The sequence below is a fragment of the Exiguobacterium sp. s48 genome (genome assembly GCF_018617395.1).
GTDB lineage: Bacteria > Bacillota > Bacilli > Exiguobacteriales > Exiguobacteriaceae > Exiguobacterium.
The window spans coordinates 1-57,671 of record NZ_JACSKC010000001.1 but is presented as its reverse complement, the minus strand read 5'-3'; the positions used below and the strand labels follow the sequence as shown (position 1 = coordinate 57,671).

General features: G+C 44.7%; 55 protein-coding genes and 14 tRNA genes (1 of these 69 running past the window's edge). 14 read left to right on the top strand and 55 right to left on the bottom strand.

The annotated features are described in order from the left end of the window. The 10 genes from KNO66_RS00345 to KNO66_RS00300 all read right to left on the bottom strand — a co-directional run. Positions 1 to 1,418: the 5' portion of a heavy metal translocating P-type ATPase gene (locus KNO66_RS00345; protein WP_214739361.1), read on the bottom strand. The gene continues 694 nt to the left of window position 1, outside the view; the window shows 1,418 of its 2,112 coding nt (coding positions 1-1,418); its start codon is at positions 1,416 to 1,418; the stop codon falls past the left edge of the window. Positions 1,419 to 1,429: 11 nt separating this feature from the next. After that, a complete protein-coding gene (locus KNO66_RS00340; protein ID WP_214739359.1) occupies positions 1,430 to 1,732 on the bottom strand; it encodes a metal-sensitive transcriptional regulator in 303 nt (100 codons plus the stop codon). 91 nt (positions 1,733 to 1,823) lie between these two features. Beyond that, positions 1,824 to 3,371, bottom strand: a complete 1,548-nt coding sequence (locus tag KNO66_RS00335; RefSeq protein WP_214739357.1) for a long-chain-fatty-acid--CoA ligase — start codon at positions 3,369 to 3,371, stop codon at positions 1,824 to 1,826. A 100-nt stretch (positions 3,372 to 3,471) separates the two neighbouring features. After that, on the bottom strand, positions 3,472 to 3,945 hold the full coding sequence (locus KNO66_RS00330) for a PTS sugar transporter subunit IIA (protein ID WP_214739355.1): 474 nt from the start codon (positions 3,943 to 3,945) through the stop codon (positions 3,472 to 3,474). Between the two features lie 146 nt (positions 3,946 to 4,091). Next, positions 4,092 to 5,081: a lipoate--protein ligase gene (lplA, locus tag KNO66_RS00325; protein ID WP_214739353.1), complete on the bottom strand. Its 990-nt coding sequence runs from the start codon at positions 5,079 to 5,081 to the stop codon at positions 4,092 to 4,094. 71 nt (positions 5,082 to 5,152) lie between these two features. After that, the gene (locus KNO66_RS00320) at positions 5,153 to 6,040 is read right to left on the bottom strand and encodes a Cof-type HAD-IIB family hydrolase (protein ID WP_214739351.1); all 888 of its coding nucleotides are present in this window, start codon (positions 6,038 to 6,040) and stop codon (positions 5,153 to 5,155) included. 80 nt (positions 6,041 to 6,120) lie between these two features. Next, entirely contained in the window at positions 6,121 to 7,512 is a 1,392-nt protein-coding gene (hemG, locus tag KNO66_RS00315) for a protoporphyrinogen oxidase (RefSeq protein WP_214739349.1), read from the bottom strand. Then, a complete protein-coding gene (hemH, locus tag KNO66_RS00310; protein ID WP_214739347.1) occupies positions 7,505 to 8,434 on the bottom strand; it encodes a ferrochelatase in 930 nt (309 codons plus the stop codon). Before hemH ends, hemG begins: the two co-directional genes overlap by 8 nt. Positions 8,435 to 8,436: 2 nt before the next feature. Further along, positions 8,437 to 9,480 carry a uroporphyrinogen decarboxylase gene (hemE, locus tag KNO66_RS00305; RefSeq protein ID WP_214739345.1) on the bottom strand — a complete coding sequence of 348 codons (1,044 nt, stop codon included), beginning with the start codon at positions 9,478 to 9,480 and terminating at the stop codon, positions 8,437 to 8,439. Between the two features lie 116 nt (positions 9,481 to 9,596). After that, positions 9,597 to 9,902, bottom strand: a complete 306-nt coding sequence (locus KNO66_RS00300) for a MerR family transcriptional regulator (protein ID WP_074032630.1) — start codon at positions 9,900 to 9,902, stop codon at positions 9,597 to 9,599. A gap of 121 nt (positions 9,903 to 10,023) precedes the next feature. On the opposite strand from KNO66_RS00300, the gene KNO66_RS00295 reads away from it, so the two are divergent. Beyond that, positions 10,024 to 11,328, top strand: a complete 1,305-nt coding sequence (locus tag KNO66_RS00295; protein WP_251127394.1) for an ammonium transporter — start codon at positions 10,024 to 10,026, stop codon at positions 11,326 to 11,328. A gap of 171 nt (positions 11,329 to 11,499) precedes the next feature. On the opposite strand, the gene KNO66_RS00290 is transcribed toward KNO66_RS00295, so the two are convergent. Beyond that, positions 11,500 to 12,633: an ABC transporter permease gene (locus tag KNO66_RS00290; RefSeq protein ID WP_214739341.1), complete on the bottom strand. Its 1,134-nt coding sequence runs from the start codon at positions 12,631 to 12,633 to the stop codon at positions 11,500 to 11,502. Continuing rightward, positions 12,630 to 13,367 (bottom strand): ABC transporter ATP-binding protein, encoded by a 738-nt coding sequence (locus KNO66_RS00285; RefSeq protein WP_251127393.1) that lies wholly within the window; start codon positions 13,365 to 13,367, stop codon positions 12,630 to 12,632. Before KNO66_RS00285 ends, KNO66_RS00290 begins: the two co-directional genes overlap by 4 nt. A 169-nt stretch (positions 13,368 to 13,536) precedes the next feature. Between KNO66_RS00285 and KNO66_RS00280 the strand changes: the two genes are divergently transcribed. Continuing rightward, the gene (locus tag KNO66_RS00280; RefSeq protein ID WP_214739339.1) at positions 13,537 to 13,788 is read left to right on the top strand and encodes a GlsB/YeaQ/YmgE family stress response membrane protein; all 252 of its coding nucleotides are present in this window, start codon (positions 13,537 to 13,539) and stop codon (positions 13,786 to 13,788) included. Positions 13,789 to 13,836: 48 nt separating this feature from the next. On the opposite strand, the gene KNO66_RS00275 is transcribed toward KNO66_RS00280, so the two are convergent. After that, entirely contained in the window at positions 13,837 to 14,886 is a 1,050-nt protein-coding gene (locus tag KNO66_RS00275) for a hypothetical protein (RefSeq protein ID WP_214739337.1), read from the bottom strand. Between the two features lie 120 nt (positions 14,887 to 15,006). Between KNO66_RS00275 and KNO66_RS00270 the strand changes: the two genes are divergently transcribed. Then, on the top strand, positions 15,007 to 15,435 hold the full coding sequence (locus KNO66_RS00270) for an HIT family protein (protein ID WP_214739335.1): 429 nt from the start codon (positions 15,007 to 15,009) through the stop codon (positions 15,433 to 15,435). A 33-nt stretch (positions 15,436 to 15,468) separates the two neighbouring features. On the opposite strand, the gene KNO66_RS00265 is transcribed toward KNO66_RS00270, so the two are convergent. After that, a complete protein-coding gene (locus KNO66_RS00265; protein ID WP_214739333.1) occupies positions 15,469 to 15,804 on the bottom strand; it encodes a hypothetical protein in 336 nt (111 codons plus the stop codon). A gap of 168 nt (positions 15,805 to 15,972) precedes the next feature. Here KNO66_RS00265 and KNO66_RS00260 point away from each other — a divergent pair, with 168 nt between their 5' ends. Together KNO66_RS00260 and KNO66_RS00255 are read left to right on the top strand one after the other, a co-directional pair. Beyond that, positions 15,973 to 16,329, top strand: coding sequence for a hypothetical protein (locus KNO66_RS00260; RefSeq protein ID WP_214739331.1), 357 nt, complete (start codon positions 15,973 to 15,975; stop codon positions 16,327 to 16,329). Positions 16,330 to 16,390: 61 nt separating this feature from the next. After that, positions 16,391 to 16,954, top strand: coding sequence for an HTH-type transcriptional regulator Hpr (locus tag KNO66_RS00255; protein WP_015880933.1), 564 nt, complete (start codon positions 16,391 to 16,393; stop codon positions 16,952 to 16,954). Here the strand turns inward: KNO66_RS00255 and KNO66_RS00250 are convergent. Next, positions 16,938 to 17,276 (bottom strand): DUF1878 family protein, encoded by a 339-nt coding sequence (locus KNO66_RS00250; protein WP_353048485.1) that lies wholly within the window; start codon positions 17,274 to 17,276, stop codon positions 16,938 to 16,940. The two genes, KNO66_RS00255 and KNO66_RS00250, sit on opposite strands and share 17 nt — an antisense overlap. Before the next feature lie 153 nt (positions 17,277 to 17,429). On the opposite strand from KNO66_RS00250, the gene KNO66_RS00245 reads away from it, so the two are divergent. Then, positions 17,430 to 18,428, top strand: coding sequence for a peptidylprolyl isomerase (locus KNO66_RS00245; RefSeq protein WP_214739328.1), 999 nt, complete (start codon positions 17,430 to 17,432; stop codon positions 18,426 to 18,428). Positions 18,429 to 18,479: 51 nt separating this feature from the next. Here KNO66_RS00245 and KNO66_RS00240 read toward each other — a convergent pair whose 3' ends face one another. After that, on the bottom strand, positions 18,480 to 19,439 hold the full coding sequence (locus tag KNO66_RS00240; RefSeq protein WP_214739326.1) for an HD domain-containing protein: 960 nt from the start codon (positions 19,437 to 19,439) through the stop codon (positions 18,480 to 18,482). Between the two features lie 81 nt (positions 19,440 to 19,520). On the opposite strand from KNO66_RS00240, the gene KNO66_RS00235 reads away from it, so the two are divergent. From KNO66_RS00235 to KNO66_RS00225, 3 genes are read left to right on the top strand one after another with little or no spacing between them, the layout of a single operon-like run. Then, positions 19,521 to 20,444 carry a CorA family divalent cation transporter gene (locus KNO66_RS00235; RefSeq protein WP_214739324.1) on the top strand — a complete coding sequence of 308 codons (924 nt, stop codon included), beginning with the start codon at positions 19,521 to 19,523 and terminating at the stop codon, positions 20,442 to 20,444. 34 nt (positions 20,445 to 20,478) lie between these two features. Further along, positions 20,479 to 21,570: a DNA polymerase IV gene (dinB, locus tag KNO66_RS00230; RefSeq protein WP_214739322.1), complete on the top strand. Its 1,092-nt coding sequence runs from the start codon at positions 20,479 to 20,481 to the stop codon at positions 21,568 to 21,570. Between the two features lie 39 nt (positions 21,571 to 21,609). Beyond that, positions 21,610 to 21,828, top strand: a complete 219-nt coding sequence (locus KNO66_RS00225; RefSeq protein WP_214739320.1) for a YhzD family protein — start codon at positions 21,610 to 21,612, stop codon at positions 21,826 to 21,828. A 40-nt stretch (positions 21,829 to 21,868) separates the two neighbouring features. Here KNO66_RS00225 and KNO66_RS00220 read toward each other — a convergent pair whose 3' ends face one another. The 3 genes from KNO66_RS00220 to KNO66_RS00210 form a co-directional block, all read right to left on the bottom strand. Further along, complete coding sequence (locus KNO66_RS00220; protein WP_214739319.1) at positions 21,869 to 22,387, bottom strand: hypothetical protein; 519 nt, start codon at positions 22,385 to 22,387, stop codon at positions 21,869 to 21,871. 125 nt (positions 22,388 to 22,512) lie between these two features. Beyond that, complete coding sequence (locus KNO66_RS00215; protein WP_015880924.1) at positions 22,513 to 22,884, bottom strand: YlbF family regulator; 372 nt, start codon at positions 22,882 to 22,884, stop codon at positions 22,513 to 22,515. A 35-nt stretch (positions 22,885 to 22,919) separates the two neighbouring features. After that, complete coding sequence (locus KNO66_RS00210; RefSeq protein ID WP_251125886.1) at positions 22,920 to 24,038, bottom strand: DUF445 domain-containing protein; 1,119 nt, start codon at positions 24,036 to 24,038, stop codon at positions 22,920 to 22,922. 42 nt (positions 24,039 to 24,080) lie between these two features. On the opposite strand from KNO66_RS00210, the gene KNO66_RS00205 reads away from it, so the two are divergent. Together KNO66_RS00205 and KNO66_RS00200 are read left to right on the top strand one after the other, a co-directional pair. Further along, positions 24,081 to 24,932: a PucR family transcriptional regulator gene (locus KNO66_RS00205; RefSeq protein WP_353047835.1), complete on the top strand. Its 852-nt coding sequence runs from the start codon at positions 24,081 to 24,083 to the stop codon at positions 24,930 to 24,932. 104 nt (positions 24,933 to 25,036) lie between these two features. Further along, complete coding sequence (locus KNO66_RS00200; RefSeq protein ID WP_214739315.1) at positions 25,037 to 26,134, top strand: ABC transporter ATP-binding protein; 1,098 nt, start codon at positions 25,037 to 25,039, stop codon at positions 26,132 to 26,134. Positions 26,135 to 26,176: 42 nt separating this feature from the next. On the opposite strand, the gene KNO66_RS00195 is transcribed toward KNO66_RS00200, so the two are convergent. The 3 genes from KNO66_RS00195 to KNO66_RS00185 form a co-directional block, all read right to left on the bottom strand. After that, positions 26,177 to 26,827 carry an amino acid ABC transporter permease gene (locus KNO66_RS00195; RefSeq protein ID WP_214739313.1) on the bottom strand — a complete coding sequence of 217 codons (651 nt, stop codon included), beginning with the start codon at positions 26,825 to 26,827 and terminating at the stop codon, positions 26,177 to 26,179. Further along, complete coding sequence (locus tag KNO66_RS00190; protein ID WP_214739311.1) at positions 26,824 to 27,582, bottom strand: transporter substrate-binding domain-containing protein; 759 nt, start codon at positions 27,580 to 27,582, stop codon at positions 26,824 to 26,826. The genes KNO66_RS00195 and KNO66_RS00190 overlap by 4 nt, the downstream gene beginning before the upstream one ends. Before the next feature lie 126 nt (positions 27,583 to 27,708). Next, positions 27,709 to 29,436, bottom strand: a complete 1,728-nt coding sequence (locus KNO66_RS00185) for a phospho-sugar mutase (RefSeq protein ID WP_214739309.1) — start codon at positions 29,434 to 29,436, stop codon at positions 27,709 to 27,711. A gap of 100 nt (positions 29,437 to 29,536) precedes the next feature. On the opposite strand from KNO66_RS00185, the gene KNO66_RS00180 reads away from it, so the two are divergent. Further along, positions 29,537 to 30,352, top strand: coding sequence for a sulfurtransferase (locus KNO66_RS00180; RefSeq protein ID WP_214739307.1), 816 nt, complete (start codon positions 29,537 to 29,539; stop codon positions 30,350 to 30,352). A gap of 15 nt (positions 30,353 to 30,367) precedes the next feature. On the opposite strand, the gene KNO66_RS00175 is transcribed toward KNO66_RS00180, so the two are convergent. The 4 genes from KNO66_RS00175 to KNO66_RS00160 are packed head-to-tail and all read right to left on the bottom strand — an operon-like array spanning position 30,368 to position 36,556. Beyond that, positions 30,368 to 32,800, bottom strand: a complete 2,433-nt coding sequence (locus KNO66_RS00175) for a glycogen/starch/alpha-glucan phosphorylase (RefSeq protein ID WP_214739306.1) — start codon at positions 32,798 to 32,800, stop codon at positions 30,368 to 30,370. Between the two features lie 22 nt (positions 32,801 to 32,822). After that, the gene (glgA, locus tag KNO66_RS00170) at positions 32,823 to 34,256 is read right to left on the bottom strand and encodes a glycogen synthase GlgA (RefSeq protein ID WP_214739304.1); all 1,434 of its coding nucleotides are present in this window, start codon (positions 34,254 to 34,256) and stop codon (positions 32,823 to 32,825) included. 10 nt (positions 34,257 to 34,266) lie between these two features. Beyond that, positions 34,267 to 35,469 (bottom strand): glucose-1-phosphate adenylyltransferase subunit GlgD, encoded by a 1,203-nt coding sequence (gene glgD / locus KNO66_RS00165; protein WP_353048525.1) that lies wholly within the window; start codon positions 35,467 to 35,469, stop codon positions 34,267 to 34,269. Further along, entirely contained in the window at positions 35,402 to 36,556 is a 1,155-nt protein-coding gene (locus KNO66_RS00160; protein WP_214739301.1) for a glucose-1-phosphate adenylyltransferase, read from the bottom strand. The genes glgD and KNO66_RS00160 overlap by 68 nt, the downstream gene beginning before the upstream one ends. Before the next feature lie 155 nt (positions 36,557 to 36,711). Between KNO66_RS00160 and KNO66_RS00155 the strand changes: the two genes are divergently transcribed. Continuing rightward, the gene (locus tag KNO66_RS00155) at positions 36,712 to 38,499 is read left to right on the top strand and encodes a transglycosylase domain-containing protein (protein WP_214739299.1); all 1,788 of its coding nucleotides are present in this window, start codon (positions 36,712 to 36,714) and stop codon (positions 38,497 to 38,499) included. Positions 38,500 to 38,624: 125 nt separating this feature from the next. On the opposite strand, the gene KNO66_RS00150 is transcribed toward KNO66_RS00155, so the two are convergent. The 9 genes from KNO66_RS00150 to KNO66_RS00110 form a co-directional block, all read right to left on the bottom strand. After that, on the bottom strand, positions 38,625 to 38,834 hold the full coding sequence (locus KNO66_RS00150) for a hypothetical protein (RefSeq protein ID WP_251128033.1): 210 nt from the start codon (positions 38,832 to 38,834) through the stop codon (positions 38,625 to 38,627). Positions 38,835 to 39,071: 237 nt separating this feature from the next. Then, positions 39,072 to 39,947, bottom strand: coding sequence for a hypothetical protein (locus KNO66_RS00145; protein ID WP_214739297.1), 876 nt, complete (start codon positions 39,945 to 39,947; stop codon positions 39,072 to 39,074). Next, a complete protein-coding gene (locus KNO66_RS00140) occupies positions 39,944 to 40,501 on the bottom strand; it encodes a DUF5366 family protein (RefSeq protein ID WP_214739295.1) in 558 nt (185 codons plus the stop codon). The genes KNO66_RS00145 and KNO66_RS00140 overlap by 4 nt, the downstream gene beginning before the upstream one ends. Before the next feature lie 228 nt (positions 40,502 to 40,729). Continuing rightward, positions 40,730 to 41,203 carry a tRNA (uridine(34)/cytosine(34)/5-carboxymethylaminomethyluridine(34)-2'-O)-methyltransferase TrmL gene (trmL, locus tag KNO66_RS00135; protein ID WP_015880908.1) on the bottom strand — a complete coding sequence of 158 codons (474 nt, stop codon included), beginning with the start codon at positions 41,201 to 41,203 and terminating at the stop codon, positions 40,730 to 40,732. Between the two features lie 12 nt (positions 41,204 to 41,215). Then, positions 41,216 to 41,656: a methylated-DNA--[protein]-cysteine S-methyltransferase gene (locus tag KNO66_RS00130; RefSeq protein WP_214739293.1), complete on the bottom strand. Its 441-nt coding sequence runs from the start codon at positions 41,654 to 41,656 to the stop codon at positions 41,216 to 41,218. After that, positions 41,637 to 42,785, bottom strand: a complete 1,149-nt coding sequence (gene queG / locus KNO66_RS00125; protein ID WP_214739291.1) for a tRNA epoxyqueuosine(34) reductase QueG — start codon at positions 42,783 to 42,785, stop codon at positions 41,637 to 41,639. Before queG ends, KNO66_RS00130 begins: the two co-directional genes overlap by 20 nt. A gap of 67 nt (positions 42,786 to 42,852) precedes the next feature. Beyond that, positions 42,853 to 42,923: transfer RNA gene (locus tag KNO66_RS00120), tRNA-Gly, on the bottom strand. Positions 42,924 to 43,042: 119 nt separating this feature from the next. Beyond that, positions 43,043 to 44,074: a DUF2332 domain-containing protein gene (locus KNO66_RS00115; protein WP_353048557.1), complete on the bottom strand. Its 1,032-nt coding sequence runs from the start codon at positions 44,072 to 44,074 to the stop codon at positions 43,043 to 43,045. Positions 44,075 to 44,385: 311 nt separating this feature from the next. Next, positions 44,386 to 44,784 (bottom strand): GIY-YIG nuclease family protein, encoded by a 399-nt coding sequence (locus KNO66_RS00110; protein WP_031421159.1) that lies wholly within the window; start codon positions 44,782 to 44,784, stop codon positions 44,386 to 44,388. Between the two features lie 1,005 nt (positions 44,785 to 45,789). On the opposite strand from KNO66_RS00110, the gene KNO66_RS00105 reads away from it, so the two are divergent. After that, complete coding sequence (locus KNO66_RS00105; RefSeq protein ID WP_214739289.1) at positions 45,790 to 46,626, top strand: hypothetical protein; 837 nt, start codon at positions 45,790 to 45,792, stop codon at positions 46,624 to 46,626. On the opposite strand, the gene KNO66_RS00100 is transcribed toward KNO66_RS00105, so the two are convergent. The 20 genes from KNO66_RS00100 to KNO66_RS00005 all read right to left on the bottom strand — a co-directional run bounded on the left by KNO66_RS00100 (position 46,623) and on the right by KNO66_RS00005 (position 57,657). Next, positions 46,623 to 47,897, bottom strand: coding sequence for a site-specific DNA-methyltransferase (locus KNO66_RS00100; protein WP_214739287.1), 1,275 nt, complete (start codon positions 47,895 to 47,897; stop codon positions 46,623 to 46,625). The two genes, KNO66_RS00105 and KNO66_RS00100, sit on opposite strands and share 4 nt — an antisense overlap. A gap of 482 nt (positions 47,898 to 48,379) precedes the next feature. Then, positions 48,380 to 48,829, bottom strand: coding sequence for a phage major tail protein, TP901-1 family (locus tag KNO66_RS00095; RefSeq protein ID WP_214739284.1), 450 nt, complete (start codon positions 48,827 to 48,829; stop codon positions 48,380 to 48,382). A gap of 62 nt (positions 48,830 to 48,891) precedes the next feature. Beyond that, positions 48,892 to 50,361 (bottom strand): phage major capsid protein, encoded by a 1,470-nt coding sequence (locus tag KNO66_RS00090; protein WP_214739282.1) that lies wholly within the window; start codon positions 50,359 to 50,361, stop codon positions 48,892 to 48,894. Then, positions 50,333 to 51,562 carry a phage portal protein gene (locus tag KNO66_RS00085; RefSeq protein ID WP_214739280.1) on the bottom strand — a complete coding sequence of 410 codons (1,230 nt, stop codon included), beginning with the start codon at positions 51,560 to 51,562 and terminating at the stop codon, positions 50,333 to 50,335. The genes KNO66_RS00090 and KNO66_RS00085 overlap by 29 nt, the downstream gene beginning before the upstream one ends. Positions 51,563 to 51,777: 215 nt before the next feature. Then, positions 51,778 to 53,064, bottom strand: coding sequence for a hypothetical protein (locus KNO66_RS00080; protein ID WP_214739278.1), 1,287 nt, complete (start codon positions 53,062 to 53,064; stop codon positions 51,778 to 51,780). Positions 53,065 to 54,372: 1,308 nt separating this feature from the next. Further along, positions 54,373 to 55,284, bottom strand: a complete 912-nt coding sequence (locus KNO66_RS00075; protein ID WP_214739276.1) for a replication initiator protein A — start codon at positions 55,282 to 55,284, stop codon at positions 54,373 to 54,375. A 192-nt stretch (positions 55,285 to 55,476) separates the two neighbouring features. Further along, positions 55,477 to 56,403, bottom strand: a complete 927-nt coding sequence (locus tag KNO66_RS00070) for a tyrosine-type recombinase/integrase (protein ID WP_214739274.1) — start codon at positions 56,401 to 56,403, stop codon at positions 55,477 to 55,479. A 116-nt stretch (positions 56,404 to 56,519) separates the two neighbouring features. Next, positions 56,520 to 56,600: transfer RNA gene (locus KNO66_RS00065), tRNA-Leu, on the bottom strand. 9 nt (positions 56,601 to 56,609) lie between these two features. After that, a tRNA-Cys gene (locus KNO66_RS00060) sits at positions 56,610 to 56,683 on the bottom strand. 9 nt (positions 56,684 to 56,692) lie between these two features. After that, positions 56,693 to 56,767 (bottom strand) — tRNA-Gly (locus KNO66_RS00055). Positions 56,768 to 56,771: 4 nt separating this feature from the next. Further along, a tRNA-Gln gene (locus KNO66_RS00050) sits at positions 56,772 to 56,846 on the bottom strand. A gap of 7 nt (positions 56,847 to 56,853) precedes the next feature. After that, a tRNA-His gene (locus tag KNO66_RS00045) sits at positions 56,854 to 56,929 on the bottom strand. 16 nt (positions 56,930 to 56,945) lie between these two features. Continuing rightward, positions 56,946 to 57,016 (bottom strand) — tRNA-Trp (locus tag KNO66_RS00040). Between the two features lie 3 nt (positions 57,017 to 57,019). Next, positions 57,020 to 57,103: transfer RNA gene (locus KNO66_RS00035), tRNA-Tyr, on the bottom strand. A 5-nt stretch (positions 57,104 to 57,108) separates the two neighbouring features. Further along, positions 57,109 to 57,184, bottom strand: a tRNA-Phe gene (locus tag KNO66_RS00030). Positions 57,185 to 57,213: 29 nt separating this feature from the next. Then, positions 57,214 to 57,289: transfer RNA gene (locus tag KNO66_RS00025), tRNA-Asp, on the bottom strand. Between the two features lie 8 nt (positions 57,290 to 57,297). Further along, a tRNA-Met gene (locus tag KNO66_RS00020) sits at positions 57,298 to 57,371 on the bottom strand. 16 nt (positions 57,372 to 57,387) lie between these two features. Then, positions 57,388 to 57,462, bottom strand: a tRNA-Glu gene (locus tag KNO66_RS00015). A gap of 18 nt (positions 57,463 to 57,480) precedes the next feature. Continuing rightward, positions 57,481 to 57,571 (bottom strand) — tRNA-Ser (locus tag KNO66_RS00010). Between the two features lie 11 nt (positions 57,572 to 57,582). Beyond that, positions 57,583 to 57,657, bottom strand: a tRNA-Asn gene (locus KNO66_RS00005). Between the last annotated feature and the right edge of the window lie 14 nt (positions 57,658 to 57,671).

Sequence of the window (57,671 nt, the reverse complement as noted above, 5' to 3'; positions counted from 1 at the left end):
ACTCCTCGTCCGGCCAACTCTTCCACTTTTGTCACGACACCGTCGCCGACTTCCCGACCGATGGCAGCTGCCAAAGGATGCGTCGATTGGCGTTCTGCCATGACGGCACGGCGGAGCATCGTTTCATCTCCGAACGTTTCCACCACTTCCGGTGTCCCGTTCGTCAATGTCCCTGTCTTATCAAAAACAACGATGTTTGATTCATTGAGTGATTCGAGTTGCCCGCCACCTTTGAACAACACACCTTGTTCGGCCGCTCGTCCCGTTCCGACCATAATCGATGTCGGCGTTGCCAAACCGAGAGCACACGGACAAGCGATGACAAGTACGGCAATCGATGCTCGAATGGCCGTATCGATATCATTTAAAAGGAACGCCCAGACCGCGAATGTGATGGCACTGATGGCTACGACAATCGGCACGAAGACGCCCGAGATGCGGTCAGCCTGACGTTGAATCGGCGCCTTATCCGTTTGTGCCTGTTCGACGACACGTACGATTTGAGCGAGCATCGTCTCTTTCCCGACTCGTTCTGCTCTCATTAGGATGAGGTGGGACTGGTTGATCGTTCCGCCGACGACTTCAGCATCGATTGTTTTCTCGGCTGGAATCGATTCTCCTGTCAACATCGACTCATCGATGACTGTCTCTCCCTCAATGATTCGTCCATCGACCGGAATCTTTTCTCCCGGACGGACGACGAGGACGTCTCCTGCTTTGACGAGTTCGACAGCGACAGACCGTTCTTCACCGTCGACAAAAAGGATGGCCTCTTTCGCCTGAAGCGATAAGAGTGATTTTAACGCATCGGTCGTCTTCTCTTTCGCTCGTCCTTCTAACCATTTCCCGAGTAAGACGAGTGTGATGAGGACGGCACTCGTCTCAAAGTAGAGATGCGGATTCATCGGGTGCACAATCATTTCAAAAATAGAATAAAAGTATGCGGCCGATGTCCCCGTCGCGACGAGCACATCCATATTGGCCGAGCCGCTCTTCAAGCTCTTATAGGCCCCTTGATAAAACTGCGCCCCAATCCAAAACTGGACGGGTGTTGCTAGAGCGAATTGCCACCATGGGTTCATCAGCCATGGCGCATGAAATCCGAGTCCAGGTATATGCGTCAACATGACGAGGAGTAATGGTGCCGACAACAGTGCAGAGATGATGACTTTCCGTTGCAATGGGCGCAGATCATGCGGCGGTGCCATCTCTACTTTCGGCTCGGCTCCATATCCGATTTTTTCGATCCTCGCGATCAGCTCTTCTTCTGTAATGCCTTCATCGACACGAATCGTTGCCGTCTCGAGCGGAAGGTTCACCGTCGCTTCCACTCCGTCCATCTTGTTCAACACTTTTTCAATTCGTGCCGAACAAGCCGCACAGGTCATGCCTTGTATGGATAACTCAACGGTTTTCATGACATCCCTCCTTATTTTTTGATGCGGCTGACAATCGTCATCAATTCATCAATGTAAGGTTCCATGTTTTCCGTCTCGCTTGCATGAACCAAACACTTGCGCATATGACGTTCTAACAGTTGCATCTCGACTTGTTTCAGAGCGGCCTGAATAGCTGACGTCTGTGTCAAAATATCGACACAATAGCGGTCGTTCTCGACCATCTTTTGAATCCCCCGAACTTGTCCTTCGATTCGTTTTAGACGTTTCCCGAGTGCCTCCCGTTCGGCATCATCACGCGGAACGAGTGGTTGGTCATGTAAAAATTCATCCATGTTGATCACCTCACCATCAATATACCCCTACCCCGTAACAGTGTCAAATAAAAAGAATATAAAAGAGCGACACGAGGTCGCCCTTCTCTACTCAACTATTTTGGAATGCTTCGCTCTTCAAGACCGTTCGTAAAATCTTACCGGTCGTATTTCGTGGAAGCTCTTCGATTATTTCGATGTAGGTCGGTTGTTTATATTTTGCTAACTTCGTTTTTGTATAGGCAAGGATATCCTCCTTCGTCACCCCTTCATGTTTCGTGACGACGAATGCCTTTACCGCTTCCCCTTGTTCCGCGTCCGGCACACCGATAACTGCGGCTTCTACGATTTCAGGATGTTGGTAGAGGACCTCTTCTACCTCACGAGGGTATACGTTATAGCCTCCAACGATGACCATGTCTTTTTTCCGATCGACAATATAAAAGTAACCATCCTCGTCACGGCGCGCCAAGTCACCCGTATAGAGCCATCCGTCCCGAAGTGTTATCATCGTCTCTTCCGGTAATTTGTAATATCCTTTCATGACGTTCGGTCCTCGTACGATCAATTCCCCGACTTCACCGACGCCGACTTCTTCCCCAAGCTCGTCGACGACTTTGTTTTCGACATGAACGATTGAAGGGCCGATCGACCCAGCTTTGCGCTCCCCATGAAGTGGGTTAAAGCAAGTAACCGGTGATGCCTCAGACAAGCCGTACCCCTCTAGAATTTTACACTCAAATGTTTTTTCAAACGACTCAAGCAATTGAACGGGCAAACTTGCCCCTCCCGAAACAAATACACGAACGTGTTTCAACGCAGACGTATACGCCGGCACTTTCATCGCGGTCTGAAGCAAGAAGTTATACATCGTCGGCACTCCTGCAAAGAACGTCACACGATGTTTCGGTACTAAGTCAAACACGTCCTGTGGTGAAAATTTCGGTAAGATGACAATCGTCGCCCCACGAAGGAGTGGTGCATTCACAATGACCGTCAAACAGAAGACGTGGAACATCGGCAATGCCGCTAACGCTTTATCCTCTGGTGTGATGTCCAAATACTCCCCGATGGAATGCGCATTTGAGAACAGGTTCTGGTGCGTCAATAATGCGCCCTTCGGCTTCCCGGTCGTCCCACTCGTATAGAGGATGACGGCGACTTCATCTTCGTCCACTTCGATCAATGTCCCTTCTGATTCAGCAAACGCTTCTGCGAATGGGATGAATTCTATTTCGCCATCACGTTTCAACGCCGGAACATCAGCATATGGAACAGAAATCACGAGTTTCAATTGTGGCAATTTCGAGAGTGCCGCCTCCGCCTGTGCGACGAGCGGTGACAACCCAACGATTCCTTTGACGTCCCCATCGAGAAGAATGTAGGCCATTTCATCTGGCGTGTATGTAGGGTTGATCGGAATGACGACCCCTCCACGTGACAAGACGGCAAAGTATGCAATCAAGAACGCAGGACTGTTACCGAGTACGAGAGCGACATGATCGCCTTGTCCGATCCCTTTTTGTTCAAGTGTCGATGCCATCGCCTTGATTTGCCCATAAAACTGTCCGTAACTCACCGTGTCTTCCCCAAACACGTACGCTGCTTTCTGCGGGTGAGTGGCCACTACTTCTTGTAGTGACTTGACTAAGTTTGCCATGGTAATCCCCCTTTAAATGAATGATGATTCACTTTTGAGCCATAAAAAAGAGCACGTTGCCCGCGCCCTTTTCAATTACTTCTATTGTACATGAAATGTTTCAATAAGAAAACGCTTCCAAAAAGTTCGTCTGCAAATGGAATAGTCCGGCACGACTTTGTATCTGCACAAGTGCCTGAAGCGCTTCATCATCCATAAGCAAATCATCAATCAATTTATGATACGTTTGTTTTTTCATTTCTGTCGTAGCCGTAATCAATAACATGACTTTCGCATAAATCGATTCTCCCGTAATCGTTCTTACTTCACATGGGTTCAACAAATGAAGAAGGGAAATGCCATCTTGCTTCGCTATGGAGATGGGAACATCAATGACCGCAATCGGCTCGGCCACATCACTTACGCCCGACGGCATGATTGTTTCTTGATCGAGAACGACTCGCGTAAATGAAGAATCGACAATCTTTTTCCGTTCTAACTCTAGTCCAATCGCCTTAACAGCCCGTTCAAACGTCGATTGTTCCGTCACCCACATCCGACTCGGATCCATCCAATCACTGAGCCTTCGATACATAGTGATTCCTCCTATTTTTCATCAGCCTCTACGAAAGCGCTTGCACAAATTATAATACGCCTTCTCCCATTGAGGTGCAATCCGTACGTTCAACGTTCACGAAACTGCCAAAAAAGACGACCTCCGCAGAGATCGTCCTCACTATCTTAACTGATTAAATCGACTAATTCCTCGAGCTCGACATTTCCGAAGTAATGTTTCAAATCGAGTTGCATCAATTGCTCGCGGATGGCAGCACGTTCAAAACGCGTCCCAACGAGCGCTTGCTCGACGTCTTGGATGTCACCGACACCGAAGAAATCACCGTAAATCTTCGCTTCTGTGATCGTCCCTTTGTTGACGTTCAAGCGAACGTCGATTGTCCCGATTGGGAAACGACGTTTCGACTCGACGTCAAACTTCGGAGATTTTCCAAAGTTCCAATCCCAGTTCGCATAGCGTTCTTTTGAGATATCATGGACAATTTCCCAGTCCTCGTCACGGAGCACATAACGCTCCGGCTGTTCTCCGTCATAAATCGAATGAAGCAACGCCTCGACGAAATGTTCCATCTCCATCTCACGCTCTAAAAATTCAGTGATGTTTGCCACACGGCTACGCACTGACTTGATTCCTTTTGAACGCATTTTCTCTTCCGAGACGTTAAGCGAGTTCACGACCTCTTCAATGTTCGAATTGAACATGAGCGTCCCGTGGCTGAACATGCGTCCACGCGTCGTGAATTGAGCGTTCCCACTGATTTTACGTTCTCCGACCTGGATGTCGTTACGACCTGTCATTTCTGCCTCGACACCGAGGTTACGAAGCGCATCCACAATCGGTTGCGTGAATTTCTTATAGTTGTTGAAGGAGTTGCCATCATCTTTCGTGATGAAGCTAAAATTCAAGTTTCCTTCATCATGATAGACCGCACCCCCACCAGAGAGACGTCGAACGACATCGATGCCATTCTCTTCGATGTACTTCAAGTTGACTTCTTCTGATGTGTTTTGGTTCTTCCCAATGATGATGGACGGACCGTTAATATAGAACAGGAAGTAATCTTCATGGTCTACGTTTAAATGTTTAAGGATATACTCTTCAACCGCCAAGTTGATCTTCGGGTCGCGGATATCCGGATTAAAAATAAATTTCAAAGTTTATTTCCTCCTAGTCGAATGTTCGTTACTCGTATTATACGAAACGAGACGAGCGCTCGACAAATCTTTTACTTCCACTCACCTGTCATCACGCGCTTCAATGCGTTCGCCACACCGTATTCATCATGGCGCTCTGTGACATGGTCGCTGATGGCGATCAAGTCCTCATGGCTGTTCCCCATCGCAATCCCTTTGCCGGCCACTTTGAACATCGGTACGTCGTTCAAGTTATCGCCGATGACGACAACTTCGGATAAATCGATGCCATAGTGTTCAGCGAGTTTTGTCACACCGTTCCCTTTATCTGCACCGTGTGCCATCACTTCGATGTTGTCATTCCCTGAAGACGTGACGTACACGCCTTCGACTTGGTCTTCGATTTCTTTCCAAAGCCCGTTCATCTTCTCGACATGACTTGAGAACGCGATGAACTTATAGACACGCCCTGCCTCTTCCCGGATAAAGGTTTCAATGTCGTCGACAATTTTGACGTCCTCATTGACGTAATAGCGATTCTTGAAGAATTCATACATTTCGAGCGAACGATCGTCACCGTTCGCTTTCAAATTTTTCATGGATGCTTCAATCAAATCACCACGGCTCGCGACAAGTCCCGCCTCCGTATACATTTCGTAAAAGACGTCCGCATACTTATCATCTTGATGAAGCACGTCGATGACTTGTTGCGCCTCTTCGATCGTCAAATCGATTTCGTGAAGGACTTCTCCTGAAGTGTCGAGCACGCGCCCCCCATTCGACGATACGATCGGGCAAGAGAGTCCGACCTCATCTAAAATTTGTTTCGCATTGACATAGTTGCGCCCCGTCGCAATCGCAAAGCGAATCCCTGCTGCTTCTGCTTCACGAACGATTTCTGCCGTCTCATTCGCAATCTTGGTGTGGTTGTGCAAAATCGTACCGTCCATGTCTGATACAAAAAGTTTATACGTTGCCATCTTCCATCACTCCTTTTTCTCTTTCGCTTCTAACTATAACAAAAAGAAAGGGCTTCGGAACAATCCGAACCCTCCCTTCATCAAATCTCATTTTTTTCACTTAATGCCTTCACTTGTTCATGTACACTCTTCACGCAATCCGGCATCCCGATTCCATCATAGGCGATTCCGGCGAGAATGACACCTGGGTATACCCGGCTCATCTCGGCACGGAGTGCTTTGACACGATCGGCATGAAAGACCGCATAAGGCGGTAAGCCGTCGCGTAGACGACTAACGACCGTTTGAACGGGTTCACGGTGGATATGCATGAGACCACGAAGGTCATGCAGCGCCGTCTCAATAATTTCTTCATCCGATGCCTCCACGATGTCATCCGCTCCAGGGCGGCCTAAAAAGACACGGAGGACGTGATATCCTTCTGGTACGGCATGTGGCCATTTTTGGTCGATGAACGTACATGCCGTAATCGTCACGTTCGCTTCCTGACTCGTCACGAATCCCGTACCGACAAATGGAAGTTCAATATCTTCTTTTTTGAAGACTAGCGAACAGGTCGCCGTCGCATGTGGTTTCATATCTGCCAAAAAGTCACTGTCGACTTTCGGGAGGAACTGACGAATGAGACGTGGTGGGACCGTCAATACAAGATGGTCCGTATCAATGTCTCCACGATTCGTGAAGAGACGGTATCCGTCCTCGCGCTCGGACACTTGCTCGACGGAACAGTTCAATACGATTTCCGTCCGTTCCAATCGTTCGGCCAGACGGTCCGTCAGTGATTTGAGTCCTCGTTTCAATGAAGCGAACTGACCTACTTTTTTCGCCCCGACTTCCGCGACTCGTTGTTCGGGACGTAGATGACGCATCCCTTCATATAAGTTCCCGTATTTCTTTTCTCCCTCGATGAACTGTGGGAATGTCGACATCGCACTCATTTGATCGATGTCTCCGGCATAGATGCCAGAGAGCAACGGTTCAATCAAGCGGTCGACGATCGGGTCTCCGACACGTTCACGAAGATAAAGACCAAGTGAGACATCCGAGTCTGGCACTTCTACATCAGGTGGCGTCAGCAACATGTGTTTCAACGCTTCGTGCTCTTCTTCAGAAAGTAATGTCGTCTCACGAAACGCATTGACGTCGAGCGGGATCCCCATCACTGTCTGTTTTGGAATCGGATGAAGTCCGTCATGATGAAGGACGTAAGCCTGACCGACACCATTGCGAACGAGTTCATCACCTAAACCGACATCTTCAATTAATTCCGTCATCGCAGTCTTTCGAAAAACGTACGAATCCGGTCCACGTTCAACCGCAAATTCGCCCGTTTCATACGTATCAATCTTTCCACCGAGGCGATCGGTCGCCTCGAGCAACGTGATGGTCACGTCATCCGGCAAATAACGCTCTGCATAAAAAGCGGCGGTGAGACCTGTGATCCCACCACCGACAATCGTGAATTTACGCATGATGTACAATCACGCTTTCCATTCGATCCGCGATGGCTTCGATGAAGCTTCGCTCTGCATTTGGCATTGCTGGACGTGCGTAATGAACGCCTAGGCGATCACATACGACTTTACATTCGACATCGTTGTCGAACAATACTTCGAGATGATCTGCAACAAAACCAACAGGTGTATAAACAAACGCCTCGTAGCCATGCTTTTCATAAAGTTCAGCCGTCAAATCTTGAACATCCGGCCCAATCCAAGGATCTGGCGTGTTCCCCTCTGACTGCCAACCGACCTCAACATTCGGTACGCCTGTCGCTTGGGCAATTTTATCCGCTGTTTCTTTCAATTGATCTGGATACGGGTCGCCCCCAGCCAAGATTTTTTCAGGAAGGCTATGTGCCGACACAATCAGACATGCTTTTTCAGCAGGTACAGGCAAGTTCGCAAACGTTTCCTTGATTGCTTCCGCCCACCAGTTAATGAATTTCGGTTCGTCATACCATGAGTCGACCGAACGAATTTCGATGCCATACTTCGCCGCTTCTTCGTGGGCACGACCGTTATATGATTTGACGCTATACGATGAGTAATGTGGTGCCAAGACAACGGATACCGCCTCTTTAATGCCGTCGTTCGCCATTTGCGCGACCGCATCTTCAACGAATGGCTCGATATGTTTCAATCCGATATACAGTTTAAACTCGATTTCACCAGCATGACGCTCATTCAAGATGTCACGAAGCGTCTCCGCTTGATCGATCGTGATTTTTGCGAGTGGAGATACACCACCAATCGCTTCATAGCGTTCTGTCAAATCAAGGAGCGCTTCCGGTGATGGCTTGCGTCCGTAACGAATGTGCGTATAGTAACGTTCGATATCTTCCGGCTTGTACGGTGTGCCGTACGCCATGACAAGTAGTCCGACTGTTTTCATGATCAGTTGCCTCCCATTTTTTCGCGTGAGTAGTCGTGAATGAATGCCGTCAATTTGACGAGAACGGCTGGATCGACTTCTGGGAACACCCCATGTCCCAAGTTGAAGACGTATCCTGGTTGCTTCATTCCTTCATCCAAAATTTCTTTTACCTTCTCTTCGATGACCGGCCATGGTGCAAGTAAGAACGACGGGTCTAAGTTTCCTTGAACCGCTTTCGTGATTCCACGATCGCGCGCTTCTTGTACCGATAGGCGCCAGTCAAGCCCGACCACGTCAAGCGGAAGATCGTGCCATTCTTCGACTTGGTGACTCGCACCGACACCATGCATGATGAGTGGAATGTCGAGCGAACGCAATTCTTTGAAGATCCGTTCCGTGGTTGGTTTGATATAGCGCGCATAATCTTTACGGCTGAGTGTCCCGACCCATGAATCAAACAGTTGGAACGCCTGGATGCCAGCATCCGCTTGTGCCTTCGCATAGGTGATGACCATGTCACCGAGTTTTTCCATCAACGCATTCCACACGTCTGGCTCTGCATACATGAGTGCTTTCGTGCGATGGTAGTTCCGTGAAGGACCACCTTCAATCATATAGCTTGCCAATGTGAACGGTGCGCCTGAAAAGCCGATCAGCGGTACTTCTAATCGTTCCCGAAGTAAACGGATCGTGTCGAAGACGTATGAGATATCTTCTGGGTTTAACGGTTTTAAACGTTCCACATCTTCCATTGTACGATAGGGATTGTCAATCACCGGCCCGATTCCGCTCTTAATCTCGACATCGACTCCCATTGACGGAAGTGGCGTCATAATATCCTTATAAAGAATGGCCGCGTCGACTCCGAGTTGTTTCACCGGAAGTTCCGTGACATATGCACAAAGTTCAGGATCATGCGTGATCTCGAATAGTGACCTCGTCTTTTTAATCTCTCGATATTCCGGTTGGTAGCGTCCGGCTTGGCGCATATACCAGACAGGTACATAATCTGTCGCCTCTCCTTTAAACGCTTTTAAAATAGTATCGTTCATACGTCGCGTCATTCCCCTCTAAATTTCTCCTACACTCTTTATTCTCGTGTTTGTGAACTCAAAAACATTATACAGAAATTAATTAGAATTATGCTAATGTGAAGCATTTTCATTGTGTTTTCTTTGTGTCATTTTTTTGTCGGAAATGTTCGGAAGGCAGAATTCAACTGACCGCGAATCAAATCATCACGCTGCTTCGCCGACAATCGTCGTTCGCGCTCTTTAATATCTTGGATTCGCCAACCGTCCTCTAACTTGGTCGCCACTTCTACTAAACGCTCCACATCATGGAAAGAATATTTACGTGACCCGCCTTTCGTGCGTTCAGGAAAGACGAGACCTTTTTCTTCATAATAGCGGACCTGACGCTCAGAAAGTCCCGTCAACTCAGTCACGACGCCCATCCCGATTACTTTCTTCGATTTATAGTCCATTCGTCCTCGCCCTCCTTAATAAAAAAACTATGTCAGATAATCTGACAAATTGCAATCCAGCATGGAATTTTCGTTTTACACTGAAGTCAACTTTTAAAAAGCACCTAAGAAAAAGGAGGGCATGAACATGGAAGATATTCTTTTTTATATGGACACGCTGTATGTACTCATCGCTGCATTGCTCGTATTGACGATGCAATTAGGTTTCGGATTACTCGAGACAGGGACGCTCCGGGCGAAAAACGCCGGTCACGTCGCAGTCAAACAAATTATCAGCCTCTCTGTGGCGGCACTCGCTTTTTGGGCAGTCGGATTCGGCCTCTCATTCGGTGACGGGACAACTTGGTTCGGGACAGAAGGGTTCTTCTTAAACGGATCGTTCTCAAGCCTCGAGTGGGCAAATGTTTCAATCGACATCAAATTCTTATTCCAGTTATCATTCGTTGCAGTATCTCTCGCCATCGCGTGGGGTGGATTTGCGGAACGGGCTAAGCTATCTGCCTACGTTCTCTTCGGTATCTTCTTCGTTGCCATCCTCTACCCGATCGTCGCACGCTCAGTGTGGGCTGGCGGAATGCTTGGTTCGATGGGGATGCAAGACTTCGCAGGTTCGGCAGTCGTTCACCTTCAAGGTGGGATGGCGGCTCTCATGGCGACAATTATCCTAAAACCACGTCGTAAGACGGAATCACTCGCTGGTCATAACCACGTGTTGACAGTCGTAGGTGGACTCGTGCTTTGGCTTTGTTGGTTCGGCTTCAATGCTGGTTCGACGATGTCGGTCGCTGACGGATTCTTTGGTTACGTGGCGTTGACTACTATGCTTGCAACAGCAGCCGGTGCACTTGGCGCCCTTGGTATCGTCATGCTCCATCGGAAAACAGCGGACATCCCGACAATCGTCAACGGTGTTCTCGGGGCACTCGTCGCCATCACAGCGGCATGTGCATTCGTGGAGCCATGGGCAGCCGTCGTCATCGGTGCAATCGCCTCGGTCGCAACATACGGAACGAGCATCTTGATGGCGAAATATGTGGATGATCCACTTTGCGCCTTCTCGGTACACGGGGTGGCCGGAATCATCGGTACACTCGCACTTGGCTTCTTCGCTTCTCCTCGACTCGTTGAAATCACAGGAATCGGTTCTGCCGGACTCTTCTACGGCGGCGGATTGACACAGCTCGGCGTTCAGACACTCGGTGTGTTGATCGCAATGGTCATCGCGGGTGGTGGTAGTTACGCTTTCTTGAAACTCCTCGACGTCACAATCGGACTCCGTGTCACTGAAGAACAAGAAGATGTCGGTCTCGATATCGCAGAACACGGTGTGTCAGCATATGGTGAAGTTGAAGAAACGACAGAGAAACCTGGACGCCTTCCGAAGATTCTTGGTTCGAGCGTATCGGTCATGTCACCGAAAAAATAACTTCAATCTTTTTAACAGATAAGAGGTTGGTCACTGAACGACGGTGATCAACCTCTTTTTCGTTCCGTTTCAAGATTCCTTTCTGATTCAAAACAAAATGAAAAACGAACGAGGTTTTGTTTGAATCCCCTCGTCCGTCCATTGTTTTACGAACATCAATGAAAGATACTTTTACTTCAATCGTCTTAAATAGTAACGAATGACTACGATTGACAAGACCAATCCAACCGCTGCATCCCACGTGGCACCGAAAGCGACAGATGCAATCACCAGAACGATAGACTGGATGACAAGTAGTCGTAGCGCCCACCACGAGTACCCTTCAATCCGCTCATCACGCGTAATCGGTAGCCAGGAAACGATGGAAACCGCCTCTAACCGTTTAAACAACGGAACGAGCTGTAACGCCGTCAATCCTACGAAAAGCGGTGTGACGAACCCGACATACCAACCTCCCGACATCCACATCACAATGAGCGCCACCACAGTCAAACGAAGAATCAAATCAAGCGAATCATTCGAACGGATAATGCGAAGACCATACACGTAACGCGAAGCGTCCACGTGTTGGAGGACCCGCTTATCCAAAAGTCGTGTGATGAGACGGCGTTCTCGAACCTCTTCTTTTAAGGTCGGCAAATCGACGAACCAACTGATCACTCGTTCAAACTGAGCCCGACTTTTCTCTTCGAGTGTCAACCAATGTAGAAGCGGAATCCGCTCATTTCGCTTTAGATGTAAGAGAATAAAAGGAGCAAACGCTGGGATCCATGCCCACTGCGTCCAATCCATCAATAATAAGAATCCACTTCCGAGCGCAAACGGCAGGATTGTCCATTCGCGCACTCCTTCTACTTTCGCCAATCGCCCTGCAGCTGATAACAGCACCATCGTCACGACAAAAGATAACACTTCGATACTCGAATAACTCTCTGTTCGTACGAGAAGCGGTAACAAGACAAGGAGGACGAGCAATCCACGCAGTGCCGCAAAGACGAGATTAAACAAACGGACTCCAATCATATACGGTCGAATGTCCCCTAACTCCGGAAGTAAAAACACTTGGTCCGCCTCTTGAATAAACGTTCGTGGCCGATGACCGAGCGGCATGATCAACAGGACCACCGCGGCAATCCATACGCCCGGGAATGTCCCGTCGATTCGTTCTAAGAAGTTATTATAGACGAACGCCCCATAAATCAAGGTGAAGTAGAGCGTGAACAACAGTCCTCCGTTCGCAACGTAGCGACTGTACTTGACGACCTCTTCCATCCAATTTCCGAGCCTTGCTGTAAATCGATTCATGACAATCGCTCCTCCGAAGCGATCGCTTCTACGTAAATGTCATCCAGTGTCGCCTCTGCAGATAATCGATACGTTTCACGCAACTCTGCGGCTGTTCCGCTGGCGATGACTTCACCTTGATGGAGGAACACGAAGCGATCACAGTGTCGCTCCGCTGTTTCGAGAATGTGCGTAGACATTAGAATCGCACAGTCTTGTTTATACTCATCAAACAACTGAAGCAATTGACGAATCGCTAACGGGTCAAGTCCGACAAATGGCTCATCGACAATTAAAAGGGGCGTTTTCGTCACAAGCGCACACAAAATCATCGCTTTTTGACGCATTCCTTTTGAAAAAACGGAAGGGAACCAGGCAAGTTGCTTTTCCATTCGCATTTCTTTCGCCAAACGCTTCGTACGAGCAGCCAAATCGTCCGGGTTCACATCATATGCCTTCCCCATCAATTCTATATGTTCTTGTAAGGTTAACGTCTCATATAAAATCGGCGTCTCTGGTATGTAACTCACTTTCTTACGATACTTTTTTTCTGAAGAATCTAGAGTCTCTCCATCAATTTCGATTTTTCCGGATAGGGGTGACAGTAGCCCCAAAATGTGTTTGATTGTCGTCGATTTTCCAGCCCCGTTTAGCCCTATCAAACCGACGAGCTCTCCTTTTTTCACTTCAAACGAAACGTCATGCAAAACTTGTTTACCGAGGTATCCGCCGTTCAATCGATCGACGTGCAGCATGAAAACCACACCTTTCATTTTCAACTTTTTTTCGTGGTATATGTTTTAAATGTTGTCACATGGGAATAATCTGAACTGTAAGGCATTTTAAAATAAAACATCAATACTTCCATTGTTCCACAAAATCGTTGTAAAGAACAATGGGAAAACAGAGGAAGGAGAATGATTTATGGGGTTTATTCTTTATTTGATTATCGGGGGTATCATCGGTTGGTTAGCAGGATTGATTTTAGGTAAGGACGTACCAGGTGGAATCATTGGTAACATCATCGCGGGGATCATCGGTGCATGGTTAGGTGGAATGATCTTTGGTGACTTCGGACCGATCGTTGCGGACATCGCGATTATTCCAGCTCTTATCGGTGCGATTATCCTGATCTTGATCGTATCGTTCGTTATGAAATCAATGCGTAAGGCATAATCATGTTATGTATAGGAGGGGCTTCCATTATGGAATGTCCCTCTTTTTTCATTGAATCAGTAAATACATCGCGTCATTTTTTTCGATAAACTGTTTCTCGGTCTCAAGTCCAAAGAATGTAAAGAACGATTCGAAAAAGGATTGACCGTAATCCCACTCTGTTCCGAGCCGATGTTCCGATTTCGCTTTCGGTTCACCGAGAAGAGCAATCAAATCATCCGGACGTTTGTCGAGGTCGACTTGAATCGATTCGACTTTCTTACCTTTAAACGTGACGGTCAATCGTTCGTAGTCCCATTTCCCTTCGCGCTTTTCAATTGGTTCACCAAGCGTTTCTTGCACCTGCTGACCGGACTGTCCGATTAAAGCATCAACTGTTTCGAGTGAGTGACCCGTTTGCGCCTCCACTTCAATTTCAATCAATTCAGCCCGCTTCAAGTCGAATTGTCCAGCAATGGTCTCGCTCGATTCGGGCATGAGGGCATATTCAATCGATTTCGAGGAAATCAATTGAATCGTTTCCGTCTCAGTGACCGTCTCTCCATTGGTGACCGCTACCGCTTTGACATCATATCGACCTGGCATCTTTTCAAATGATAGCGTTCCATTGGCCTCATCGATTCGCCCCTCTTGTTGCCCATCAATCCAAATATTCGTCAATGCCAAGTCCGAAGTCACGTCAATCCGTTGAGGGAGCAGTTCGATGCGATAGTCAGAAAATCCATACTTTCCTTCTCCCGTATCGATCAAACGAAAGAGTCCTTCTGTTTCCAAACCTGACGCTCGGTTCGCACGGTCCTTCGCAACTTCTGCGATCGCTTCTCCTCGAATGGATTTCTCATCGTTCAACCACCCCATGAATCGCAAGGCCTCCGCTCGCGATAAGGGTTCTCCAAGGTATTCGACTTTCTCCTCAAAGAAAGTACGGTCTTCTTCTAATAAGGCCTCTTTGAATGCGACATGAATCTTGTCTTGTTCCGCCGCCGGCTTATACGCATATATATAGAAAACAATGGATCCTACTAAAATAGCTATTACAGATGACATGGTTACAATCTTTCGGCGCCCGTCTTTTTTACGACTTCTTGTATACGACATATCCCCACCTCCTTTCTGACTTCTATTATAGAAGGAATCAATCTCTCTTCCTATCGTTCTTGCGCCCGAACTTCCATGTTATGATGGAACGGAAACGACATTTAGAATGGAGGCATACAGATGCATACTGATTCAAACTGTATCTTTTGTAAAATCGCGCAACAAGAAATTCCATCCTATCGGGTATATGAAGATGAAGCGGTCGTCGCTTTTCTCGACCTCTCTCAAGTGACGAAAGGGCACACGCTCGTTATCCCAAAACATCATGCGAAAAACGTTTACGAACTACCTGAAGATGTCGCAGCGGACGTCTTTAAACGCGTTCCGACCATTGCCAAAGCGATTCAACGCGAGACGGGTGCAATCGGAATGAACGTTTTATCTAATGCCGAAGAAGTTGCTGGGCAAACGGTCTATCACTTCCACATTCATTTAATCCCGCGTTTCGGACACGAAGATGGGTTCGGCGCAAAATGGATCACACAAAACGATGCGTTCACGTCTGAAGAACTCACAACACTCGCATCAAATATTCATGCACACGTGTAAGACAGACAGAGACCCGTCGATGACGGGTCTCTTTTATGATTGATTGATGGAGTCACGGTGTCGTTTCCGCTCCTCTTCCAACTGTGCTCGCTCGACCTGAAGCTTGATTGCCACTTCATATAACTGTTGACGCGTCTTGACAGATGTCGCTTGTTCAAATTCTTTTCTTAATTCAGTTAGACGGGCATCTATTTCAAGCATACGCTTTTCTCGCATCGATTCTTCACGTGCCTGTTTCGTTTGCTCCGACGCTTCGTACCCCGCCTCTAGTGTATTCATAATAGATTCGGCCCAAGTGTCATCTCCCAGTCGTTTCGCAGCGAGATATAGGTCAAGCATATCATCTACCCAACGCTTCGCTTTCTCCACTGAGGATCACCTTCCTTTACCTATATTTTAAAATAAAATGATTTTTCGGTCAAAATTGAATGTTCTGAAAAATTTTATTTGCAATATAGGTTTTTAATCACTCTTTTTTGGTAAAATAATATGAAAAGAATGTATTTCTGATTATCCGAGCTTGAGGAGGGGAATGAATTGTCGAGTCGCCAACGTCGGGATTGGATTGCTTTCGGCTTTGTTTTAGCATTTCTAGGAGTTGCAACGTTTAAGAAATTGGCACGAGGAACAGCAAATGACGCCGCTGCTCAACAGCATCGGGCATCCACAATCACTACGCTAAAAGAACAATTTGGCAATGTGGCGAAGCATGCATCGCAGGTTGCTGCTGCAGGTAAACTACAAGGAAAAGAATTGACTGACCAAGTGAAAGCCGAAGTCGAACGCTATCAACAAGACATTCAGCCTTCAGTCGAGCGTATTCAAGGGAACCTTAAAGAGCTCTCGAACGTACAGTCTACTATGACTGACCAAACCGTCAATCAAACACAATGAGTGTTTGAGGTCATTGTCCGTCGATTACATTTGACTTTTTATCCGGAAAGGATGGATCGAGATGGAACACGAAAAAGAATTCACTGGCCCTGAGGCCATGCTCTATAGCCACAAAATCATTCAATTGAGTAAGGCTTTGTGGAAAACCGTCGAAAAAGACTGGCAAAACTGGATTAAACCATTTGATTTAAACATCAACGAACATCATATTTTATGGATTGCCCACGCTTTAGGCGGTGCTTCGATTTCTGAAATCGCAAAATATGGCGTCATGCACGTCTCGACCGCTTTCAACTTCTCGAAGAAGTTAGAGGATCGTGGATTACTTACGTTTTCTAAAAAAGAGACGGACAAACGAAATACGTATGTCCAATTGACACCTGAAGGAGAATCGTTGTTGCTTGAGACGATTCATGCGTTTGACCCGGAAGGAAACGGCGTGTTCCGTGCTTCCCTTCCACTACAAGAACTCTATGGCAAGTTCCCTGACTTAACAGACATGACAGCGATTGTCCGTCGACTATATGGGGACAACTTCATGGACATCTTCGCAGAAACATCTAAAATGATTACAGAAGAGGCAGGCAGACGCCCTGATGAGGATGAACTCAGTCAAGAAGCCTGACCTGCCGATAAAGTGGTTCTGTAACGTCTAATTCGATTCCTTGACGGACACATGCCTCAAGAATCGTTTTGACGTCTAGTCTCACATCTAACATACCTGCGAAATGGACGAGCAGTGGCTCTATGGACGTATATCCATAGCGTAATTGCTCGTTTTGTTGTTCCCGAATCTCTTCAAGCAATTGATAAAACGACTCGACATCCTGTTTTGTCAAGTTTGCTCGAATCACTTCATATTCAAATGGACGATCCGTCCAATCGATAATATCGAGTAAGATTGTCATCTGAAATGCTAAATGCTCGACCTTCTCCTCTAGCGACACTTCCCTCACCCCATCATTTCACATTCTATTTCATCATTATACGACAGGATTGTGTGCTATGATACTGTACAGACAAGAGAACAGCTGTCATGATTAGGAAAATGTGATATAGTCGGACTTAGAAACTTTAAAGAATTATTAGGGGTGGAATACATGTCAAACGGAATGACAAACGAACCAAAAAAGCAAGATAAGAAATTCTCAACCGGCGCTCTCGTCGGAGCATCTGCACTCGCACTCGTTATTGGTGCTGGCGGTACGTACGCCGCAACGAACGCAGGTGGCGAATCAGATAGTTCAGCAGTCGTCACGTACAAAGGCGGCGAAATCACTCGCGGTGAAATCGCAGATAAGAGTTATGACCGCATGGTGCCACAACTTGCATTCCAAGAGACAATGAATGCACTTCTTGAAAAAGAATACGGTGACCAAGTCGACCAAGAAAAAGTAGACGAAGAGTTCAGTAAGACAGAAGAACAATTCAACTCAAAAGAAGAGTTTGAACAAGCGATTCAACAAGCAGGTATGAGCGGTACAGAAGAGTTCAAAGAAGCACTTCGTGGACAAATGCTCGTTGATGCTGCCAAATCTGAACTTGTCGACGTGACAGATGAAGACATCGAGGCACAGTTCGCAAAAGAGAACGTGGAAGTGGAAGCTAGCCACATCCTCGTCGAAACAGAAGAAGAAGCACAAGATATCATCAAACAGTTGAATGACGGTGCGGACTTCGCTAAACTCGCGAAAGAAAAATCAACGGATACCGGTTCAGGTGAAAAAGGTGGAGAGCTCGGTTTCTTCTCTGCTGGCGCAATGGTACCTGAATTCGAAGATTATGCATTCCAAGAGGATGTCGTCGGTAAGATCTCTGAGCCAGTCCAATCACAATTCGGTTACCACGTCATCAAAGTGACAGACCGTAAAGAGAAAGACTTGAAACTCGAGGACGAGAAAGATCGTATCCGTGAAGAGTTGGCGGCTGAAAAATCAGCTTCTGTCGATGCGAACAAAATTTACGCTGAGTTGATTGAAAAATACAACGTAGACGTGAAAGATGCAAAAGCAGAACAACAATTTGACGCTGTCAAAGAAGCGATCAAAAACGCAGACGAGTCTTCAGAAGAACCTGCAGAAGAATCAACTGAACAATAATCACAAAGGGGCACTCCAGCAATGGAGTACCCCTTTTTCGTTGATCACCTATTATAGATTCGGGCGATAGAAGGCACGGTTATCGAGTGCCATGACACGCTCTGTGAATGTCCCCGGCTCGACCCCTTCATACGCTTTCTCAAACATATTCATGCGCGCATCGATGTTATCGATAAAGAACAACATCTCCGCTTCAGGAAGCTGAGGCGTATTCGCAGAGCCCCATTCCGGTTTCCCATGATGACTCAAGACGAGATGTTGCAACAAGGTCGTCACTTCACGGTCCGTTCCAAGTTCTCGTGACACGACTTCAATCTCCGATGCCATGAGTGACAAATGACCGAGCAATTTCCCTTCAAGCGTATACTCTGGTGTAATCGCATCAGACAACTCGATGACCTTCGCCAAATCATGCAAAATCACACCTGCAATCAAAAGATCACGATTCAAGGATGGATACAGTTCACACATCGTATCCGCGAGCTTCAACATCGACATCACATGGAATGCAAGTCCCGAGTAGACCGCATGATGATGACGAACGGCAGCTGGGTACGTAAAGTACGCCTCTTCATGACGATTCACGACTTCCTCGACCAGACGGCGAATCTCATCGTGTTGAAGTGACGTGATGAATTCACGAATCGTCGTTTCGAGCTCTGACTTTGGAATCGGTGCCGAGCGGACGTACGGTGCGATATCCACTTCCTGCTCGATGATTGAAATTTGTTTTAGTTTCAACTGCGTGCGTCCACGATAGTCCATCACTTCTCCCGCCGCATGAACGATTTTTTTCGTTGCATACTTTTCGGTATCTGAACTGTCCCACAATTTCGTTTCGATTTCGCCACTCTCGTCGCAAAGGATTAATGTTAAATAAGGTTTCCCGTTCCCGGCAAGTCCCTTATACGATTGTTTAATCATGACATACTGGTCTAGCGTGTCGCCCACTTTGAGCTGACCGATTTTTGTCGTCAATGAAAGCACCTCTCTCTTATTCAGTACCTTCATCTTATCGAAAGTTTGCGACAGATGCCAACATTCCTGACAATTTGGGAATACTATCAATATAGTGAATTGGAGGAATGGATGATGGAATGGGATTGGTATACACGACCGGAAGACTATGTGCATGTTGATCAGCAATATGCCCAAGCCTATACGTATTGGCTTGAACAATTGACGACCTCGAATGTGACGAAGATTGTCGTCGAGAACGGATATATGTATGGTTCACTCACGCTCGACTATGAACAGTTAGAACGGGAGCCTCAAAAAGTTGGCCATTATTTTATCGGACCCGATTTTTTATGGACGATTGGGTTTGATGATTTACATCATGAATCGGTACTCGCTAAAGCATGCAACTCTCCGCTCGAAGCATTTTATGAGTTACTTGCCGAACGGATGAACAACTATTTCCATGGCATCGATGAGTTTGAAGAACGACTACTCGTTGCACAAAGAGAAATGGCAGGTCAGGTCCCTGCGACCTTCATGAATGAGATCTTTGGTCTTCGAAGTGAAATCGAGCGCTGGTCAGATACCGTAACACCTTATAAAGAACTTCTTATGGCAGGACGGGAGGCTTTTTTAACGATCGATTTACAGACGTTAAAATCCTATCAACTCGCGGACTATCGGGTAAATCGATTATTGGCGCTCATCACGCACTACCAAGGGGACGTCATTGCTATGACAGACCTCGCTTCCACCCTCTCAAACTTTCGTGGGAATGAGATCATGAAGGCGCTCACCGTATTTACAGCCTTGACGACCCCTGTCGTCGCCTTTGGTGCGATTTGGGGGATGAACTTTAAAAACATGCCTGAACTGGAATGGCCGCTTGGATATGGATTCGCCTGGCTCATGATTCTTCTCTTCACGCTCATCATCCAAGTGTGGTTGAAACGAAAAAATTGGATCGGTTCGCTATTACAGTTTCCGAATCAAACCATGTCAGCAAAAGATAAAGCCAAACAAAAATCTAAAAAAACGAACAAAAGTTCGTTATAATAAAAGAAAGTGAACTGTATAGAAAGGTGATGTTATGGAACGACTCATCATTCATGTGGACATGGACGCATTTTATGCCTCTGTCGAGCAACGAGACCGCCCTCATTTACGAGGAAAGCCTGTCATCGTCGGTGGGCCACCGCACAGCCGAGGTGTGGTCGCCACATGTTCATATGAAGCGAGGAAGTACGGCGTGCACAGCGCGATGTCATCACGTCGTGCTTTCGCCTTGTGTCCTCATGCGACGTTTGTGAAGCCGCGCTTTCAAGCTTATCGACAAGTCAGCGCACAAGTGATGGAGATCTTCAAATCGGTCACACCGCTTGTCGAACCACTCTCGCTCGATGAGGCGTATCTAGATGTGACGGAGAACACGTTATTGAGCACATCAGGACCGTATATTGCCCGCTATATATTAGGGGAAATCAAACGTCGTACCGGTCTCACCGCATCTGCGGGGGTCGCGCCGTCAAAATTTGTCGCTAAAATTGCTTCTGGATTTGAGAAACCAAATGGGCTCACCGTCGTCCCGGCGCATGGTGTGGCTGATTTTCTCGCCCCCCTCTCCATCGAAGCCATGCATGGCGTCGGAAAAGTGACTGCACAAACGCTTCATAAGAGTGGATATCATACAATCCATGATTTACAATCAGCTCGTCCCGAACAGTTGAAAGCCATCTTTGGACACGATCGTGGGCAACAACTATATGAACTGGCACATGGACGAGACACGCGTCCTGTCGTCGCTACACGGGAACGTAAGTCGATTGGTTCAGAAACGACCTTCGCGTTTGACATTGATGACCCTGAAGAAGTATTTGAACGGGTCATTCCGGAGATGGAGGACGTCTTGCGTCAACTCGATCGCCGCGAATTGAGCTGTCAAACGGTCACCATCAAATTAAAGACGAGCGAATTTCAGGCTCGGAGTCATCAAATCAAACTAAATCATCCGACACATGACCATGACGAGATACGTCGACTTGCCAGACGCCTGTTTGATGAGATGAATGTCACCGAACCCGTCCGCCTGATCGGACTGACCGTATCCGATCTGATTCCTCGGACTGAATCGACACGACAACTGACATTCGATGAACTGACGAAACCTTCTCTTGAAGAATGAATGACCATTCATTAGAATATAGAAAAGGGGGTCGTGTGAATGGAAACATACACGGTGACAGGATTTGAGAATGACGGCACGCTCGTGTTGAATGAAATGTTTGAAGCGAGTGACGATCAATCAGCCAAACAATTAGGACTCGATATGCTTCGCGCCGCAGGGCATGAGCATAAGGGAGCGCGCATCGTTCGCCGAGGACAGCTCATCTATTTCGAACGTTGCAAATTACCGGGGAATTTAAAAGGAACGGCATCCTAATAAAAGTAGACCAAGACAATCATTGTCCTGGTCTACTTTTTCATTCCCCATATTTTTTATCCCATGCATCCTGCCATTCTTGAAGATCAGGGTGGATGTCCTCGAGCGATTCTCCGTTCAGACTATATCCATTCCCTGAACCTGATCCGTCTGTCACGGGGAATGATGTCCCCCCGATGACCTTTCCATCTACAATCATTACCGAGACAGCAGTCTGACCGTTTGGAGATTGCTCACCAATCGGATGATCTTTCACCGTAAAGTTTTCATAGTATACGGTCTTACCCATGTATTCATCCGGTGATGCGGCTTGTAGTCCCCAAATGGTCCGTTCACGATCCTCTGTCAATTTCTCTAAGGTTAAGTCACTCGTATGTTCACCGTCGTAAGAGACAATAGGGTACTGTTGTTCTTCGAGATACGCTTCGGCCACCTGCCCGTTCGCTGTCATCTCAGGTTCTGATTCAGTCTCCATCTCTTTCCCACACGCAACAAGAAAGAGGCAAAAGAAAACGATCATCCACTTTTTCACCATCATCCATCCTTTCGATACCTTCATCTATATTTCATTCTCTTTCCTTGTTCCACTTCCTGCCATTTGTATAAGAATCATGCTAGGTAAGAGGTGATGTCATGATGTTCACAAAAAAACGGATGGCTCGAAAGCCATCCGCTCATCACATCTTATTGAACTTCGTTTTCGTTCACCATCGGCGCGTAAAGCTCTTCAAGTGGTTTCATGATGATTTTCGTTACTTCTGTAACGAGTTGGTGCATGCGTTGCTCTTCTTGCATGAGCTCCATGATCAATTCGTTCTGTTGAACGTTCATCATTTTCGTTTGCGCATCCATCATTTCTTGCTCAGAGATTTCCTCTCCTTGCATTTGCTTTTGTTGAAGCGTCATTTGGATGTTACGGAAGTCAGCGAACAACTGGTTCGCTTCCGCATCCGCATTGACACGATCGTATAAAGAAGAGAGTGTTGTGAACTCTTCAGAATCGCGAAGTGCTTTCTCCAATTGGTAAGCTTGGTCGTACAAGTTTGTTTGTGACATGTAACGTCCTCCTAAATGCTATTAGGGTCAAGCCATCACAAGATAGCAATCAACCCTTGAATCAACCCAATCATACCACCTAACAGCGCACCAAGCCATGTTATTGCCCGGAACTCTCGTTTTGAGATGGATAAAACGATCTCTTCGAGGTATGACGTGTCGAGTGATTGGACTTGTTCTTGTACAATTTTATCAATCTTCAATCGGTCCATGATTGTCTCCATTTGATTCGTGAAGCGCTCAATAACAAGGGTAACACCTTGTGGGACGAGTTCGTCGACGACACGGGATTCAACGGAGTGTGTGTACGATGCGACCGGACGATCCAACAGTTGCCCGATTGGCAGACGGGTAATGACTTGTTCGACGATGCCATCGATCAGGCGGGCTTCTAGTCGATCATCGATTAACGTATCGACCGTCTTCTCACTGAATCGCTCAAATTCACGCGTGATCATCGTCGTCATTCCGTCACGGGTCGATTGACCACGTAAGATGTTGACGATTTCTGGTCGAACCATCTCGACAAAGTTCATATTTTGAATGAACCCTGCGATAAATCCGAGGCGACGCTGGACGAACGAATCGACCATGTGGCGAAGTTGTGCCTCACCTTCTGGTGAATAGAAGTACTCCTCTGACTTGACGAGAAGCGCCTCTACAATCTCAGGAATGAGTGCGCGCACACGGTCCATCCCCTCTTCGCCGAGAACCTCATACAATTTTCGCTCTTTCACTTCTTTTAGGACACTCGCTAACTCATCACGCAATTTGTCGTCTGCCAACGCGAGAATCCGTGTCTCCGCATTCGGATAAAGAGGTTCCACTAGCTCGCGAACCGTCTTATCCGAGCGTAACATCGTTTGAACTTCTTGTTGCGCGAAGTGTGTGATATGTGTCGTCACCTGTTCGTCGAGCAGACGTCTACGCATGCCTTCCGGTGTCAACAAGTGTTTGACGACCGTCTTGCCTAAACTAGATGCCAATTCATCCCGACGTTTCGGAATGAGTCCTGGTGTGAATGGAATCCGGAATGAACCGATATATTTCGGCTCATGCGGTCGGAACAACATTTTGATGGCGAGAAAATTGGTCACGCCCCCAATGGTAGCTCCAATCACAATCATGAGTAATATCTTTAATAACCCGTCCAAACTGCAAGCCTCCGATCTGAAATATGATACATTGTTGTTGAGGTGATAGTATTGAATACGTTTGATCGTATTAAATCGATTTTTCCGACTGCTGTCCATCGGTCGGAAGATGCATCTGGAGACCTTGATTGGTTCGAGACGCAAGAGGGTATCATTTTTGGAATTCCGACGTTCGAGTTAACCGAACGTGAACAGCAACTGTTAGCCATGTGGGCAACACCGATTCTTCAAGCCGATCCCCATCAACGCAAATGGCAAGAACGTCTGCATGATGATACGTTTCGCTTAGATCAACCGTTTCGGCTGATCTCCCTCTCGCTTCAAGAAGCAGAGGCAGATGCGTTCGACTCGTTCATCAGCATCCTCCATGATTTTATGCCACATGCAGAAATCGTGTTGATGACGCAAAAACATATCGAACTCATCGAGCGCGATTCGTTAGTCGACCTTCAAGAATTCGAAGATGTACTACGCGCCATTGCGAGTGATTGCTTTATCGAGGCGTACGCCGTATACAGCGAGCGTCCACAAGGCGTTCTCGCTCGCGTCTATGATCAACACCAGCTGCTCATGCCATACGCTCGTCTGTCTACTAAAACTTACCCTGCTAGTCAATTATTATACCATTATTTACTACAAGAACAGGACTTAAAAGAGCGGAAGCATATCACTGCGCCTTTAATGGAGACGCTCGATTTATCCACAATCGAACTGTTGGAGGCATTGTTTAATCACTCATTGAACGTCTCTCATACGGCCAAAGCATTATTCATGCATCGTAATACGTTGAACTATCGACTCGATCGCCTGTTTGAGACGACCGGTTATGATGCCCGAACGTTCTATGACGCCAGTCTCCTTCAACTCATGGTCACGTTGCACAAATCCGATTGACGGTTTTTGTGCAATTTGTCCATATTCAATGCAAGCGGTTTCATCATATAATCGTTCTTGTAAGCGCTATTATATACAAACAGATTCTTTAGGAGGCAAACGACATGGCAGAAATTCGTTTAGAGCATATTGATAAAATTTACGATGGTGGCGTAAAAGCCGTCAGCGATTTCAACTTACACATTAAAGATCGTGAGTTCATCGTCTTCGTCGGACCGTCTGGTTGCGGTAAATCGACAACACTTCGTATGATCGCAGGTCTTGAAGAGATTTCGAACGGTGACTTTATCATTGACGGGAAACGAATGAACGATGTCGCGCCTAAAGATCGTGATATCGCCATGGTCTTCCAAAACTATGCGCTCTACCCGCACATGAGTGTCTTTGACAACATGGCATTCGGGTTAAAGCTCCGTAAGTTCCCGAAAGACGAGATTGACCGTCGCGTAAAAGACGCTGCTCGCATTCTCGGATTGGAAGAATACCTTGAGCGGAAACCAAAAGCGCTCTCAGGTGGACAACGTCAGCGTGTTGCCATCGGCCGCGCGATCGTCCGTGACGCAAAAGTCTTCTTGATGGATGAGCCACTCTCAAACTTGGATGCGAAACTCCGCGTTCAAATGCGTAAAGAGATCATTCAATTGCACAACCGCTTGGATACAACAACGATTTACGTTACCCATGACCAAACGGAAGCGATGACACTCGCTACACGGATCGTCATCTTGAAAGACGGAATCATCCAACAAGTCGGTTCGCCGAAAGAAGTATATGACCATCCAGACAACATCTTCGTCGCTGGCTTCATCGGTTCACCGTCGATGAACTTCTTCCGCGGGACACTTGCAGAAGGCAAATTCATCACGAACGGTGAAGAAGTCAACGTACCAGAAGGAAAAATGAAAACACTTCGTGATCGTGGTTATGTCGGAAAAGAGCTCGTTCTCGGAATTCGTCCAGAGTCGATCCATGATGAGCCGATCTACATCGACTCACCAACGACACACACGTTCAAAGCGCACATCGACGTCGCTGAGCTCATGGGATCAGAGTCATACCTCTACGCAGAGCTTGGTGGACAACAGTTCACAGCACGTGTCGATGGTCGCTCAAACATCCACATGGGTGACGATGTCGAACTCGCACTCGATATGACAAAAGCACACTTCTTCGACGGAGAAACAGAAGCAGTGATCCGTTAAGGCATACAAAAAGACTCGATTCGTCTGAATCGAGTCTTTTTCTTATCGAATCGCATAGCGCTGTTCGAGCTTATGTTGACCGGCTTGAATCAAAGTCGATAAAATCCAGTAAATCGAAGCTGAGAACAAGAGTAGTGGCATGACCAAATACGTCGTTGCCGCAATTTGGTCAGACACATACGTCAATTCTTGTACCGCAATGACCGTACCGAGTGACGTCGACTTGATGATGTCGATGACCGAGTTCGAGACAGGCGGAATGGCACGAGAGAGCGCCTGCGGGAAAATGATATCTTTGAAACGCTTCATTTTCGGAATACCGAGCGCGACACTTGCCTCCACTTGTCCTTTGTCCACCGAGTTGATGGCTGCTCGGAACGCCTCCGAGATATAGGCCGCAAAGTGGAAACCTAATCCGAAGATGAGCGCCTGCATCCCGCTGAGTTGCACGACTCCGGTGAGACCGACATACAAGATCAACAATTGAAGTAAGAGCGGTGTTCCACGGAAGAAAGAAATATACGTCCGTGTGAACAACCGTACGATTTTGATTGGACTGCTATGAAGTAAAGCGATGATCAGACCAAGCGCCAAGGCGAGAAGAATCGACAGGACACTGGCGATCAACGTGAGCTGGATGGCTTCAAGATAGACCGAACGGTTATCTATGACGGTCGTGATCAGTTCATTCATTGACTGATATCCTCACCAAAGTATTTCTCACCGATTTCTTTCATCGTGCCGTCTTCTTTCATCTCTGCAAGCGCATCGTTCAACTTGTCTAGCACGTCGCTATCTTGACGTGTCATGAATCCAGCTTCACTCGTGTTGAAGATATCACCGACCGCTTTGACGTCATATCCTGTTTTTTCAAGTTCCGTCAAGATGAAGAGACGGTCGTTGAGGGCTGCGTCCAAACGACCCACTTCGAGGTCTTGTAAAACTTGGTTCGCCCCTTTGTAGAATTTCACTTCAGCTCCGGCTTCTTCAGCCATTTGTGCGTAAGCAGAACCTTGTGTCGAACCGACTAATTTACCGTCGAGGTCATCGATTCCTTGAATATCATTGTTATCTGATGCAACGATGACTTGTGCACCTGATACCGCATATGGGTCAGAGAATGCATATTTTTCTTCACGCTCAGGTGTGATGCTCATTTGGTTGGCAATCATGTCAATGCGTTCTGCGTCGAGTGCCGGAACGAGTCCTTTAAAGTCCATCGCTTCATACTCTACTTTATAACCCGCACGTTCTGCCGCTTCGTTCAAGACGTCGATGTCATATCCCATCAATTCACCTTTTTCTTTGTAAGTGAATGGTGGGTATGTCGCCTCTGTCCCGACCGTGATGACCGCTTCGTCCGCTCCACTGTCTGTTTCGTTACCGCAAGCCGCGAGAAGCCCGACAGATGCTCCGATTGCGAGTACGCTTGTTAATGTCTTTTTCATAATAACTCCGCCTTTCCTATAATCCTTATATGATTACACGGTTTTAAACAATATCCTCATCATACTGGCGAGATGTCTTCATGTCAAACAAAAAACATCACCCTATTTCTAGAGTGATGTTCCTCGTCAATCAATCGCTTCCGCTTGCTTCATGACATCTGCTTCAATCGCTTCACGTTTTGCGGTCGTCTTCTCGGCACGATCGGCATGTACGCTGAAGTAAAACTTGATTTTCGGCTCTGTGCCAGATGGACGAAGGCAGAACCACGAACCGTCCGCAAAGACGAACTTCAAGACGTTCGATGGCGGCAACGCGATGGCTTCAGACGTGCCGGTCTGTAGGTCGGTCGTCACTTGCTTCTTATAGTCTTCGAAACGAACGACTTCGTATCCACCGACTTCTTTTGGTGGATTGGCGCGGAACGCCTCCATCATTCGTCCGATTTGTTCGAGTCCGGCTTTCCCTTTCAATGTCATCGACTGGAGAGATTCCTCATAGAATCCATACTTCTCATAGATCGCCTGCAACGCATCATAGAGCGTCCGACCATGCTGTTTATGGTATGCCGCCATCTCCGCTGCGAGTAAGCAAGCCTGAACAGCATCCTTGTCACGACAGAAGTCTCCAATCAAGTAGCCATAACTTTCTTCATATCCGAATAAGAATTCATATTCCCCGGACTCTTCATATTGTTTAATCTTCTCACCGATGAACTTGAATCCCGTCAACGTATTTTCAACATGTACGCCGTACGACTTCGCAATCGCTGCACCGAGTTCAGACGTCACAATTGTTTTAGCAACGAATCCGTTTGATGGGAGGGTCCCCGTCTCGCTCTTTTGTGACAAGATGTATTCCATTAAGAGTGCACCTGTCTGGTTGCCGGTCAAGACGAACCATTCTCCGTCACGTCCGCGCACCGTCAAGCCGACACGGTCCGCATCCGGGTCCGTTGCCATGAGTAAATCAGCCCCGACGCGGTCCCCATATTCCATCGCCAGTTTAAACGCCGCTTTTTCTTCTGGGTTCGGATAGCTGACAGTCGGGAAGGCACCGTCTGGCTCTGCCTGTTCGTCTACAATCGTCACGTGCTCAAATCCATACGCCTTTAATCCTTCCATGACCGGACGACGTCCTGTCCCATGGAGCGGAGAATAGACAATTTTAAGCGGGCTGTCCTGAACGTCACGATGAATCCGAATGGACTGGAGCGCCTCCATATAGGCTTCGTCGACTGATGGGTCGACTGTGACGAGTAGTCCCGTTTGTCGAAGCGCCGCTTCAACTTCAATCTCAATTTTCAACTCGTCTTCAATCGCATTGACGTAACTGACGAGTTCATCCGCTTCTGCTGGCGGAAGCTGTCCACCGTCTGCCCCGTAGACCTTGAACCCGTTATATTCCGGTGGGTTGTGGCTCGCTGTGATCACGATTCCACCGAACGCATTCAAATGACGCACGGCAAACGACAATTCAGGTGTCGCACGTAGACTTGGGAATAAGTATGTCTTGATGCCATTCGAGGCAAGCGTCCGTGCCGCCTCTAACGCAAATTCAGGTGAAAAATGACGAGAGTCATGGGCGATGACAACGCCGTGACGTTTCGCCTCTTCCCCCGAAGCAGAGATAAAGTCCGCAAACCCTTGGGATGCTTTTCGAATCGTATAAATGTTCATTCGGTTCGCACCCGGTCCGATTTCTCCACGCATGCCGCCTGTCCCGAACTCCAATGTCTTATAAAACGCATCTTCTAACGTCGTCTCGTTTTGAGAAAGTTCCTCGAGTTCCGCACGCAAATGCGGTTCGAGCCCATCAAATTGATTCCAACGTTCATATGTTTGTTGCCATGTCATGACCAGTTCCCCTTTCACACTTAAAAAATTCAATCGAAGTACTCGCCAATTGCTTCCATCTTGTATACGATGAGAGTAACGAAACCTCGAGGTGATATGAATGTTTCCAACAATGCGTGCCCAAGAATTAAAACAAATCGTGCATACGAACTCGATTCGTTTCATCGATTGCCGATATTCGCTAAACGACGCGTCCTATGGTAAATATGTCTACCGAAAGGGACATCTTCCGAACGCGGTCTTTCTCGATTTGATGGAAGACTTGTCCGGTCCGGTCGGCGAACATGGCGGACGCCATCCGCTTCCCTCGAAAGAAGCATGGACGGCGACACTTCGTCGCATCGGCTTGAAAAAAGAAGACCTCGTCATCATTTATGATGATGGCTTCCCGTTTGCAGCCCGCGCATGGTGGCTCTTTAAATGGGCCGGCCACGAGCGCGTCGTCGTCCTAGAAGGTGGCATTCAATCAGGTATCACCTATTGCGGAGATACCTCGATAGATGTTCCCCATTATCCGGCAAGCGACTATACGCCGGACTTTCAAGACCACATGATTGCGACCCTGGAGGAAGTTAAAGCCGCGACCACTGGTGCGCTTTATGATTCGCGAACCGAAGATCGCTTCAACGGCACACACGAACCGATTGACCAAAAAGCAGGTCACATCCCCAATGCGTTACTTTGTTCCTATGCAGAGGCCATCACCGAACTCGGAACATTAGAAGATTTTCACGACTTGAAGGAACTGTATCAAGATGTTCTCCCTGTCGAAAACCCAATCTTCTATTGTGGTAGCGGTGTAACCGCCTGTGTCAATATTTTGGCACTCCATGCGCTCGGAAAAGATGATGTCCGGCTCTATCCGGGGTCCTATTCTGATTGGATCAGCTATCCAGAAAACGAGGTCCACCCATAATGGGTGGATCGTTTTTTATTTCACGCTCGTCGGTTTGATATTCCAGACTGCGTTGGCGTATTCCGTAATGGTACGGTCACTCGAGAAAATCCCCGATTTTGCCGTATTGACGATGGAACTCTCTGCCCAACGCGACGGATCACTGAACACCTCATCGACACGTCGCTGCGCCCGCATATAGGAGACGAAGTCTTTCAAGACAAGGAAATCATCGTTGTAGACGAGGAGTGAGTCAAAGATGGATTGGAATTGATACTCGCCCACTTTATCGAATGTTCCATTGACGAGACCATCGACGACATCTCTGATTTCTTGATGTGCGTGATACATCTCAGCCGCATGATATCCGCCAAATTTCTTATAGTTCATGACTTCTTGCGGGGATAATCCGAAGATAAAGATGTGATCATCACCGACGGCATCACGAATCTCAATATTGGCTCCGTCTAACGTCCCAATCGTCAAGGCACCGTTCATCATGAACTTCATGTTTCCGGTTCCCGATGCCTCATAACTCGCAGTCGAGATTTGTTCACTCAAGTCAGACCCTGGGAAAATTCGTTCGGCCATGGAGACACGATAGTTTTCAAGGAAGATGACTTTGATGAATTGGCTCGCCCGTTTGTCTTTGTTGATGAGCGTGGCAAGCGCATTGATATAGCGAATGATTTCTTTCGCATAGTAGTAACCTGGCGCAGCCTTGGCGCCGAAGATAAACGTACGAGGTACCATTGTGAACGTCGGGTCCGCCTGAATCTTCAAGTAAAGCGCATGGATATGAAGAGCGTTCAGCAGTTGTCGTTTGTATGCGTGTAGGCGTTTGACTTGCACGTCAAAGATCGAGTGCGGGTCCACTTTCTCTCCCGTTTCCTCTTGAATGTATGCTGCTAAATCAAATTTATTCTGTTGCTTCACATTCATGACTTTTTCTTGGAAACTTTGGTCCTTCGAGACATCCATCAACTTCTCCAAATCATTCGGATGTTCGATCCATGACGGGCCGATCGCTTCCGTGATGGCGTCGGATAAACGCGGATTTGATTTTAAAAGCCAGCGGCGGTGTGTGATCCCGTTCGTCTTGTTATTGAAGCGAAGCGGGAACATCTCATATAAGTAACGCATCTCGCGCTGTTTTAATATGTCCGTATGAATCTGCGCCACGCCGTTCGTTGAGTGAGAACCGACAACGGCTAAGTTGGCCATATTGATCTGTTCATTGGATACGATGGCGATCTCACCCATATGGGATTCGAGGTGTGGATAGTTGACGAGTACGTCTCGACAGAAACGTCGGTTGATTTCTTCGATGATTTGATACACGCGCGGCAAGAGGCGCTGGTACATCTCGACCGGCCATTTCTCTAATGCTTCTGCGAGTAACGTATGGTTCGTGAACGACATGACACTCTTCGTGATGCGCCATGCTTCGTCCCACCCATATCCATGCTCGTCCATCAAGATGCGCATCAATTCAGGAATCGCGACGACCGGATGCGTGTCGTTGATGTGAATCGCATAATGATCACCTAATTGCTTGAGTGGCTTATTCCGTTTCACATAGGAAGCGAGCATCGATTGAATGCCTGCCGATACAAAGAAGTATTGTTGCTTCAAACGTAATACTTTTCCTTCATAGGTCGTATCATCCGGATAGAGAAATTCTGAAATGGTCGCAATCGACTGTTTGTGCTTCAACAGGTCTTTATACGTCCCTTTCGTTTTCTCTAAATACGCCTCATCGTCAAGCGGCGATTCTGCGTTCCAAAGACGTAACGTATTCACGACATCATTTTGATATCCGATAATCGGCATATCATATGGAACGGCAAGAACAACCTCATCCGGGTGATGAACGACGCGCAACCGGTCTCCGATTTGCTTCATCTCAATCCAGCCACCGAAATTGATCTCGACCGCCTTATCCTGACGTCTCGTCTCCCACATATTGCCGTCACGGAGCCAGTTATCCGGCAACTCGACTTGATATCCGTCAACGATTTTCTGTTTGAAGAGTCCATAGCGGTAGCGGATCCCGTTCCCGTGCCCAGGTAAACTGAGTGCGGCTAAGGAATCCAGGAAACAAGCTGCCAATCGTCCGAGTCCCCCGTTCCCAAGACCCGGTTCTGGTTCCCACTCGGTGATCTCGGTGAAGTCGTATCCGAGGTCTTCAAGCCCTTCTTTAACGAGCTCTAGTACATCTAGACTGAGGAGGTTATTGTATAAAAAACGTCCTAATAAAAATTCAAGAGAGAAATAAATGACTTGCTTACTATGTTTTTCTTCTTGACGTTCGCGGGTATGGATCCATTTCGGCATAGCCTGCTCACGTACCATTGTCGCCAAGGTTTGATACACTTCCTGCTCTGTCCCATCTTCGATCGATTTCCCATTTAATGCGATGAACCGTTCTTTAAACGCGTCGACAAAGCTCTGTTTATCTGTGAACATAAATCAAGTTAGCTCCTTCCACTCATGCGAATAAATGATATAACTCACGATATTGCTTGGCAGATTGTTTCCAGCTATAGTCCGCGGTCATCGCCTGATGGACGAGGGCATGCCAATTTTCTTTTTCATAATAGACACGAATGGCTTTTTCAATCGTCGCCAACATCTCGTGAGCATTATAGTTTGCAAAGCCGAACCCGGTTCCTTCTTGCGTGAACTCATTATAAGGTTTCACCGTATCCCGTAGTCCACCCGTCTCACGTACGATTGGTAACGTTCCATATCGCATAGAAATCAACTGACTGAGTCCACAAGGCTCAAAACGTGACGGCATTAAAAAAGCATCCGATCCGGCATAGATCAAGTGCGCAAGTTCGATGTCAAAACCAATATATGACCCGACTTTCCCGGGGTGAGCTGCCGTCATCTCGTGAACAATCCCTTCATATTCCGGTTGTCCCGAACCGAGAAAGACGAACTGACAAGGAAGCTGTCCAAGTTCTTCACGGACACCGTTGATGAGATCGAGGCCTTTTTGGTCAACGAGTCGGCTGACAAAACCGATGAGCATGATATCGTCGCGCACTTCTAGCCCAAGTCGCTCTTGTAACGCTCGTTTGTTGACACCTTTTCCTTCTTTGTACGAGTCGAGATTGTATGTCTTTTCAATCCGTGTATCTGTACTTGGATCGTTGGTCGCCAAGTCGATTCCGTTTAAAATCCCACGCACATCGACAGCGCGATGACGTAAGGCACCGTCTAACCCTTCACCGTAGTATGGCTCCATGATTTCATCTCGATACGATGGACTGACGGTCGTGATTTGATCCGAGTGCACGATTCCAGCTTTCATATAATTGACGAGACCGTTATGTTGAATTCCTTCAGCCGTGAAATGTTCAGGACCGAACTGTAACAGTTCCCCAAGAATCTCTTCTGGGAAGATTCCTTGGTATTGTAGGTTATGGATTGTGTACACCGTACGAATGCGTTGATACGCTTCAATATGTTGATAATGAATTCGTAAGAAGGCTGGTAGAATCCCTGTCTGCCAATCATGGCAATGAAGGACATCAGGCACTTCTTCCATTTTTCCAATCATCTCGAGTACGGCACGTGAGAAGAAAGCGAAACGTTCGGCATCATCAAAGTGTCCGTATAAGACCCCGTCACGTTTAAAGTAATATTCGTTATCGATGAAATAATACGTAATGCCATCACGTTCTAATTTAAGAACCGCTCCGAATTGCTTACGCCAACCGACTGGAACAATGAGGTCGAATAAATATTCCATCTCGTCCACGTACTCTTTAGCAATCGAGCCGTATTTCGGCATGACGACACTGACTTCTTCTCCTAGGTTCGCCACCGCTTGGGGGAGCGAACCGACAACGTCGGCTAGCCCCCCCGTTTTCATAAACGGTGCCGCTTCTGAAGCAACATACCAAATTTTCATAAAATCCTCCTCACACTACTGTTCGTTTCGCGATGACAATCGGTTCGTCGATCGTGCCTCGAATGACTTGTCCTCGTTTTACCACAACTTCTTTATCCAAAATCGCATTCTCGACGACAGCCCCTTCTTCAATGATTGACTTCGACGAAATGATCGAGTTTTTCACACGTGCATGTTTACTGACTTGAACACCACGGAAGAGAATACTATTTTGAACTTCACCATGAATCTTACACCCGTTCGCCACGAGCGCTTCGTTTACTTTTGAACCTTTCAAGTAACGAGTCGGTGGCTCATGTTTGATTTTCGTATAGATATGTGGGAAGTCATAGATGATGCCTTCGCCACGGAGTAATCGCATACTCTCGTTATAATAAGAAAGTACTGAATGGATGACCTGCATTTTCCCGACATAGTGATAGCCATGGACGTGAAGACGATGGAGTTGCGGACGAATGACGCCGTCTAATAAATCATACTCACCTTTCGAAGTCGCTTCATCGACGAGACGCATAAAGAGATTTTTCGACATGATGATCGTTTCTGTATACGTGTATTCATCATCCGGTGAGAATCCTCGCTCGGAGATTCCGACAACGCGATCGTTCTCACCAAGACGAATCGGACGGCAGTAGCCACATTTCTGTTCATGTGTCGTATAGGCAAGCGTGATGTCCGCGCCCATCGATTTATGATGTTCAAGCATATCGTTATAATCGACGGTCGTCAGTACGTTCGAACCTGTGATGACCACATACGGCTGCTTGCTGCGGATAAAGTGTTCACGGTGCATCGAGAAGTTGGCCAAGTCGCCAAGATACGCTTCTCCGTCAGGCTTCAGTGCTGGTGGGAAGATGTGAAGTCCACCTTGCGAGCGGTCTAAGTCCCATTCTTTCCCCGAGCCGAGGTGGTCCATCAAAGAACGATACTTGTCTAACGTAAAGATCCCGACTTGACTGATGTTTTGTGTAATCATATTCGTCAATGTAAAGTCAATCAGACGATATCGTCCCGAGAATGGAACTGACGCCAAATTGCGATGTCCTGTGAATTCTGGGAATAGTCCTTGTTCCGTGCCTAAGTTAATGACCCCTAATAAATCGTTCGTCAACAGTAACGCCTCCTTGCGTGTCTCTTTACTCGTGTCAAACTCGTTGTTTGAAGACGGTGCCGCTTTCAATGTTTTCGTGTGGTTCAATAACAACGATTTCACCACCCGGCTCACCGATTGTCGCGCCGTCTTCGATGACTGCACAGCTTGCGACAATGGCTCTGTGAATTGTTACATCCTTCCCGATTCTGGCTCCCGGCATGATGACCGAGTCTTTGACGAGCGATCCTTCTCCAACACGTACGTCATAGAATAGGACCGAATGTTGGACTTCCCCTTCGATATGACACCCTTCGTTGATCACAGACTGCTCGACACAGGCATCTTTCCCGATATACTGAGGCGTCTGATTTGGGTTGACCGAATAGATTTTCCATTCCGGGTCATACAAATCGAACGGCGGCTCTTCTTCCAAGAGATCCATATTCGCTTCCCAGAGCGATTGAATGGTTCCGACGTCTTTCCAGTAGCCTTTAAATTTATAGGCGAAGACGTCAAGACCTTGAAGAAGTGTATTTGGAATGATATTTTTCCCGAAGTCAAAGCTCGATGTTTCATCTTCAGCATCTTTGATTAAATGTTCGCGTAAGACACTCCAGTTGAAGATGTAGATCCCCATCGAGGCCAAGTTGCTCTTCGGCTCTTCAGGCTTCTCTTCAAACTCGTTGATGCGAAGGTCATCCGCTGTGTTTAAAATTCCGAAACGTGACGCTTCATCCCAAGGTACTTCCATGACCGAAATGGTCACGTCGGCCTGTTTCTCTTTATGGGCTTCGAGCATCTTCTCGTAGTCCATTTTGTAAATGTGGTCTCCCGATAAAATTAAGACGTAATCCGGATCGTAATCGTCGATATAGCTCAAGTTACGATAGATTGCATTGGCCGTCCCCTCGTACCAGTTTTTCCCCGACTGTGCTTGATAAGGTGGGAGTATCGCTAATCCCCCGTTACGCCGATCTAAATCCCATGCCGTCCCGATTCCTAAATAACGATTCAATTCAAGTGGCTCATATTGCGTCAACACCCCGACTGTTGTAATTCCCGAGTTCGTGCAGTTTGATAATGGGAAATCGATAATGCGGTACTTCCCCCCGAAATGAACGGCAGGTTTCGCCGTTTTTCGCGTGAGAGGCCCCAATCGTTTTCCTTCTCCTCCTGCAAGGAGCATCGCAACCATTTCTTGCTTCATAAATAAAAAGCCTCCTCAAAATCGTAATATACAACCTCTTTTACCCTTTTTCGCTATTTCCTAAAGTATTCCTTCTCGAATTATTATATGATAACGTTTACATTTTTATTTTTTTGTAAATCGGACGATATAATGTATAGAGAGAGGTGAAAAAGATGAGAGCTTGGATTGGAACCCTATTTTTTGCAGGACTTTTGGCCGCCTCCTTGTCGCTTGCGACAGCATTGAAAGAAGAAATCGATCAGGCAGACGAAATCCTCTCTTGGGGACAAGAATTGGTGTCGGCCCAACCGCTCTCTTCAAAACATGCTGTCACACTCGCATACAACGGTGGAGAACAGAAAATCTACTTGGCTGGCCGTCGAAATGATGTATCTCCGAAGGCGTTACCCGAACATGTTCAGGATGCCATCACGACGATTGAAGACCGTAAATTTAATGCCCATCCCGGTTATGATTTGAGCGGGATTGCCCGAGCATTTATCAATAATGCGAACGAGACCTCCGTTCAAGGCGGAAGTACGATCACACAACAGCTCGCACGAAACGTGTACCTTACCCATGAGCGGACATATGAACGAAAAGTGAAAGAATTATTACTCGCACGAGCACTCGAAGAAAACTATAGCAAGAAAGAAATTTTGACAGCCTATAGCAACGTTATATTTTTTGGTCATAATGTATATGGCATTCAATCCGCAGCCGATACATACTTTTCTAGATCACTCGACGATTTAAATTGGAATCAACTCGCTTACTTGTTGACGGTACCGAATAACCCGTCCCTTTACGACGCACTTCATCCATCCGATGCTTTTTTCGAGCGGAAGGACCGCATTTTGACGCAACTGTACGACGCAAGAATTCTTTCAAAGAGCGCCTATGACCAATACCATGGCGTGAAATTGCAAGCTTCGTTTCGCAGTCAAACGATTCAATATCCGGATTATATGGATACGGCTGTCCGCGAGGCCATTCAATTGGTTCGCTCACGATATGATTTAGATGACACTGAAGCAAGAGATTACTTATCCACCCACGAAGCGACGATTGAGACCTATTTGTCGACGGGGAAACAAAACCAAGCCAAACGTGTGATGAGTCAACTACCTCCTGGTGTAAACGGTGGCTATACGGAACTGACACCTCAAGGACGGATTGTGGCGATGGTTGATTCGGAAATGACTCAAGTCGGGGAGTTCAACCGCGCGACACAAGCGTATCGTCAACCGGGATCTGCCATCAAACCTGTCCTCGTGTTCGCACCATTCATCGAAGAGACGGGTGCGACGCTTGAAACGGTACTCGATGGCCGTCCGACCTGTTATGGGTCCTACTGTCCAGGAAATAGTCATGATCGCGTGTTAGGTGATGTCTTATTGAAAGATGCCGTCGCTTACTCGTATAACACCCCTGCTCTCGCCGCCTTCTCAGCCATTGATCAAGAGCGTGCCTACAAAACAGCAGACATGATGTTTAGTCAATGGGATGAAAAAGATGAGAATTTAGCGAGTGCCCTCGGTGGTCTTACGCAAGGGGTCTCCCCAAAAGAACTAGCGGCCGCCTACACGCCATTCTTAAACAAAGGTGTCTATACGTCTGGGCATACGATTAAACAAATCACCTTTAAATCGGGTGAGCCGACATTGACGCCAAAATTAACGGAAGAACCTATTTGGTCATCGGATACCGTGAACGTAATGAAGAAGGCATTATCGACCGTCACGACTTACGGAACGGGACGATATGCGAATCGAGTGAAAGCGGATTATGAATATCTCGGAGGCAAGACTGGCACGACGAACGACAACAAAGACATGTGGTACGTTGGACTAACCGACCGTACCATCACCGCCATCTGGCTAGGTGCCGACACGCCACGTCCCTTCCCAGATCTCGCTAACCGTGCGTATCCAGCGATTGTCTGGACGGAAGCACATTAAAAGAGTCAGCCTCCATCGGCTGACTCTTTTAATGTTGACAAATAACATGTTCGAACTCGTCCTTCCGGCGCCCACGCTTTCCTGTAGGAGTCGCGGCGCCGTCGGGCGAGCAACGCAAACGGTCGTCACCTGCCGGCCGTTCGTCTTTTTTCTAAGGCCACGACGGCCGAAGAAAATACTCGATACTTACTTCGAATCGATGTATCAGGGAAAAGGGAAGGTAAACGCCGAGCCCGCCCGTCATCAATCCCGAGATCATCCGCCTCGAGCCGCCGTTCAACATCCATTCCGTTCGTCAGACCGTGAAGGATGGATGGTGTCGACTTGTTGATCATCAGATCCGCCCCTGTGTGTTCTTCTCACACCATTATATGGGACGGAGGACAAAAGGTGACCAAGAACGGGCAGGCGAGACTCCTGAGGGAATAGCAAGCAAAGGGAGACCCAGCAGTGACGCAGTCGCGATGCGGCTCCCTGCTTGCCCCTAGGAAAGCGAGCCATGTCCGGATTGGGCATAAGACCTATACTTTGTCTACAGTCTGAAGAGTCAGCCTTCATCGGCTGACTCTTTCTTATTTCTTGCGCGCGATTTGTAGTCGATATGCGCCCCAATGTGTCTTAAGTTCTTCTGACTGGATGAGTTTCCAAGGATTGAAACGAACTTGACCATGTTTATTGAAGTAGAGATTCTCACGCACACAGTAACAAGCATGGATCAGTTGCCCCTGTGTATTCCAAAACGTCATGACGTCTCCTGCTGTTGGACGATGATCCTCTACCGAGTCATATCCACTTAATTTTAACGTTTGTAAAAACGTCTCTGGATGAATCCACTGGTGAACCATCTCTTCATTTCCTGTGATCGCAAACAGTGTCGCCGCAAGACAGTTACTTCCGTCCTTGATCGGAAACCGATTTACATATCCCTTAAGATGCGAAGCGGTCGAGTCATCATAGGTTTCCCCTTCCCATGTGTCCCACTCCTTCGCATAGTCGAGTAGAATCGAATATCGCATCTTCATTGTGAGCGCATTCCAATTCGCGTGATGCAAGACGAGGAAATGTGCCCCATCCTTCTCCACGATTGCGTCATCTGACCAATTCGTCATCTGTGTAACGCTGATTGGTAAAATGAGACCGCGATGGGTCGTCACTTGGTATTCCAACAGACGATTTCTAACTTGGTCTTGTAATTCATGTAAAAATGGAGAAAACGCATGCACAATATATGTAACCTCTTGCCCCATCTGCCAGGTCACATACGGATTCGTGATGTCGGGCCGTCGGTACAGCGGATGATGAAAGAATTCCTGTCTCGGAATCACGAGACAAGAACTCGGTAAACCTTCAAGAAATGACGAATCAATCCAATACAAGGTCTCTTCCGGAACAAATGTATGAGACCAGGCTTCTAACACGTCAATCGTCGGTTCAAAAGCATACATCATAAGATGATATCTCCGACAGAGTTAAACAAGCGAAGGATTGACCAACCTAATCCGCTGATTAACGTCGCCCACATGACGGCCTGCATAAGCAACAAGCCGATGGCACGAGGGACGGACATCGATTGGCTCACTTGCCAGACGTAGTAAAAGAGATACATCAAGAGCGTACCGACGAGGACGGCAAGGACGGCGAGTAAAGTGTTCAAAAAGAGAAAACTGATCCCCGATCCGATTAGGAAAATGATGGCCCCGGGTTTCAATCGATGAAGCGATGTCCCGTTCGTTTCGCGCGCAAAAAAGGCGAAGCCGAGTTGATTGAACGTATCGGCGACCAATTTAAAAGCGCTAAACAGCATAAAGAAAACCGTGAAGAATACGACGAGCACAAGCACTTTCGTTTCTTGCACAGATAAGAGTTCGATAATTTCACTATATACACCAATTTGATTCAGCCATTGGATTACGTACTCAGATGTCGCAATCGCTAGCGACATGGAAAACAAAATAATTCCGATGAGCGGGGCATAGCTTAATAAGTACACATTCGTTTTCATGTTCCTTCTCCAATTTCACAGTAATTTCTTATATTCAGTGCAATTCACCTACCAAGTATATTATACTATTTATAGTTATGGAGAATAAAAGGGGGATTTTTGGATGGGCCTATTATTGATGGTTGGAATCAGCGTCGTCTTCCTCTCAGCAATTTTGACAGCTGGATATAACCGTAAACCTGAGGGTAACGAATAAGAGCCGGGATTCTAACGAATCCGGCTCTTTTTTTATTTCAATCCTGCATATCCTTGTTGGCGAAGCGCTTCATAGACAATGATGGCTGCCGTATTAGATACGTTCAATGAACGGACGAGATTCGATTGTGGTAGGCGGATACAGCGGTCCAAGTTGTTCTCGATGACTTCCATCGGCAATCCTTTCGTTTCACGACCAAAGACGAAGAAATAGTCACCGTCCACATCTGAAACGTCTAAATCACTCGGGTACTGTTCCCCGTACTTCGTGATGTAGAAGAACTGTCCGTCCGGATGTTTCTCCCATAGCTCTTCTAACGAGTCATGATAGCGTACATCGACAAATTGCCAATAGTCGAGACCGGCACGCTTCAACATTTTATCATCCGTCGAGAACCCTAGCGGACGGATCAAATGAAGGACCGAGTTCGTCGCCGCACACGTCCGTGAGACGTTCCCTGTATTTGCTGGTATTTCTGGTTGAAACATTACGACATGAATCGCCATGATTGATTTCCCTCACTTTTTCATTTCAAATTCTAGAAGGCGTTGTTTTTCGGACAACCCTCCCGCAAAACCGACAAGCTTTCCACTGCTTCCAATGACACGATGACACGGAAACAGAATCGGCAACGGATTTCGATTGAGCGCCTGACCGACGGCGCGAACGGCTTTCGGTCGACCGATTTGTTCGGCAATTTGTTTATACGTGCGCGTCTCACCATATGGGATGGTCAAGAGCGCATCCCAGACGTCCTGTTGAAACGGTGTCCCGTTCATTTCGACGTAGGCACGATCTGCTTCATGGAATCCATTCTGTTCTACTCGTACCATGAGATCTCGCAACCACTCAGGTGCTTCTTCTGTCGGTTCATGTGTTGTGAACTCAAGAGCCGTCAGTTTGCCTGCTGCGTTTAATTCATACGCTAACGGTCCCCATTTAGACGACACGATCTTCATGTGCCCACTCCTCTCGATATATACGAATCTCTTCATGAACCATATCAGACGTTTCATTTCGTTCGATCTCTTCGAACATCGAATCGGCATCAGGTCCAAGAATGGCACCGATTGCCCAAACAGCCGTTGCGCGCATGTCTTCTCGTTCATCCTGTTTGATGAATTCTCGTAAGATCGGAATTGCTGAAGGTTCACGGTAGTGCGCGAGTGCTAAAATCGCATTTCGTTGAATCGGTTTCTTCCCACGCCATGCGCCCGACAAGTGTCCAAACTTTTGTTTGAACTCTCGATTGCTCAATGTCAAAAGTGGCTCTAAGAGCGGTTTGACAATCTCAGCTTCCGGCAACAGTTCTTCGTGGTGACGCCAATCCTTTTTGCGATTATATGGACAGACTTGCTGACACGTATCGCATCCATATAGTCGTCCACCAAGTTTTGAACGAAACTCTCGTGGCATCAACGTCTTCATTTGCGTGAGATAAGCGATACAGCGCTTCGCATCGAGGACACCAGGTTCAACGAGTGCCGTCGTCGGACAGGCCGTCATACATTTATCACAGTCGCCACACCCATCTTCAATCGCTTCATCCGGCGGCAAGTAAACATCTAAAATCATTTCGCCTAAATAAAGATAGGATCCTTTTTCAGGTGAGATGATCGAACAATTTTTCCCGCTAAAGCCAATTCCGGCACGTTCAGCGACGGCCCGGTCGACGAGCTCACCGGTGTCGACCATCGAGCGCGTCCGGACGCCTGGAACCAATTCTTCAATGTACGATTGAAGCTTCTCTAATCGATTACCGACGGCGCGGTGATAATCCAGTCCCCATGAGGCTCGGGCAAATAGTCCTCGTCTCTCGCCAGCGACACTACGTGGTGCGTCCTTCAACTTACTTGGATAGGCAATGGCAATCGCAATGATTGACTGGGCTTCTTCAAGTAAGAGTTCCGGGTTCGTACGCTTCTCTAGGTCGGGCTCTTCAAACCCAGAGGCAAACCCTTTCTCTTGTTGCCGAATAAGTCGCTGTTTCATGACGATGAACGGATCAGCCGTTGTCACTTTCAACTCATCAATCCCAATGTTTTCGGCGTACTCGATGATTTGTTGTTTTAATGTGTACGGGTCCATTCCGTTCACCTCCTCTATATATTTTCGCATACAAAAAATCTCTCCGCCACTCGGCAGAGAGATGTGAAGCGGGTGAAGAGAATCGAACTCTCGTCATCAGCTTGGAAGGCTGAGGTTTTACCATTAAACTACACCCGCATGAAATATTGTTGTCGTTCAAGCGACTATAGTTAATATACACCTATACTATTAAACTGTCAACAAGTATTCGTAAGTTTTTCTAAAATCATTAGAAATAATATCTTGGTATACCTTAATCATTCAAATGATCCTTGATGAAACAAGGAATCGAGTGATGTCATGATTTGAAATTGACGGCCATGCCCCTCCGTTTCTGCATACGTCAACGCTGTGAGTTGACCATCTAGATACAAATCGACGTGTAGATAACGATCTTGAACATTGTTATAGATATGGAAGACGTCTCGTGATTGTCCAATTCGCTCGACTTGCCTCAAGAGTTCTTCTTTAATGGGACGTGACATCTGATTCGCAACGTGTGTATGGAAGATACATAACGTCTCTGTCTCCGGCACACGTGATACAAGTTCTTGTAGCATCGTCACGCCATCCCCTTCAATGAGCGTCACCGTATTAAAATCGACTTCATTCATGGCCGCCTGGAGCAGTTGACGCCGTGACTCATGTTCTGTCCAAATTAACGCATTCAACCACGACCGCTCTGCTTCATCTGTCAAATCTACAATGTTCAAGTCGACATCAATACGCGTTCCGATGTCTAGTGACGTCGTAGCCTCGAGATGGAGTGGTTCGTTCGATTCGACGGTCGCTAAGATGTTTACTGATGAGGCGTTTATCCGATTGAATCGGACACCATTATACTCATAAGCGTACTGATCAACAAATAGTTGAAGTCCTGCACTCGTTCCGATTTCAAGCAGTCCGAGTGGTCGCTTCGTCTGTTGTTGAATCTTCGAAAAGATCGGATACAAGTAGGCGCATCGTTGAACCTCGTTCGTTTGCACACGACGGGTCCTCAATCGATGACGGATTTCACTTTCGTATGTATGGCAAAAAGCTAAAAAAGAGGGAAATACATCTTCAGCCTGTTTTGGAGATTTTGTCACGCTAGGATAATAGGTGGCTAACTCATCAGCAGAGTGTTGAAGTACCAGTTCATGAACGGCGGCAAACAATAGATTTGGAGCAGGTTGTCCCTTTGGTATGTCTTCACACAAAGATAAGAGCCATTCGTGCTTGGTCACTTCTCGAGTCAGCACTTCGTATAAGCGACTCGATCCGACACATTCGTTGTCAGCAATTCGGATAAACCGATTCGATTGTTCTGATTGAATAACATCTACCTCATTTCTTCTTGTTAAAACATTCGAGCTAAATGAATGTCCTCCCTTCTCAAAAAAAGGATAGAGAACACAAAAAAGACCCTAACCTCAGTTAGAGTCATACGGATACCGGTGGTCGGAGTCGAACCGACACTCCAGAGGAACACGATTTTGAGTCCCGAATCAAATTTAAATCTCTTACTTATGTTGTATATCAACGCTTCTGCATTTTCGTTAAAATTCGTTCAACACGACTACTACAAACATACTTCTAAGGCTGCTGTTTCGTCAACCTCTTACGCAATGTACTTATTAAATCGAGCGAGATTCTTACTTTTATAGTAATGAATCAATCGTTGCTCATGAATTAACGCATCTCTTCGTTCTGCATACTCCGCCACGATTTCATACTCTAAGTTACCAGACTGCATCATATTCCGATGATCAACATTCCGACGATTCGTATATCTTCTCATACGATACCAAACGCCACTACCGACATAAACGACTTCTCCATCCTCTCGGTGAAGATAAACAATGTATTGATCTGTTTGTCGTAGCTCATTGGGATCAAGTTGATACTTCTTTATTAAACCAATTACTTTCTGAAACGACAATCCATATATTTTTGCGATGTCCTCATTTGTCATTTTTTCTTTAAGATATTGCTCGAGACTTTCTTTACTTGGAAACACAATATTTACACCTTTCTATTCGATTTATTGATTTTCTTATTTAATACTTTCAATCATTTATTCAATTAAATAAGAAGTTATCTAATTTCTTAAATATAAAATTAAATAACTTCTTAAATAACATATTCAATTGGACCTCTATATATAGAAGAAATAAAATTTACATTTTATGATTTTGTTTGATTATTCTTTTAGCCCATTCTTCATTTGTACATTAACCTATAGCAGTTATAACTTCTTCGATTGTAACGAGTTGTTTACACCAAAAATAAGTTTCTTTATTACACTTCCTGAAATCACAGTTTTAATACCCATCGTTTGAACATAATTTAACTAACCACATTCTATTAAATGCATATAAACTATGTCTTTATGATTTTCTTCTCCGTCCAGATGATAATATTTATCTATTGATCCAATTAGAACAAAAAGCAAACATTGATTGTATTTTTAATCCCGTGTCTTTAATTCGACCTCGATTAATTGTTCTAATTCATAAAACTATAACAAAAAGTGTCTGTTTAAATATGTTCTGACTATCTATTTTGGATTAATTCTCCCTATGCAATTATTATGTATTGCAATTCCTTAGACCGCCAAATAAAAATATTTAAGTGTTACAAAATCTATTTTTTGATTAAAAGTAATTCTTCATTGCCTTGTGTCTCTCTGTTTCTTTATCAACTCTCTTACAGTTATATCGGGCATTTTTCTAATGTAAAATTAACATGCAAAAAAACTCTCGAAAAGCGAAGAGTTTTTTAGTAATCAGTTTATAGTATTTTATACAAACTTTCTATTTTAAGATTTTTTCGGGTTACAGACTAAAATATTTTTAAAATAAAAAAATCAATAAGTTCTTGTACTCAATTAAGCACTGGGAAATTTTATAGTTAACCATTAATATTCTAGTGATAAATATACAACATATGGTAATATAATGTGTGTGACAAATAATTTTAAAGATTGGATGATTGCATGAAGTCTTTCAGAGATTACTCACCAGTGGCAAAACAAAGCATTACTTTTATTGATTCTGAATATTACCCTGACTATGTTGAGCTTGCCAAGATTTTATATTCAGACGTCCTAGTTAGGTTCTATGATTTAGTTCATGAATCTACTGATTCTAGCGACTTGTTAATTAACATTACGAAGGAAGATAAAAACTTAAGAATACAGCTATTGCGTATTTTTAGGAAATACGTTTCACCAGACACTTCTGTTGAAATGCTTAAGGTTAAGAGAAATATTCCTTCAATCATTAGTGAGTTTAGTACAAGATTTCGCGACTTGAAAGAGGTTAAGAGAAAGCTATATCCTCGCGATGAACCCGATCCTGCAATCATGGCACTTTTGTATGAATATAAAGATCGAGGGCAAAAAGGTTATGAACTTACAGAAACTTTCTTCACTTGGTTTGAAGCGAATTTTGGAGAAAATTATGAAATTAAAGGACCAAGAAAAGCTGGAAAGGATTTAATTCTTTCAAATGAACTTGATGACTTTCCTTATAACGCCCCAGCAGATTTTATAATATACCGAAAAGAGGATGATCAACCTCTTGTAGTAGGCTTTGCGAGATATGACTCTGATCGCGGAGGAGCACAAGAGGATGATCGAATAAGTGGAAATAGGGATAAAGTTACTATGATACTTGAGTACCAACAACAATATGATATTCCACTAAAAACTCTATTTATAAATGATGGACCCGGTTTATTATTAGGTTCAATGTGGCGAGATTATTCTGCTGTAGAAGAATACGGGAGTGGCAGCGTCATGGTATGCACGTTAAAAATGCTTGAAGAAAGACTTACAACGGAGTGGCTGGAAAGTTAAACGTTCAAAATTTCTTTTAACTCAATCAAATCTAGTGGTGAGTCAAAAATTTGATTTGTCACATAAAAACTAAAGTTCTTTTTTGATTCAGTTGTTAGGACAAATGCCTCCTGTTTACTTACTTCATTATTTTTCATTACAAAATCCCCCATTTTTTCACTCCCATGGGATAAACGTTTCAACATTGTAGTTATCGCCAACTTTGAGTTGTCTACTCCTATCCAATGTCTGTTCAAATTTTCAGCTGCTACTAATGAAGTACCACTTCCTGCAAATGCATCTAAAACAATATCACCTTCATTAGTAGCTGTTTTTACAATCAATTCTAGCATCGATAGATTTTTCTCGGTTGGATAACCTGTTATTTCGATATTTTGGTTATGAGCGTCTTTATATTCTAGCCAAATATCTTGAAATGCTATTCCTGGACTTTGATCTAAATAAATCTTTCTTCTGGGATTTCCGTTTTTAGACCAAAAAATTTCTCCTCTTTCGTCCATTTCATCAAGTTTACTAGGTGTATATTGCCAATGTTTACCTTTTGGAGGAAGCATTCCTCTCCATTCTTTCCCGGTCTCACCATTTCGAATACCCGGAGCATGGATGGGTACTTTCTTATATCTTCTACCTGTTGCCTTCTCAGTATAATTGTACTCTTTCTCGCCTAATTCTTTAGTCCATGGTGTATAAGGTTTGTTAAAGACATATTTAGATGTCTTTGTATAGAAAAGTATATAATCAGATATACTTCCAAATTTTTTACTAGTAGAATTTTTAGGATTTGATTTTTTTCGAGTAATCCAGTTTCTAAAGTTTTTAGCTCCAAATACCTCGTCCATTATCAATTTCATTGGAAAAGCCATTGTTTCATCTAAATGAACATAGATGGAACCATCTGGTGCTAACAATTCTCTCATTACAATCAATCTTTGACGCATGAATTCCAAATATCTTGCTCCTACAAGCACATCGTCATAAGCATGTTCCTGGCTTCTTGATGAAAATTTCTGCTGTTTAGCGTATGGTGGATCAATGTATATTAATTTTACTTTCCCTTTAACTGAAGGGTTCTTCATCAATTCTTTTAGAACATCTAAATTATCTCCATAATAAATAGCGTTTGTAGATTCTTCACCACAATTAAATAAGTTTATAATATCAACATCGTTGCTGGTTTTTAATACTTTATCTTTTGGCTCTTTATTTTTGTAAGAAATTTCAAAATCTAAGTTATCATTGAATTGTTTTGGCGATGGGATACCGGTAGCCATTTTATCTCCGTCTCCTTCTCTAATCTTTTTGGTATAACCAATTAAATATAACATAATCAAATTCAATAAGCGTCATTACATATAAATTATATCACGAACGTATGTTCCTTTACATGTTTTTATATATTCAACATCAAATAGGAGTTTTGGGTCCTGTTGTGTGTCCACTCCTCCCTAAGTTATTATAAGCATTACTATGTTTTTTTCAATTTATGTAGGGCGTATCTTCATCAGTCAGATGTACTGACGAAGAAAGCCATATGATACTTCTTCACATTGGAAGCTCACCATCATTAGGTTGATACGCGAGAGTAGATCACTCCGATCAATGTCCATCTCTCGCTCTCTCACCTTACTGACAATATGTTTTGTGTATAACCCTGCAACTGATCGTCTATATAACTCTTCACCCAGGTCATGACGAAGCGCAGTTAAGGATTGTAACTTAGTGATTATGTTTAGTGTGTTAGTTGATGGTTCCATTAGACTTCTACCTCATTTGAAGTGATTGCTTCAGTCTGATTACTCTCCAGAATAATCTTCAATGAACCATTACCTTGAAGTGAGATTGAGTACGTTACGAGATCATCGTATGGAAGATCAAGTGAGAAGTCTGTGATTGTACAGTTCCCTTCGTATCGCTTGCCTGATGGCATTTCAAGATAGACATCTACATTCTCAGAATTTAAGAATGCTGTCTCGAGTTCTTCGTATGCTGCATCTGATTCGACATATGCGCCGTCAGCATCAATCGTGTAAGACTTGAAGCCCGGTAATGATTCATTCCAGAATCCTTCTATGTCTTTCGATGTAGCATCAATTGATTCTGCCGAACGACCAAGTGAAGCATTTCGTTGACCTGCCAATACTCGGCCAGTGCCTTGTCGATAAATATATAACTTAACTTTCATACCACTCATTTTCTTTGTCATTGGTTCTCTCTCCTATTCAAATAAAAAAGTGCGGAACCGAGTTAACGATTCCGCATAGTTACTTATACTTGTTGCAACTTAACAAGTGCTTGTGGATTTGTCACGATTGAATCCATATACATATCAAACACTAATAATTTCGAACCTCGAAGTGCTTGCTTTGAATCAACAATTTCTTGAAGTCCTGACTGCTGTTTGATCATCATTGATACACCTTCTTGATAATTCCCGAAGATAACAGGTGTTGTAGTCGGTAAAGAATCAGTTACATGGATTGGAGCTCCGAAAAGCGTTCGAATCAATTGACCGTTGACCATACCATTTTGCATATAGAAATGACCATTTGAATCCTTTAATTTTGCAATTTGATCAAAGAATCCTTTCTCCATAATGAATGCCGCATCATCAAGATACTCAGGATGAATTGATGTATATAGATCAACAAGTGTATCTACCGTTACAACACCATTCATCGAAATTGCCTTTACATTTTCATCATGCACGATACCATTTAACTCCTCAGGTTCTTGTCCTACTAACATAGAACGCTCAACAACCTTAACAACTCGTCTAGCCAACAATGATTTAACGTAGTCTTCAATATTAATTCCACTGTCATTGATTAACTGATTCGTAAGCGTCACTGCTGCGCCAACGCGTTTTTGCTTTAGCTCAGCGTATTCAAAGCCGAATGAACTCTCAATAATATCATCGCCTTCACCTACAAATCCTGCTTCAATAGAATCGTCTTCTCGTGCGATTTTCAAATTACCACTGACTGAATCGTACCTTTTTGCTAGCGCAAAGATTGGAGACTTCTCTTCCATCAAATGCACAATGTCTTGATGTACTGATTGTGGAACTAAAGTGTGTCCGTCTGCAGTTTTTTGAAGTGAACGACTCTCGCCTTTTAAGATTTCTTCTAGTTCGTTTTTTCGTGTCTCAATTTTTCTCATGTTTCTAGTTTCCCCTTTAGTTTTCTCTGTTTGTTCGATTGATGGAACTTCAACTTCTTCAATTAACGTAAACTGTCTCGCTGAAATATTTGATTGTGAATATGCAGGATTCTTTACAACACTTACTTCAAATAGTTCTAACTCTTTGATTGTTCTTTCGTGAAGTTTTTTGCCAAGATACTTCCATTCATCTTTCAATACTCTGAAGCCGAATGACATATTTTTAAACAGGCCTGCAGTAATCAATTCATAGTAGTCTTGCCCCCATGAAGTCGGTGCAATTCTCGCTTCCATAAATAGACCGACCTCATCTTCTTTTAGTTCAAGTGAATTATTACTTGTCGAAGCTAAAATACGTTCTTGATCATGTTCTGCAAGAAAATCAACGTCCTGTTTTTTTACTTGAAGTGCTTTTGTGAACGCACCTCGTTCAATTTTCTCAACAAACTTCTTTGCCGTTCCCATGACTTCACTTAATTGATTCGTCTTGTTCACGTATCCTCTTACTACTAACTGATTCGCATCAGTTGATCTTAGTTGTAAATTCTTAAATCGTAATTCCACTGTGTTCTCCATTATGTTTCTCCTTTGTCTCGATTTGTTCTCCGATATTTAAGACAAGCATGCTGTCATCCGAAACTTTCTTTAAGACCTGACCAAGCCCAAGAACGAAGTAGTCTTCTTCAATCCCTTGTAAATCAAGACGATGACGTGCCTCGTTAAATGAGATCAACCCTTTTTCTAATGCCTGACTCACTGTTTTTACTTTCTCAGCCTCTGTTGTTCTGAGTAGTTCTGAAGTATCAAACCTAAAGAAATAGCCAAGCAATTTCTCGCCTGACTGTAAATAATTCTTATCAAGTGCTGATTCGATTGCTGTAATGATAGGACCAATACAGTTCTGCAAGAATTGTAGATTGTTATGCTCAAGAGAAGCATACTTGTTAGCCGTACTGTTGAGCATACTCTCTGGAACGTTAAAGACTCGTGCAATTTCTGAAGTGATTGTGCTTTTACTTTGATGAAGACTTAATTCATCTGGAGAAAACGAAAGTTTCGAAAATTCTAATCCTTCTTCAAGAATCATTGTCTTGCCTGTATTCTCAGTTCCAGTGTAGAGAGAATCAAACCCTTTCTTTAAGCGATTGATTGCATGTTCTGTTAGTTTCGAATGTACTTTAAGAACTCCTGTCGGAAGTGCCCCACTCGAAAGTAAGTTCTCTTCATATTTAAGTTGACTAAGCGCTGTATTAAATAATTTATCTGAATTAACTAGCAATCCGTCTGTTCCTGAATCAATAACAATTAACTGCTCTGAAGGAATTTCAACGTTACTTGATAAACCACTGTACTGATAGCGCTTATGTGCAACTGTAATATTGTCTTCTGTGTACAATTCCTCACTCATTGACTTGGCCGATAAATAGTGAAGAGATCCGTTCTTTTTATAAAGATATGCCCTTCCACGAAGTAAGAAATCTTGTACAATTTTTTTCTTTAATGTTTGACCAGTCTCTACTTCATTTGCATCGTGATTGAGATAATCGACTCTCTCGTCTTGTACTCGATCTACTGAATGATTTGACTGTTCTTGATACAAATAGATTGGTAATTGCGAGATCGATGATGTAATCAGCTCTACGGCCGCATAAACAGTTGGAATCTTCAACGCATCTTCCTCTCGGACTTTTACCGGACGAGTCCCAGTTAAGATTGTTCGCGCAAAATAATCACCTTGCGTAGATTTTTTATTTTTTTGATAGTTAAATAAGCTCAAATTTCATTTCCCTTTCCGTGTTATATTCGTTGCTATTGAAAGCAGTAAGTGTAGCTAAAAAAAATACTCCATCAACGAATATCGTTGACAGAGTAAATAAAAGAAGGAAGACAGATTCATTACAAACCTCTCAAATCGAGTACATATTAATGGAGATATGCCTCTCTACTATATATGTACACAACTAAGGGGTTTGTATCAGCTTTTTGAGAAATTTATAGCAAATAATCTAAATATTTTTTTAGTAAGTCTCTCTGACGTTCCGATGGTATATAACATGCCATTTTTTCGCCATTTCGGATAGATCCTCGGAACATAAATTGAATTAATTCTGAAAGCGCCAGTAGATCCTCATCCACGTGAATATCATGGCTTAAGAAGAACTGCTTTTCTACTGGGTTTAAGAAGCGATTGACCATATACGCCATAGCTGTACAGTGCGCATAATCATTTGTCGCTCGAATCGTACAAGGTACAAAATTATCTTTTTCTCGATCATCATACTTATTAAATTTGCACTTTGCGTTAGACAAGCGTTTTGCTTTTGACTTATAAGTTGTCCAAAACAATTTATCATTATCTGTCGTTGCTTGAGTCCGGAAAAATGAAGTAAGGTTTTGCTGTAATCTCTTGTACTTTTCTGGAGTAGCACTCTCATACCAAGAGTATGATAAAAGATATCGATTAGTTTTTTTAACTCGAGCGAAATAATTTGAATTTAAGGTACTTGGTCTTCCTTGTGTCTCATAATCTTCGTAAATTGTTAGTAACTCTTTTAGTTTTTCTCGCTGATCGTATTTATTATGGTAGCTCACAAGCTTGTACAAATCGCCTTTTTTTATCACTGAATACTTTTTATACTGAAGGTCAAAATAATCATAGTAATACTTCTGAAGTTGCCCATCAAAGAGATAAGTTAAAATATAAACTTCTTTAAAGTTACTGAATGAATTTATAGGTAATAACGATACCATCTGTAGCTTTGTATTTCCGAAAGCTTTGAGAATCCCTAGGTTTGCATCATTTTTAACATCAGCGAATATCGCATGTTTCTCATCTTGTTTATAGTCCGACAGCCAAGTTACAGATGAATCTTTTTCAATTTTGATATGTCCATCATTAATCAAAATATCAATGTCCTGACTAGCTATAGGAAATACCTCAATAACCTCAGCCACTTCATCCATAATTAATGTATAGTCACTCTCTTTAATTAACTCATGTGCTTCATGATCCATCATCTTAAAAAGTTGATGTGTGATTGCGATTGATCTTCCATCAGCCAGTAGCTTCTTTAAGTGATCTAGTTTTTTCCCTTTTCCTCTTGCTGCAATCGGAGTAGCCATATTTAAATTTGTTGCACCAATGACTCGTTTAACTTCTGATAAGAACGGAGTCACAAAGATAAACTTTTTTCCGAAAGTGTTCTCATTCATCATTTGAATTGCATAACTTGTCTTTCCTGCACCACAGATTGCATCAATTACTTTTACTTTCTCCATTTGAATTTCACTCCTGATATTTGATTTAACACTTGTTTTATATCAGTCGAAATTCAAACGTAAATTGCTATTTATATAATTGAACTCTTTTTTTGCATCGACTGCTCCGCTTGTCGCTCCGCAACCATGTCGACGCTGTATCGGAAAAGAGTTCGTTCGACCGGATTCTTCGAATCTCGATCTCACTTCACTTTTTCCGCTAGGTAACGAGTTTTTTTATTTATTTTTTAATTAACTTCTTTTCTTTTAAGAGAAAGAGCCCACGAAGCTATGTATACCAACACTTTTCTAATACTTTTTGCACAAAAACCCAAGCAATAAGTATTTTAGGGCTTATAAATTACAACATTTATTTAGCTGATTCATACTTTTCTCTTTTAAAAGAAATAGTATCAAGACTGTATAATCGCACTTCTACTTCAACAGCAAGCTGTTTCATTCGAAGCACGATCGAATCAAAACTTTAAAAAACATAAAAAGTGACGGCTTCTTCGAACCCTACTTTTTATGTTTTTTTAAAGACTTTTGATTCGGCAGGCATTTTTTTATTTTTTATTGATCAACGACTAAACACTAATCAATTGATTAATAACTAATGACTAATGATTAATGATTAATTTAAAAACTTATAAATTTCCCATTGTATACAACTCAAAAACATTAAGAACACTTTTAAAAATAATAACATTTAAAAAGAAATTACCTCATCCGAGCCTTGGTAATTATCACATCTTAATGTCGCGACATGCACAGCTTCTTACCGTGTCATGAAGAAACGCTCCACCCAATATTGATTCAACAGTCAATTCTGTTAGGTTCAAATATTAAAAACCCTAATAACGGATAATAATGAATTCATCATTGCAAGATATTGATAAGGTTGGTCAATATCGAATGAATCCATATCCATCAGCAGAGTTTTGATTTTGCAACGGCATCTACGGACCTCGGAGTTATTTGATATAGGAGTGAACTCTCGGCACTTTAATGTCTCCAATGTTATTCGGTTGTAATACATTTATATCTAGATAAATGATTACGTAAACGAATATCAAAAATTAATTAGAGAATTATTTATTATATCTGTGCCATTGAAAACGTAAACGCTGCGCTCTGAAGTGAGCTAGCAGATATCATCTTTCATTTCCTTCAGACTAAATCGACATCACAATTAAAAATAGCCTAAGATTAATTTCTATGAGAGTAATCCTTTATTCCCGTAGAGCTTGTCATTGCTCAATCACCAAGTTGATGAGTGTTCATATTTCTCAAAGAGCCGAAGTCTAATACGAGCCATTTATGAGCTCCTCAGCCCATCCCAAAGACTCGATTAATATATTCTTGCTTCTCCTCATACGTTACTTCGCCTTTCTTCGCTCTTGTTCTGTATAAAGTCGTCTCCAAACAAGAGCGCAAATATCCACCCAAGTTTTTAATTTCACTTCGATTGTTCATTACCTCTTTAACGACTCTAAGCACAATATCTTTATTGAGACCCTTGAGGCGATATTCGTTTGTGAGTTTGTGAATTGTTACCTCATCTTCATCGTTTCTAATGTCATTGATAACCGTTTCTTTGTTAACAAGCTTGTTAACAGATTTGTTATCATTATTATTACTTAAGTTATTATTAATATAGTTATTCTTATTAGTGGTTCTTTTTGACCCTTCTTGATGGGTCATTTTGACCCTTTGCTCTGACCAATTTGACCCTTCAGGAGAGTTCAAAGTGACTTCATCGCCTGAAAGATCATTTTGACACTTCAGGCTTGGGGCCTTATCTAATTGCATATTATTGTCGTTAACTTGGGCAGCATGATCCATGTCTTCTTTGATTGCAGTTTCAGTGTCCGAGTTTACTTTAATCAAATCATCATCTGTATATGTTAGTTTCAAAGGAAATAGTTTATTCGCTCGTGTCAGTCCATCTCGCTCTTCTTCCAACAAACCATAGTCGGCCAATTCTTTTTTACAACGCTTAAAAGTAGATGAGGACATACCTAATAATTCTTCCGCCTTTTCAGCACCAAGACGTACATAGTATTTTCCGTCATCCTGCCAATCGTTCTGCATCGATAACTTCACTTGATCCAACAATAGAATATAGACTAATTTTGTATTCGGCTTCATATCTCGATATGCTTCTCCCACTATCAACACTTTCGGTACTTGATAGTAGATGAGTTGATCTCGATCGCCTCTTGTAAAGTAATGACTCATCTCAAACTCTCCCCTACCCTGGATTTGAATTTTTCAGAGAGAGCCGTTATAATAACAACATTAGTGTTGTGTTTCGTGTTGTTGTTGTTATAACGACCTTAACGGAACCTCTGATTACCCCGGAGTCTGTGAGAATGCCATCTCACGGCTCTATTTTTTTATTTTATAATACGAACAAATGTTCGTACACAACTACAACCGAAGACCCTTTAGAGCTCCATATTTGCCATGTTTGCGCTTCAAATCTTTGCCCCATAGGTTTACATATCTTTTCGTGACGGTGATGTCCGTGTGACCCAATAGGTGCATCAGTGAGAATGCATCGATTCCCTCCATCACCATGCGTTTGGCCATCGTATGACGAAATGTATGAGGACTCACTCTCTTCTCGATACCTGCCAACTGCCCATAGCGAGTAAAACGCCCTTGAATGCTGTGACTCTTTAAAGGGCCATTGTCTCTATTGATAAATAGAGCATCTGTATCTAATTGCCCTCGAATGACTAAGTAGCGCTTCAATTGCTGCTGTGTAAACTCCGATAAATAAACAGTTCGCTCGAAATTATTCTTAGTCTTTCTAACAAGGAGTTCGTCTCCCCTGATGTCACCAATCTCAATACCGACAAGTTCTGATAGCCTGATTCCTGTGTCCAAGAACACAAGAAAGATCACTTCATCCCGAAAGCCAACAAATGTCTTTTCATCTCGCATGACTTTTAACAACTTTTCAATTTCACTGTTCTCTAGAGCGTCTATCATCTTGTGACGATCTTTAAGAAGTTTTATATCTTCCATCGGATTTGTTGAGATGAGACGTTTTCTGTATATGAAGTTGTAGAACGCTCTTAGAGCCCTCAGTCTTGTGTTGATAGTTGTGATCTTGATTCTCTCTTTACTGATAATAATGAGATGTTCAATGTCCGAAGTCTCCAGATCTACCAACTCTTTGTTCAAGGTGCGCTTCGTTGCCATGAACTCGTTTCGATAGTAGTCAATCGTTGCTTGTCTAAGATTTTTTAAGTAACAGTGCTTAAAGAACTCATCGATTGCCTCTTCATCACTCACTCTTGTATGAATAATTCTCAATTCTTCTTTGGATAGTTCTCTTTTTCTGCGCATGCTTACACTCCCTTTAGCAATGAACACGATTCAATGAATACGATTCTTTGTAAAAACAGTCGTGTAAAAGAAAACACAAAAAAAGGCTCTAACATAAGTTAGAACCTTAAATCTGATACCGGTGGTCGGAGTCGAACCGACACTCCAGAGGAACACGATTTTGAGTCGTGCGCGTCTACCAATTCCGCCACACCGGCATATTATGTTGGAGGCGCCAGTCGGAATCGAACCGACGATAGAGGAGTTGCAGTCCTCTGCCTTACCACTTGGCTATGGCGCCAAAAGTCATTGGAGCGGAAGACGGGATTCGAACCCGCGACCCCGACCTTGGCAAGGTCGTATTCTACCACTGAACTACTTCCGCAAAATGGCTGGGCTGGAAGGGATCGAACCTACGCATGTCGGAATCAAAATCCGATGCCTTACCACTTGGCTACAGCCCAATAATAATGGGGCGACTGAAGGGAATTGAACCCTCGAATGCCGGAATCACAATCCGGTGCGTTAACCACTTCGCCACAATCGCCATGATGAAATTAAAACAGGGGCAGCAGGAATCGAACCCGCGCTGACGGTTTTGGAGACCGTAGTTCTACCGCTAAACTATGCCCCTAAGTGGTGGGGGGGGGCGGATTCGAACCGCCGAACCCGAGGGAGCGGATTTACAGTCCGCCGCGTTTAGCCACTTCGCTACCCCCCCACATATGGTGGCTTTGGACGGAATCGAACCGCCGACACAAGGATTTTCAGTCCTTTGCTCTACCAACTGAGCTACAAAGCCATATGTAGTATATTGATTTAAAATAAAAATGGCGGTCTCGACGGGATTCGAACCCGCGATCTTCTGCGTGACAGGCAGACATGTTAACCCCTACACCACGAGACCGGACTTAATTGCGGGGGCTGGATTTGAACCAACGACCTTCGGGTTATGAGCCCGACGAGCTACCAGACTGCTCCACCCCGCGACGATATAAAATTAATTGGTGACCCGTACGGGATTCGAACCCGTGTTACCGCCGTGAAAGGGCGGTGTCTTAACCGCTTGACCAACGGGCCATTACATATTTGAAAAACTGGCGGAGAGCAAGGGATTCGAACCCTTGAGACGGTTTTGCCGCCTACACGAATTCCAATCGTGCTCCTTCGGCCACTCGGACAGCTCTCCAAAAGAGAAAGTGGCTCCGCAAGTAGGATTTGAACCTACGACCTACCGGTTAACAGCCGGTTGCTCTACCACTGAGCTATTGCGGAACGATCTTGCCTGG

What these genes read in the sequence shown, in the direction of transcription:
- KNO66_RS00185 (WP_214739309.1), bottom strand. Translation starts at nt 29,436, where the DNA reads ATGACATGGCAACAAACATATGAACGTTGGAATCAATTTGATGGGCTC.
- KNO66_RS00335 (WP_214739357.1), bottom strand. Translation starts at nt 3,371, where the DNA reads ATGGCAAACTTAGTCAAGTCACTACAAGAAGTAGTGGCCACTCACCCG.
- KNO66_RS00285 (WP_251127393.1), bottom strand. Translation starts at nt 13,367, where the DNA reads ATGCTGCACGTCGATCGATTGAACGGCGGATACCTCGGTAAACAAGTT.
- KNO66_RS00150 (WP_251128033.1), bottom strand. Translation starts at nt 38,834, where the DNA reads ATGATCAACAAGTCGACACCATCCATCCTTCACGGTCTGACGAACGGA.
- KNO66_RS00140 (WP_214739295.1), bottom strand. Translation starts at nt 40,501, where the DNA reads ATGAAAACGAATGTGTACTTATTAAGCTATGCCCCGCTCATCGGAATT.
- KNO66_RS00190 (WP_214739311.1), bottom strand. Translation starts at nt 27,582, where the DNA reads ATGAAAAAGACATTAACAAGCGTACTCGCAATCGGAGCATCTGTCGGG.
- KNO66_RS00130 (WP_214739293.1), bottom strand. Translation starts at nt 41,656, where the DNA reads ATGAAGATCGTGTCGTCTAAATGGGGACCGTTAGCGTATGAATTAAAC.
- KNO66_RS00175 (WP_214739306.1), bottom strand. Translation starts at nt 32,800, where the DNA reads ATGTTCACAGATAAACAGAGCTTTGTCGACGCGTTTAAAGAACGGTTC.
- KNO66_RS00340 (WP_214739359.1), bottom strand. Translation starts at nt 1,732, where the DNA reads ATGGATGAATTTTTACATGACCAACCACTCGTTCCGCGTGATGATGCC.
- KNO66_RS00300 (WP_074032630.1), bottom strand. Translation starts at nt 9,902, where the DNA reads ATGGACTATAAATCGAAGAAAGTAATCGGGATGGGCGTCGTGACTGAG.
- KNO66_RS00295 (WP_251127394.1), top strand. Translation starts at nt 10,024, where the DNA reads ATGAACATGGAAGATATTCTTTTTTATATGGACACGCTGTATGTACTC.
- KNO66_RS00095 (WP_214739284.1), bottom strand. Translation starts at nt 48,829, where the DNA reads ATGACAAAGAAAATGAGTGGTATGAAAGTTAAGTTATATATTTATCGA.
- hemE (WP_214739345.1), bottom strand. Translation starts at nt 9,480, where the DNA reads ATGACGCGACGTATGAACGATACTATTTTAAAAGCGTTTAAAGGAGAG.
- KNO66_RS00195 (WP_214739313.1), bottom strand. Translation starts at nt 26,827, where the DNA reads ATGAATGAACTGATCACGACCGTCATAGATAACCGTTCGGTCTATCTT.
- KNO66_RS00220 (WP_214739319.1), bottom strand. Translation starts at nt 22,387, where the DNA reads ATGAAGGTATCGAAAGGATGGATGATGGTGAAAAAGTGGATGATCGTT.
- KNO66_RS00215 (WP_015880924.1), bottom strand. Translation starts at nt 22,884, where the DNA reads ATGTCACAAACAAACTTGTACGACCAAGCTTACCAATTGGAGAAAGCA.
- trmL (WP_015880908.1), bottom strand. Translation starts at nt 41,203, where the DNA reads ATGGCGATTCATGTCGTAATGTTTCAACCAGAAATACCAGCAAATACA.
- KNO66_RS00280 (WP_214739339.1), top strand. Translation starts at nt 13,537, where the DNA reads ATGGGGTTTATTCTTTATTTGATTATCGGGGGTATCATCGGTTGGTTA.
- KNO66_RS00320 (WP_214739351.1), bottom strand. Translation starts at nt 6,040, where the DNA reads ATGGCAACGTATAAACTTTTTGTATCAGACATGGACGGTACGATTTTG.
- KNO66_RS00070 (WP_214739274.1), bottom strand. Translation starts at nt 56,403, where the DNA reads ATGCGCAGAAAAAGAGAACTATCCAAAGAAGAATTGAGAATTATTCAT.
- KNO66_RS00100 (WP_214739287.1), bottom strand. Translation starts at nt 47,897, where the DNA reads ATGGCTACCGGTATCCCATCGCCAAAACAATTCAATGATAACTTAGAT.
- KNO66_RS00275 (WP_214739337.1), bottom strand. Translation starts at nt 14,886, where the DNA reads ATGTCGTATACAAGAAGTCGTAAAAAAGACGGGCGCCGAAAGATTGTA.
- KNO66_RS00330 (WP_214739355.1), bottom strand. Translation starts at nt 3,945, where the DNA reads ATGTATCGAAGGCTCAGTGATTGGATGGATCCGAGTCGGATGTGGGTG.
- KNO66_RS00245 (WP_214739328.1), top strand. Translation starts at nt 17,430, where the DNA reads ATGTCAAACGGAATGACAAACGAACCAAAAAAGCAAGATAAGAAATTC.
- KNO66_RS00235 (WP_214739324.1), top strand. Translation starts at nt 19,521, where the DNA reads ATGGAATGGGATTGGTATACACGACCGGAAGACTATGTGCATGTTGAT.
- KNO66_RS00075 (WP_214739276.1), bottom strand. Translation starts at nt 55,284, where the DNA reads ATGAGTCATTACTTTACAAGAGGCGATCGAGATCAACTCATCTACTAT.
- KNO66_RS00145 (WP_214739297.1), bottom strand. Translation starts at nt 39,947, where the DNA reads ATGATGTATGCTTTTGAACCGACGATTGACGTGTTAGAAGCCTGGTCT.
- dinB (WP_214739322.1), top strand. Translation starts at nt 20,479, where the DNA reads ATGGAACGACTCATCATTCATGTGGACATGGACGCATTTTATGCCTCT.
- KNO66_RS00225 (WP_214739320.1), top strand. Translation starts at nt 21,610, where the DNA reads ATGGAAACATACACGGTGACAGGATTTGAGAATGACGGCACGCTCGTG.
- KNO66_RS00240 (WP_214739326.1), bottom strand. Translation starts at nt 19,439, where the DNA reads ATGAAGGTACTGAATAAGAGAGAGGTGCTTTCATTGACGACAAAAATC.
- hemH (WP_214739347.1), bottom strand. Translation starts at nt 8,434, where the DNA reads ATGAAAACAGTCGGACTACTTGTCATGGCGTACGGCACACCGTACAAG.
- KNO66_RS00255 (WP_015880933.1), top strand. Translation starts at nt 16,391, where the DNA reads ATGGAACACGAAAAAGAATTCACTGGCCCTGAGGCCATGCTCTATAGC.
- KNO66_RS00200 (WP_214739315.1), top strand. Translation starts at nt 25,037, where the DNA reads ATGGCAGAAATTCGTTTAGAGCATATTGATAAAATTTACGATGGTGGC.
- KNO66_RS00090 (WP_214739282.1), bottom strand. Translation starts at nt 50,361, where the DNA reads ATGGAGAACACAGTGGAATTACGATTTAAGAATTTACAACTAAGATCA.
- glgA (WP_214739304.1), bottom strand. Translation starts at nt 34,256, where the DNA reads ATGAAAATTTGGTATGTTGCTTCAGAAGCGGCACCGTTTATGAAAACG.
- KNO66_RS00290 (WP_214739341.1), bottom strand. Translation starts at nt 12,633, where the DNA reads ATGAATCGATTTACAGCAAGGCTCGGAAATTGGATGGAAGAGGTCGTC.
- KNO66_RS00180 (WP_214739307.1), top strand. Translation starts at nt 29,537, where the DNA reads ATGTTTCCAACAATGCGTGCCCAAGAATTAAAACAAATCGTGCATACG.
- KNO66_RS00270 (WP_214739335.1), top strand. Translation starts at nt 15,007, where the DNA reads ATGCATACTGATTCAAACTGTATCTTTTGTAAAATCGCGCAACAAGAA.
- queG (WP_214739291.1), bottom strand. Translation starts at nt 42,785, where the DNA reads ATGGACCCGTACACATTAAAACAACAAATCATCGAGTACGCCGAAAAC.
- KNO66_RS00155 (WP_214739299.1), top strand. Translation starts at nt 36,712, where the DNA reads ATGAGAGCTTGGATTGGAACCCTATTTTTTGCAGGACTTTTGGCCGCC.
- hemG (WP_214739349.1), bottom strand. Translation starts at nt 7,512, where the DNA reads ATGCGTAAATTCACGATTGTCGGTGGTGGGATCACAGGTCTCACCGCC.
- KNO66_RS00160 (WP_214739301.1), bottom strand. Translation starts at nt 36,556, where the DNA reads ATGAAGCAAGAAATGGTTGCGATGCTCCTTGCAGGAGGAGAAGGAAAA.
- KNO66_RS00080 (WP_214739278.1), bottom strand. Translation starts at nt 53,064, where the DNA reads ATGGAGAAAGTAAAAGTAATTGATGCAATCTGTGGTGCAGGAAAGACA.